Source organism: Methylibium sp., from assembly GCF_031393925.1.
Taxonomy (GTDB): Bacteria; Pseudomonadota; Gammaproteobacteria; order Burkholderiales; family Burkholderiaceae_C; genus Methylibium.
Genome location: NZ_JANMWL010000193.1, coordinates 1 through 54,643, shown reverse-complemented (window position 1 = coordinate 54,643; position 54,643 = coordinate 1). Strand labels below are relative to the sequence as shown.

Here is a 54,643-nt window from a genome sequence, read left to right as displayed (position 1 = left end):
ACGCGACTCGACGCCACCAACACCGCACGACCGATCGCCACGCCGCGAGAAATGGCCAGACCGAACACTTGAAAGCTCATCGAACGATCCTAGCCTAGCGGCGGCATGCGCAAATCAGCCGCAGGATGGGGCGCTCGCCCACGGTCAAGGCGCTGCCGAGCTGGGGCGCCGCCTGTCCGACACACTATCCGACGTTGCGGGCGCAACAACACTGACGCGCATCGGCGAGCACGCGAAGGACTTCGCGGCCATGTGCGAATCAGTCCGAGCGGAGGCGACTCGTGAGCGTCTATTCGCCTTCTCCGAACTTATCAGCGATCAAGGCGAGTAAGGCGTCCATCGCCTCGCGTTCGCGTTCGCCCACCGTTTCGACCTCGATTTCGACACCAACACCTGCGGCCAGCATCATCACGCCCATGATGCTCTTGGCGTTGACTCGCCGAGAACCGCGGCTCAGGAAAATATCGCAGGAATAGGTGCCCGCAAGCTTCGTCAGCTTTGCAGACGCGCGTGCGTGCAAACCCAGCTTATTGCTGATGCTGATGCGCGTTGAGATCATCGTCGGCTCGCCCTCCCGGTCTCTGGGTCTGGGTCTGCGGCCTGGCCGGTGCCACTTGCATCACGCCCTGGGTCGCACCGGCCAAAGCACGCGACACGAGCAGATCCAACGGTTCGTCGGCGTAATTGATGGTGCGCCAAAGCATCGGCACATTGGCACCGGTCACGATCTTCACGCGGACGCCATCGGCCAGGCGTTGCGCCACGTTGTTGGGCGTGGCCCCAAAGACATCCGTCAGGATCAACGCCTCGCGCCGTCCGGGCACGGACAGCGCCTTTTCCAGAAGGATGCGCGCCTGCGCCTCGATCTCCTCGGGCGTGAGCTGCGGCGTCACGTCAAGCGCCTCGACGCGCGACGCGGCCTCCGGGAACGCATGCCCGGCAGCCGCCTTCAGCGCGGAGGCGAACGGGGCGTGAGCAATGATGAACAAACCGGCCATCTTGTGATGATTATGAGATCGGTGCTGTCCATTTTTGCGGGCTGCAGGCGCTCTCTTGAACGCGGCTTGCGGCGCTGAGGCCGACATGACGGCGCCTCACGGCCGCAAACGGAGGCCGCCGAAGAAAGTCTCGAGCGCATCTTGCGATGGCGTACCGCCCAATGCCGCGGCGTGAAACACGCGGGTTGCACTAGAGAAAACCACCGATTGCTCCGCAACCGCCTTGCCGTCCGGACGTTGCCCGCTCACTTCGAAGCGCAGCGCTATGCCCGCCGGCTTCATGCCTTGCAGCTTGACGGGCCGAAGCTGCCTTTCGCGCCCGTCCAGATTGCGCGACCGCGCGGTACGCAGCTCTTCGAGTGCCAAAGCGACCCGGGACAAATCGCCGACGTCGGCGGTGGTCAACCCCCATGTGGTGCCGTCGGCACTGCATCCGAGCACATCGACCGTTGCCTCGCCGCCTGCCATCGGGACGCGCCGCGAGTGGCGCTCGGGCTTGCATGGGAACAGCATCACCAAACGCTCGCCGTCGAGTCGCACCTCGCGCCAGTCTAGCGTCGGAGCACAGCCGCCAAGTACGGTGGCGGTGACGACGCCGAAGCACACGAATCGAGCAATCAACATGTCGCAATTGTCCGCCGGCAAGCCGCGGCCGCAGAGTCGTCCGATGAACCCTGCCATTGATGCCACTGCGTCATCGCTCGTCGGCATGCGCGTGCTTGATCTGTCGCGCGTGCTCGCCGGGCCCTGGTGCACCCAGGTGCTCGGCGACCTGGGTGCCGATGTCGTCAAGGTCGAACGCCCAGGCGTAGGAGACGACACCCGCGGATGGGGCCCTCCTTTGCTGCGCGATGCAGTGGGCGCCGACAGCGCCGAATCGGCCTACTTCCTCGGCGCGAACCGCAACAAACGCTCGATCACGATCGACCTGGCGCACGGCGAAGGCCAGGCACTGGTGCGAGTGCTGGCTCAGCACGCCGACGTGCTGGTCGAAAACTTCAAGGTCGGCGACATGGCCCGCTACGGGCTGGACCACGCGAGCCTGGCAGTGTTGAACCCGCAACTCGTCTATTGCTCGATCACCGGCTACGGGCAGACCGGCCCGTATCGCGAGCGTGCCGGCTACGACTACGCGGTGCAGGGGCTCGGCGGTCTGATGAGCGTGACCGGCGAGCGTGACGATCTGCCCGGCGGCGGGCACCAGAAGGTCGGTGTTGCGGTGGCCGACCTGTTCACGGGGCTCTACGCCACCCTGGGCATCCTGGCGGAGCTGCGCCATCGCGACGTGCTTGGCTTTCGGCGCGGCCTCGACCAGTATCTCGACATGTCGCTGATCGACACGTAGGTGGCGATGCTTGCCAATCTGGGCGCCAGCTACCTCGTCAGCGGCGACGTGCCGGGTCGCGCCGGCAACGCGCACCAGACGATACGTGCCGTATCAGGTGTTCGAGGTGGCCGACGGGCAAGTGATTTTGGCCGTCGGCAACGACGCGCAGTTCGCGCGCTTTTGCGCCGCGGCCGGTGTGGCGTCCATGGCTGCCGAGCCGCGTTTTGCCCGCAATGCGGACCGGGTGTGCCATCGCTCGAGCCTGGTAGCTCGACTCTCGACGGTGATGCGCGAGCGCAGCCGCGCCGATTGGCTGGCCACGCTCGAAGCCGCCCAGGTTCCCGGCGGGCCGATCAACTCCCTGGAGCAAGTCTTCGCCGACCCGCAGGTGAAGGCACGAGAAATGATCGAGACGTTGTCGCATCCGCTCGACGACGCGCTGCGCCTGGTGGCCAGTCCGCTCAAGCTGTCAGCAACGCCGACACGGACCCGTCATCCGCCCCCGCTGCTGGGCCAGCATTGCCGCGAAGTGCTTGTCGATTGACTCGCCTGGGACGAGCCGCGGATCGCTTCGGTGCTTGCAAGCGGCGCGCTGGGTTGAGCTGCGCCGGCGCCCGGGGCCGGGCAACGAGTGCGCCGCGTGTCGATCAAAAAGCGCCGAACACCTTCTTCAAGATTGCGCTGCCCGTGGCCACGGGGTCCTGACGAATCTTTCGCTCCTCTTCGCCGATGATCAGGAAGAGGCCATCGAGCGCCTTGCCGGTGACGTACTTCTGCACATTGGCGTCTTCCTTCTTGACCAACCCGAAGCCAGCCGCCTTGCCCGCGACGGCGTTGTACTTGTCAGCGAGCGCCACCTTCTCGGTGGCACGGGTCACGATCGGCAGGAATTTATCGCCCAACGGCAGGCGAGTTTTTTCGGCAAAGAACTGCGTGACGGAGGTGTCGCCGCCGCCCAGAATTTTCTTGGCATCGGTCACGGTCATCTGCTTGACGGCATTGCCGAGCAGCGGTTTGGCTTCGGGCACGGCCGCCTCGGCGGCGCGATTCATCGCGGTCACGAGGTCATCGACCTTTTGCCCCTGACCGAGACCGCGCAACAACTTGGCAGCACTTTCCAGTCCGCCGGGCAGGGGGATGCGTACCTTCGGGTTGCCAAGGAAGCCATCGGTGCGGCCCAGCAGCGCCACCGCCGCAGCCGCGCCATGATCGAGCGCGGCCTTCAGGCCCGCACTCGCATCGGCGTCGCTCAGAGAGAGCGCCTGGGCCTGGGCGGCCCAAACCCACAGCGCCATGGCGGCACTGACCTGGCTCGTAAAATCGCGTCGATTCATTGAAAATTCCCCATGAAACTCATCGCTTATGTTGCCTCCGCAGTCACGGTTTTGGCAATCGGTGTTGCCGGCGTGATGCTGACACGAACCGACGCGGCGCCCAGTGTTGCGTACACGCTGCTCGACGGTTCCAAACACCGCACCGACCAATGGCGCGGCCAGGTCGTGCTGGTGAATTTCTGGGCGACCAGCTGCAGCACCTGCATCAAGGAAATGCCGCAGATCGCGGCGACGCATGACATGTTCAAGGCGCGCGGCTACGAGACCCTGGCGGTCGCGATGAGCTATGACCCGCCGGCGTACGTGATCAACTTTGCCGAGACGCGTCGCCTGCCGTTTCGCGTTGCCATGGACCACGATGGCCTCATCGCGCGCAGCTTCGGCAATGTGCAGCTCACGCCGACCAGTGTGCTGATCAACAAGCGCGGCGACATCGTCAAGCGCTACGTCGGCGAGCCCGACTTTGCCGAGCTACATGCCTTGATCGACAAGTTGCTTGCCGAGACCTGAACGGCGTATCAGCGCTTTCACCGCTCGGCGGCGCTTGCGGAGCGCTCGACCAACCTCGCTTCAACTAAAGCGCGACCGCCACGCCGGCAGCGTGCGCCTGCTGATCGGCGTGGTAGCTCGAGCGCACTAGTGCGCCTACGGCGGCATGGCCAAAGCCCATCGCCTGCGCTTCGCGCTCGAACATCCGGAAGGTGTCGGGGTGGACGTAGCGGCGCACTGGCAGATGGTGCCCACTCGGCGCAAGGTACTGGCCGAGCGTGAGCATGTCGATGCCGTGCCGACGCATGTCGCGCATGACGGCAAGGATTTCTTCATCGGTCTCGCCCAGGCCCACCATCAGGCCGCTCTTGGTCGGCACGCGGGGGGCCAGCACTTTGAAGCGCTCGAGCAAATCCAGCGAGACCTGATAGTCCGAACCCGGCCGCACTTGCCGGTACAGGCGCGGCACGGTCTCGAGGTTGTGGTTCATCACGTCAGGCGGCGCGGTCTCGAGGATCTCGAGTGCGCGGTCCGTGCGGCCGCGGAAATCGGGCGTCAGGATCTCGATGCGCGTGGCGGGCGACAACTCACGGACTTTTTCGATGCAGGCCACGAAATGAGCGGCACCGCCGTCGCGCAGGTCATCGCGGTCCACGCTCGTGATCACCACGTACTTGAGCCCGAGCGCGGCAACGGTCTTGGCCAGGTTCAGCGGCTCGTCGGCGTCGAGCGGGTCGGGGCGCCCATGGCCGACATCGCAGAACGGGCAACGCCGCGTGCATTTGTCGCCCATGATCATGAAGGTGGCCGTGCCTTTGCCGAAGCACTCGCCGATATTGGGACACGAGGCTTCCTCGCACACGGTGTGCAGTTTGTGCTCGCGCAGGATCTGCTTGATCTCGTAGAAGCGCGTGGTCGGCGAGCCGGCCTTGACGCGGATCCAATCGGGCTTCTTCAGCACCTCGGCAGGCACCACCTTGATCGGGATGCGTGCCGTCTTGGCGTGCGCCTTTTGCTTGGCTGTCGCGTCGTAGGCAGCGGAGTCGGTCGTCATCGAGGGCTCAGTAGGCTGGTGAGATGGGCGCCGAGGCGCGCAGCCGCGTCGTCCCAGGACGGGGTGATGCCGATTGTAGAAAGGTCCACCGTCGCGAGACCCCGGTAGCCGCAGGGGTTGATGCGGCCAAAGGGGCGCAAGTCCATCGCCACATTGAGCGCGACACCGTGGTACGCGCAATGCCGCGACACCTTGATGCCAAGCGCGGCGATCTTGCCAATGCCCCGCCACGGATCATGAGGACGGCGCGGCGACGGCAGCGCGGCGTGGCCGAGCGGGTCGGCCAGGTTCACATAGACGCCGGGCGCACCGGTCACGCGCTGACCGGTGACGCCATAGCCTTCGAGCGTCTTGATGAGCGCGCGCTCCAACTGAAAAACATACTCTTTCACGTGCAGTCCGAGCCGGCGCAGATCGACCAGCGGATACGCCACCACCTGACCCGGCCCGTGATAGGTGACCTGCCCGCCGCGGTTGGTGGCCACCACCGCGATGTCGCCGGCGTCGAGCACATGCTCGGCCTTGCCGGCCACGCCTTGCGTGAACACCGGCAGGTGCTCGCAGAGCCACAGCTCGTCGGGCGTGTCGGCACCGCGCGATTCGGTGAAGGCGCGCATGTCGGCCACGGTCGCGACAAAGTCGGCTCGGCCCAGCCGGCGCAGCAGCATGCCGACTACAGCACGAACTTGACCAGCGGGTGCGTGCTCAACGTGCGGTAAAGCTCGTCGAGCTGCTCGCGGCTGGTGGCGGTGACGGTGACGGTGAGGCCCAGGTAGTTGTTGCCCTTGCTGGGCCGCACCTCGAGCGTGGCGGCGTCGAAGGAGGGATCGAACGCCCGCGCGATGGCCACGATGGCCTCGGCAAAGCCGTCGACATTGGCACCCAGCACCTTGATGGGAAAGGCGCTCGGGTACTCGATCAGCGAGCGCTCGGCGGGTTCTGGGGCGGTCGGCATGACGGGGCGGGGCATCGACGCAGATGAGGTCTCGACCGGTCGCATCAAGACGCGTTAGACCGACTCGCTTTGCTTGGCGCGCTGGTAAGCCTGGTACAGCCGCGCATAGACCGGCCCGGGCTTGCCGCGCAGCGTGCCGTGACCGACCGCTTCGCCGTCGAGCCGGGTGACCGCCAGTACCTCCTTGGTGGCCGAACTCAGCAGCAGCTCGTCGGCGGCGGCCACTTCGCCTTCGCTGATGGGACGCAGGCTGTAGCCGATGCCCACGTCTTCGCACAGCTCTCGCAGCAACTCGAAGCGGATGCCCTCGAGCACATGCTCGCTCGTGGGCGGCCCGATCAAGGCGCCGTCCTTGACCAGCCACACGTTGGAGGCTGCGGCTTCGGTGAGGAAGCCGTCGCGAAACATGACGGTCTCCACCGCCGCGTGATCGGCCGAAATCTGCCGCGCCAGCACGTTGCCGAGCAGCGAGATGCACTTGATGTCGCCGCGCTCCCAACGAAAGTCGCGTGCGCTCACGCAGGCCACGCCGCCGTGGCGCTGTTCAGCCGTGGCCGGCTTGAGTGGCGTGGCCATCATGAACACCGTCGGCACGATGTCGCTCGGCATCACATGGTCGCGCACCGCCACGCCGCGCGTGACCTGCAGGTAGACGAGCTGGTCGGCAGCACCGCTGTGATCGTGCTGCGCCGCCACCAGACGACGCATGCGCACCAGCCACTGCTCGGCGGTGTGCGGGTTCGCAATGCGCAGCTTGCCCAGGCTGCGCTCCAGCCGCGCCATGTGCTCGTCGAAACGGAACAGCCGCTGCGCGTAGACCGGCACCACCTCGTAGACGCCGTCGCCGAAGAGGAAGCCGCGGTCGAGCACGCTCACCTTGGCGTCGGCAATGCGCAAGTACTCGCCATTGAGATAGCAGAGCGTTTCGGCGGTGGCAGTCGGCAGCATGTTCATCGTGGGTCTGAGCGTAGGCCGGTCGGTCGCTGCCCGCAAGCGTTCACTTGATCCACAGCCGCAGCGAATCCCATGCCCGCCCCAGCAGCCCGGCCTGCTCGACCGGCTCGAGCACCGCCAGCGGCACTTCAGCCACCAGTGCGCCTGAGGCGCTGACCTTGATGCTGCCGACCACCTGACCCTTGGCGAGCGGGGCCACCAGCGGGTCGGTGCGCGCGATGTCGGTCTTGAGCTGGTCGCCCTGGCCCTTGGGCACCGTCACGTAGACGGCCGCGGCGCTGCCCAGCTTGGTGGTCTTGCTGACGCCCTTCCAGACTTCAGGCGTGACGATCGCCTGGTTGGCGTCGAACAGCTTGACTGCGTCGAACGCGGTGTAGCCCCAGTTCAGCAGCTTCTGGCTTTCGTTGGCGCGCGCGTCCGATGACGCGGCACCGAGCACCACGCTGAGCAGTCGGCGCTGGCCGCTCGGCAGATCGCGCTTGGCGGTGGCGATGAGGCAATAGCCGGCCGCGTCGGTGAAGCCGGTCTTCAGGCCGTCGACGCTCGGATCGCGGTAGAGCAGCAGGTTGCGGTTCTGCTGCTTGATCTTGTTGTAGGTGAATTCCTTCATCGCGGAATAACGCAGGTACTCGGGAAAGTCCTGCACCAGCCGCGTAGCGATCACCGCCAAGTCTCGCGCGGTACTCACATGCCCCGCCGCGGTGAGCCCTTCGGGATTCTTGAAGCTCGTGCCCTTGAGGCCGAAGGCCTGAGCCTGGCGGTTCATCATGGCGACGAACTGGTCGTAGCTGCCGCCCACGCCTTCGGCCAGCACCACGGTCGCGTCATTGCCGCTTTGCACGATCTCGCCCTTGAGCAGGTCGTCGACCGTCACTTGGCTGTTGAGCGGCAGAAAGCTGCGCGAGGCCCCGGTCATGCCGGTGCGCCAGGCGCGCTCGGAAACCGGCAGCGTCTGCTCCAGCGTGAGCTTCTTGTCCTTGAGGGCCTGGAACACCAGGTAGGCGGTCATCAGCTTGGTGAGCGAAGCCGGCTCGACGGACAAGTCGGCGTCCTTGGTCGCCAGCGCCTGGTTGGTGGTGACGTCGAACAGCAGGTAGGAGCGCGCCGCGATCTCGGGCGGTTGCGGCGCCTGCGCCTGGGCGGTGGTGGTGGCGAAGGTGCTGGTCAGTGCGAACAGCAGGCAAAAAAGTCGTTTCATGAATGCTCGAATTAAAGAGGGAGGTTCGCTTAGATCGGCACCGACCAGGCGCGCAGCAGCAGCGTCTTGAGCAGAGCGAGCTGCCCGTGGAAAAAATGGCCGACGCCCGGAATCACCGTCACCGGCAGGCCTTGCGGTCGCGCCCAGTCGAGCGTGGCCGCAAGCGGCACTACGTCATCGACCTCGCCATGCACCACCAGCGTGTCGGGCGGCACGGCGGGCACCGACTGCTTTTGTGTCGACGGCGCGACCAGCGCCAGGCGCACCGGTCGCGCGCCTTCGGGCAGCCGCGCGGCAGCGCTGGCGGCCACGAAGCCACCGAACGAGAAGCCGGCAAGCCACAGCGGCAGCACGGTCGCACCGTCGTGCGCGCCAAACGCCGCGATCACCGCGAGCGCATCGTCGACCTCACCGGCGCCTTCGTCCCAGCTGCCGGCCGAGGCGCCGACACCGCGAAAGTTGAAGCGCACCGTGCGGCAACCAAGCTGCAGTCCGGCGCGTGCCACCGTCTGCACCACCTTGTTGTCGAGCGTGCCGCCGTGCAGCGGGTGCGGATGGCACACCACCAGCAGCGCCCGAGGCTCATCAGCCGGCACATCGAGCGCGCACTCCAGCGCGCCGGCCGGGCCGCTCACGCTCACGCGCTGCGTCTGCGCGTTCATCGGCCCGTGTCGGGCGGCAGCAGCAGCCGCTCGACCACCTTGCCGTCGCGCAAGTGCGACTCGACGATCTCGTCGATATCGTGTGCGTCGACATAGGTGTACCAAGTGCCTTCCGGGTAGACCACCGCCACCGGCCCGCCGGCGCAGCGGTCGAGGCAGCCGGCCTTATTGACGCGCAGCTTGCCTGGCCCCAACAGGCCGGCCGCCGTGGCCTGCTGCTTGCACCGCGCGAACGCCGCATCGGCGTCATGGTCAGAACACGCCGGCTCGCCATCGCGCTTGTTGAGGCAAAAAAAGATGTGGCGCTGGTAGTAGCTCATCGGCGGAATTGTAGGTTTGCAGCTCATCGCCCCCGCGACACGACACGCCCGAGCAGGTAGAAGAGTGTCGCGTAGGGCCACAGCCAGCCGATCCATTGCGACAGGCCATGAAAGCGGATGAAGCGGCCCTGCTCCCAGCCCTGCAGGCTGGCGGCATAGAACGGGTCGGCCGGCGCCACGTTGACGAGCGCGACGGTGGCGCTCAGCAGCAGCAGCGCGATCGCTGCCGCTGCACGCGCCGGCACCCAGGCCAGCGCCGCGCCCGACAACACGGCCAGTGCGACCGCCGGCCACACCGGCGGCGTGATCCAGGTCAGCGCATGCTCCGGGCCGAAATTGAGCGCGGTCGACAGCATGGTGGCGGCAATGCCGAACGCGAGCACCCCAACCAGCAGCGCCAGGCGACGCGGGCCCGGGCGCGTCAACGCATAGCCGAGCAGGCAGGGCGCGAGCAGGCCAGCGGCGATGCCGAACAGCTCCACGCCGGGCGCGAGCTGCGACGTGTCCTGCAGCGCACCGACCTCGAGCCAGCCATCCCAGGCGCTGCCCTCGAGCCATTCGGCCAGCAAGTCGCGCGAGCGCCTGAGCACCTGGCCCAGTCCGAAAGGCAGTGGCGGGGGAAACAGCAGCCCCAGCGGCCACAGCAGCAACAGCGCCAGCCCGGTGCCGCGCCCACCGAGCAGCCATCGCTCGCGCCAGTGTTGCCAGCGCGCCAGGCCGCCCAGCGCATCGAACAGCAGCATCGCCAGCGCGCCGAGCGCCGCGCCGGCCGCATTGAGGCCCCAATCAATCAGGGAAGACACGCGCCGCGGCAGCAGTTGCTGCAGCGCTTCCAGGCCGTAGCTCAGCACCGCGGCGAGCGCCAACGCAGCCAGCCAGGCGACCCACCGCGAGCCGCCGCCGCGCAGCACGCCGGCCGCGATCAGGGCGCCCAGCGGCATGTAGCCCAGCAGGTTGCTCAGCAGGTCGAAGCGACTCACGCCGCGCGGCTGCGGCACCTTCAGTACCCACCAGCTCGACTGCAGGTGCTCGGGCAGGCTCCAGCCGCTGAAAGGGTGAAGACTGGCGTAGACGATCAGGCAGATGAAAGCGCCGGCCAGCGGCCAGGCCAGGCTGCGGTGACGCGCCATCAGAACGGCTTCACGACAGCCAACACGACGATGGCCGCGAACAGCAGCACTGCGGCTTCGTTGAAGAGGCGAAACCAACGGTGGCTGCGCCGGTTGGCGAGCTGCTCGAAATCGCGCAGCAGCCGGCGGCACGAATGGTGATAGCCGATGGCCGCGGCCACCAGCACCAGCTTGGCATGCAACCAGCCGTTGCCCGCGCCGCGGCCGATGCCAAAACCCAGCCACAGCCACAGGCCGAGCACCAGCGCTACGACCATGAGCAGCGTCGCGAAGCGGTCGAGTTTGTGTGCCATCAGCAGCAGCCGCTCGCGCTCGGCGTGGCTGTCGGCAGGCACCGTGGCGAGGTTGACGAACAGACGCGGCAGATAGAACAGGCCGGCGAACCAACTCGCCACGAAAACGATGTGAAAAGCCTTGACCCAGAGCATCACGGCATTATCACGACGTGCAGAAAAAAGCCCCGACATGAGCCGAGGCTAAAAGCCCGTTCGCTGTCACACGTTGGGGCTCCTGCTCAGGGAGGTGAAGCAGGGAATGAGCGTCTTGCGACGTATCATCCGGGCCGAAGTCTAGCAGCGCCTGCGTTGCGTCGATATGCCGAAAACGAGCCCGGTCGCCTGCCTTGAGCCCTTACCCGCAACGCTTTCCAGCGACACGCGCGCGGCGTCTGCGCCGCGACGATTTCACCCGCGCCCTGGTCCGCGAAAACGCACTCACCGTGAGCGACCTGATCCTGCCGGTGTTCGTGCTCGAGGGTTCGAACCAGGCGCACGATGTCGCCTCGATGCCGGGTGTGCAGCGACTGAGCCTGGACCGCCTGCTGCCCGTGGCCGAGGCCTGCGTCATGCACGGCATTCCGGTGATGGCGCTGTTCCCGGTGATCGACGCGGCCCATAAAACCGAGGACGGCCGCGAGGCGCTCAATCCCGACGGCCTGGTACCCAGGGTGGTGCGTGAACTCAAGCGCCAGTTCCCCGCACTGGGGCTGCTCACCGACGTGGCGCTCGACCCCTTCACGACGCATGGCCAGGACGGCTTGCTCGACGCCAGCGGCTACATCGTCAACGATGAGACCGTCGAGGTGCTGGTCGCTCAGGCGCTGGTGCAGGCCGAGGCGGGCGTGGACATCGTCGCGCCGAGCGACATGATGGATGGGCGCATCGGCGCCATCCGCGACGCGCTCGAGGCGCACCGCCTGATCCACACGCGCATCATGGCCTACAGCGCCAAGTACGCCAGCGCCTTCTACGGCCCGTTTCGCGACGCCGTCGGCTCCGCCGGCAACCTGGGCAAGGGCAACAAGAAGGTCTACCAGATGGACCCGGGCAACAGCGACGAGGCGCTGCGCGAGGTGGCGATGGACCTGGCCGAAGGCGCCGACATGGTGATGGTCAAGCCCGGCATGCCCTACCTCGACATCGTGCGGCGCGTGAAGGACGAGTTCCGCGTGCCGACCTTCGCTTATCAGGTGAGCGGCGAGTACGCCATGCTCAAGGCTGCCGCCGCCAACGGCTGGCTCGACGGCGAGGCGGCGATGATGGAATCGCTGCTGGCCTTCAAGCGCGCTGGCGCCGACGGCGTGCTGAGCTACTTCGCGCTCGAGGCGGCGCGGCTGCTTGCGACAACGCGCTGAACGATCGATGCGCGTCTTCCATGTCAGCGCCGAACAGTTCCGCGAACTCGACGGCCTGCCCGATCAACTACCGCCCGACGGCTATTTGTGGATCGGCAGCGCGCGGCGTGAGTTCGAGGTCGGCGTCGGCGGCGTGCAAGAGTCGCTACAGCGCTGGACCGGCGGACAGCTGGTCGACCTGCACGTCAGCGACCTGCTGAACAACCAGCTGCCCTCGCACTTCGAATACACGTCCTGGTACGACGTCATGGTTTTTCGCCGGCTCGCGGCGGGCAGCGGCAGCTCGAGCCTGTTCGTCGACGACCAGAAGGGCACGCTCGTGAGCGCGCGTCGCGCGCTCGAGGCGATCGACACCAGCCCGGTCGGCTTTGCAATCTTCGACCGCGTGCTGCTCACCGTGCACCCGACCGATTGCCAGGTGCGAGACTTCTTTGCCAACCGCCTCAGTCAGGCCACCCAGGGCGCCGACGGCCGCACCAACGGCACCCGGTTGCCGGCCAGCCCCGCCGACCTGATGCTGCGCATGGTCAACCACATGGTTGACAGTTACCTTGAGCTGCGGCGCCTCTTGACCAAGCAGCTCGGCTACCTGCAGCAGGAACTGTTTCGCCCGAACAGCCACTTCCACGACTGGCAGATGCTGCTCGACTCGCGCAACGCACTGCACATCCTCGAAGACACCTGCGAGGACCAGCGCAGCGCGATCACCGAATGGATCGACGCGCTCGACGAATGGCCGGACGAGCCCAACCCCTCTGCGCAGCGCGAGCGCGAACTCCTGCGCGTGCGCTCGCGCGACGTGCTCGAGCACATCGAGCGCGTGCTCGGCCACGTGCGCCGGCTCGAAAGCTCGGCCGAGAGCGCGGTGCAGATGCACTTCTCGGCGCAAAGCAACCGCACCAACGAGATCATGCGCACCTTGACCGTGCTGACGGCGATCTTCATGCCGCTGAACTTCATCACCGGCTTCTTCGGCATGAACTTCGACTTCCTGCCGCTGATCCACAGCAACACCGCCGTGTGGGTCACGACGCTGGCGATGGTGGCCCTGGTCGTGGTGCTGGTGATTTACTTTCACCGCAAGCGCTATCTCGAGCGCAACCGCTGAATCGCGCTGACGTGCAGCTTCGGCGGCGCGCCGCTCAATCGGCCCCGGACGTTGCCTGCAACGCCTCGTGCGCCATGCACAGGTCGTCCCAGGCACGCGCCTTGTCGGTGGGGTTGCGCAGCAAATAGGCCGGGTCGTAGGTGACCACGGTCGGCACGCCCAGATAGCTATGCACGCGCCCACGCAGGCGCCCGAGCGGCTCGTCACCCGCGAGCAACACGGCCGCCAGGCGCCCCATCGCCAGGATCATTCGCGGGCGCACCAGCGCCACCTGCCGCTCGAGGAACGGCGCGCACTGCGCAAGGTCCTCGCGCGAGGGGTTGCGGCCCTTCGGCGGGCGGCACTTGAGCACATGCGCAATGAACACCTGCCGCTCGGGCGGCCCCGCCTGGCGCGACAAGCCGAGCGCGGCCAGCATGTTGTCGAGCAGTTGCCCGGCCTTGCCGACGAAGGGCTCGCCGCGCGCGTCTTCCTCGTCGCCTGGCGCCTCGCCGATGATCATCCAGTGCGCCCGCTCGTGGCCGGCTCCGAACACGGCTTTCGTGCGTCCCTCGCACAGTCCGCACGCCGTGCAGCCGGTCACCGCAACGCGCAGCGTGGGCCAGTCCATCGATGCGGTGTCGGCGTCGCGCGCGGTCGCACGTGCAGGCGCGGCGCTGGCGGGTTCGCCGCCTGTCGCTTCGACGCGAATGCCGAGCGGCGCAACCGCCCCGGCCAGCCCGGCCGCCTCGGCGACCTCGGCAATCGGTGCGCGAGGCCACAGTCGCACGCCCAGCTCCGCGAGCATGGCAACGCGCCGCTCACCCAGGTCCATGCGTCGCCTTTGCCATCTGCAGACTCATGACCACCGCATCTTCACGCTGGCGACCGTGCGCCGGGTAATACGCGCGTCGCACGCCGACATTGCAAAAGCCGTAGCGCTCGTACAACTCGCGCGCCCGGGTGTTGGAGATGCGCACCTCCAGCCACAGCTGCGCCGCGCACCGCTGGCGCGCAAGCTCGCACAGCGCATCGAGCATGTAGCGCGCATGGCCTTGGCCCTGGCAGGGTGGCGCGACGCTCAGGTTCAGGAGATGCAGCTCGTCCACGCCCGCCAGGGCAATGAAGTAGCCGACCCGCCCGTGGGCCGGCGTGAGCAGCACCTGCATCAGGTAGCCGGCATGCAAGGAGTCCACGAAGTTGCCGCGCGTCCACGGGAACTCGTAGGCCAGCTGCTCGATCGCCAGCACGGCGTCGAGGTCGGCCTCGCCCAGTGTGTGCAGCAGCCGATGAGGTCGCACCACTGCGTTCATGACGCGCCCCGCAGCGCCGCGCGTTCCGCGCTGGTCGCGGCCACCTTGTCGCGCACGTAGAGCGGCAGCGCCTCGGCGGCGTCGAGTCGTTCGCCGCGCGCCCAGGCCGTGCGCGCCAGCGTCAGCAACGCGGCCGCGCGCGGTGCGCTTGCTGGCCAGCGGCCGCCGTCGAAGCCGGTCCATGCTGCGCTGTGCACCAGCAAGGAGTTACCGGCCACCGCGTCGCCCGACGCCGTATCGGCGATGCGGCGGGCCAGCGCCAGCGGCGAATGCAGCGCAGGCGCGTCGAGCGTGCGCCAGGCGGCGTCGACCCGCTCCATGCGTGCGGCGTAAACCTCGCCCATGCGTGCGTCGACTGCCACCCACACGCGCTCGCCGGCACCTTGCGCTCGCGCGTCCTCGGCGACCGCCATCAGGCTGTCGAGCGCGAGCACCGCGAGGCTTGCACCGAACGCAAGGCCCTGCGTCACGGCGCATGCAACGCGCACGCCGGTGAAGGCGCCCGGGCCACGGCCGAACGCGATCGCGTCGAGGTCGCGCAGCGCCAACCCCGCCTCGTCGAGCAGCGCCATCAGCGCCGGCAACAGCGCGGCCGAGGCCTGTGCTCCACCGGGCACCACGCGCACCCACTCGCGCTCGCCATCGCACACGCCCAGATGCAGTGATTCGGTTGAGGTGTCCAGCACCAGCAGGCGCGGGCTCACAAGGGCACCCTTCGCGCTACGCGCTGGACCAAAGGGCGGGAGCATTCGCCAAGGGCCACGCGAGTGGCCCCTTCGTGGCCCTGGCGGCCGTGCGGGCTCATCGAGCCTCCAGCACGGGTCGAGGCACCGATGTGCGCGCGGTCGCGCCGCGCAGACCGAGCAGCAAGCCACCGGTGACGGCGGCGAGTCCGAACCAGGTGGTCGGCGCCAGCGCTTCGCCCAGCAGCGGCACGGCCGCCAGCGCCGCAATCGGCGGCACCAGCGCGGTGATCATGGTGCTGCGCACGGCGCCGAAGGTCACCACCACCTGGGTGAAGGCGATGCCCGCGACCACCATCGACAACAAGCCCTGGAAGACGCCCTGGAACAAGATCTCCGACCAGGGCGCCGCGCCCAAGCGGCTGTCGACCCACCCGGCGGCGGCGGCGAGCGCATAGAGCGGCACCGCGCTCACCAAGCAAAAGCTGCCGATCGCAAGCGTTGCCTCGAAAGCGCTGACGCGCCAACGCCGACACAGCACCGTGTACAGGCCCCACAGGGCCGAAGCGCCGAGCAGCAGCAAGTCGCCGATCCACACCGTGCCGCCATCCAAAGCATGCAGCAGGCTTGCGCCACCGACCAGCAGGTCGCCGCCCGCGATCAGCGCGAGACCGGCGACGCGCTGGCGCGTCGGCCGCTCGCGCAGCAGCCACCAGGCGCCGAGAGCGGTCCACAGCGGCAGCGACCCCGGCAGCAGCACCGCGCCATGCGCGGCGGGCGCGAAGAAGAACGCGCTGTAGGCCAGGCCACAGTAAGCCACGCCGGCAATGACGCCGAGCGCGGCCCAGCGTGCCGTTGGTAGCGCCGTGTGCGTGCGGGGCGCGCGCCACCGTGCCAGGGCCACCAGCACCAGGCCCGAGACCAGAAAGCGCAGGAAGGCGAGATCGAAGGGGCTGAGGGTTCCGCTGGCCGATGAACGGGCCACGAGGATGAACGAGGTCCAGATGCAAAGCACCACCGCCGCACATGCCCAGCCGACCCGGTTGGCCCGCGGATCAAGCGGCACAACGGGTCGGGAATCCATGACTTCGAGTGTAGCGGCGCCCTCGTATCGGGCCGCTACCATCGACGCATGACCCGACGCCGCGAACAAGCGCGAGGCTGTGGATGGCGCCGACTTCTCGGGGCTGCCGTGCTCGCCTGGAGCGGCCTCGCCACGGCGGCGGCGCCCGGCCTGCCGCCCGCCGTGCTGTCCGCCCTCGAGCGCGCGCAACTGCCCCCCGAGGCGCTGGTTGCCTATGTGGCCGAGCTGGGTCCGCAGGGCGCGTTCCCGCCGCGACTGGCGCACCGCGCGCAGCAGCCGGTCAACCCGGCGTCGCTCATGAAGCTCTACACCACCGGGGCGGCGCTCGAGCTGCTCGGCCCGGCCTGGACATGGAGTACGCCGGTGCTGGCGAACGGACCGGTGATCGACGACGTTTTGCAGGGCGACCTGGTGCTGCAGGGGCGCGGCGACCCGACGCTGACGATCGAACGCGTGTGGCTGCTGCTGCGCCAGCTGCAGCAACGCGGCATTCGCGAGGTGCGCGGCGACATCGTGCTGGACGGCAGCGCCTTCATGCTGCCCCCCGCCAACCCCGCGGACTTCGACGGCGAGCCGCTCAAGCCCTACAACGTGCGCCCCGACGCGCTGTTGCTGAACTACAAGTCGATCACGCTCGGCTTGCGGCCCGAACCGCCGAACGGCGTGGCGCGCGTGAGCACCGACGTGGCGCTGGCGGGCGTGTCGGTCGACGCGAGCGTGCCGCTGGTGGCCGGCGCCTGCGGCGACTGGCGCGGCGCACTCGAGCTCGACTTCAGCGACCCGGCGCGGCTGCGCCTGGCAGGCCGCTACCCGGCGGCCTGTGGCGAGAAGACCTGGCCGCTTGCCTACAGCGAGGCGCGCAGCTACAACGCACGCCTGCTCGAATCGATGTGGCGCGAGATCGGCGGCCGCATCGGTGGTCGCGTGCGCGAGGGCAGCACGCCGCCCGGCGCGCAGACGCTGTTCGAGGTGACTTCACCGCCGCTGGCGGCCGTCGTTCGCGACATCAACAAGTACAGCAACAACGTGATGGCCGAGCAGTTGTTCCTGAGCCTGGCCTACAGCCAAACCGCCGCGGCACGCGCCAGCACGACCGCCGCAATCGCCGCGATCGCCGCCCTGGCCGAGCCACCTCCTGCAGCGGCATCGGGCGCGGGCGCTGCGGCGAGCACCGTCGCGGGCGCTGCGGAGACGTCGAGCGTGACGGCCGCCAACGCGTCACGGCCTGGCGTTGTCCACAGCGACCAGCTCGCGCGCGAGCTGGTCGCTGGCCAGGTGCGCCTGCGCACCGGTTGCAGCGAAGCCGAGTTGGTGGTGGACAACGGCTCGGGCCTGTCGCGCCATTCGCGCAGCAGCGCGCGCTGCCTGGCGGCTTGGCTGCAGGCGCTGTGGGCGAGCCCGGTCATGCCGGAGTTGATGAGTTCGCTGCCGGTCCCGGGCATCGACGGCACCACGCGCCGACCCGGCCGCCATTGGGGCGCCGCACTCGGGCGGGCGCACCTCAAGACCGGCTCATTGCGCGACACGGCCGGCGTGGCCGGCTATGTGCTGGCCGCCTCGGGCCGGCGCTACGCGCTGGTGGCGATCGTCAACCATGCGCAGGCCTCGGCCGCGCGGCCGGTGCTCGACGCGTTGGTGCAGTGGGCCGCCGAGGACACCGGACGATGATTGCCGTCGGCACCGCGGCGGCCGACTGGATCGGCTACGCCGCCGCGGCCCTCACGACCGCCGCCTTCGTGCCGCAAGCCTGGCTGAGCTGGCGCAGCCGTGACCTCAGCGGCGTCTCGCTCGGCATGTATGGCGTCTTCACGCTCGGCGTGGCGCTGTGGCTGCTCTACGGCCTGCTGCTCGGCGCCTGGCCGATCGTGTGGGCCAACGCGATCACGCTGGGGCTTGCGCTGTTCATCGTGCTGCTCAAGCTGCGCCACGGCGGGCGTTGAGTGCGCTCGTGGCGACGTGCCGAACGGCTTTAGCGGCAGCCCGTCGGCGCGCTTCGGGAATAACCCGTGACGCAGTTAGGCAGCCGGCCCTGACCGGCGGCGGCTGCGCAGATCAGAACGGGTTGCGGCTGGCGCGCGTGACCGCCAGGTTGCCGATGCGCGCGTGCGCGTCGACACCGAAATGCCGGTCATCGGCCCACAGGTAATTGCCGGCAGTGGCGCCGGTGACCAGCGTGCCGGGCGTGGCCGGCACGGTGCCCACGGCGACCGTCGGCGCAACGCAATTGATGGCGGTCGGCGTGGTGCAGGCTGCCGCCGAAACGCTGACATAGCCAAACGCGCTCGGATTGCTGAGCCCGAACTGGAGCTGCTCGTCGGCCTGCACCAGCCCGATCAGGCGCCCGTCGTTGATCAGCGTTGCGCGCAAGCTCGCGTTGTAACGCTCGGTCATGCGCTGAAGCAGTGCCGAGCGTTCGGCGCTGATGAGGTTTTGCGCCGCGGCGAAGGGCGTGCCGCCCTGATTGGGCACCGTCGCCACCAACACGCGACCCCCGGCCTGGGCGATCGAATTGATCTGGTTGCCGAGCCGCTCGCCGGCGGCTTCGACGCTGGCCACCACCGCGGCGGCGCTCTGCGCGGGGTACTGCGCATAGGCCTCGAGAATGTCGCGCTGGCCGACCATCACCGTCACCAGGTCGGTGTTCGAGAACGCGCCGATCGTGGGCAATGCGCTCGCCACTTGGGTGGCGATGTTGGCCACGCGTGCGCCGACCTGCGCGAAGATCATGCCGCGCGGAGGGGTGCCCACATACGGGTTGCATTCGGCAAAGCCAAAACCGAAGCGATTGGCGACCGGCTGCACCCAGATCGGCAAGACGTTGCAGTCCAGCGTGGTGAGCGGCGCACCGGTCGCATCGAGCTTGCGCGCGTTGACGGAGTACTTGGCGCCGGGCTCCGCGGCGATCACGTTGCCATCGACATCGGTCAGATTGCCACCGGCGATGACGCTGGCCTCGTCGCCGAACACCAAGAGTCGTTGCGGCGCGAAGCTGCTGACGCGTTCACCGCCGCCGCAAGCGGCCAGCGTCAGCAGTAGGGCGCCGGCAGCAGCGCGCAGCGCGCAGGGCAGGCCGCGGCCCGAACGGTCAAGCTTATCGATCGCAAACTTCATACTCGCTCCAGAACGCGGGGTAAATGGATGGGGTTGGGGTCGGCTTCACGGCGCGGCGGCGCGCTGCAGGCGGTCGCGCACGCCGTCCCACGCGGGATCGGCCGGCGGCTCCTCGACCCAAATCAACTGAACGCCTTCGTCGTCGAAGGCGCGCAGCACGGAAAACAGCTGGTGCGCCGCGGCGGCCGGATCATCCGGCATGCGCCGCCCGGTTAGCGCGGCCGGTGGTTCGACGCTGCGCGAATATACCGCCAGGGTCGGAGCGGCCCGGCGCGGCAGGGCATCGAGCGGCAGCACGTCGAGCGCGCTGCGCAACGCGGCGCCGCTCATCAGCCGCAGCCGGGCGCGTGGGGCGTAGTGCGAGGCGAGCGTACCGGAGGCGCGCGGCGCGTGGGCATCGGCCGCCTGAAGCACTGCGCCCGCGGCCGCCTCGATGCGCTCGCGGCTGAGCATGCCGGGGCGCAGCAGCACCGGCACGCCGCGCGAGCAATCGACGATGCTCGACTCGATGCCGATCTCGCAGTCGCCGCCATCGAGCACCACCAGCGCGTCGCCGAACTCCGCGACGACGTGGCTGGCGCGCGTCGGGCTGATGCGGCCGAAACGGTTGGCGCTTGGCGCGGCCAGCCCCGGTACGCCGAGCGCTGCGGTGGCGGCGAGCAGTGCGCGCGCCACCGGGTGGGCCGGCGAGCGCAGGCCGATGCTCGACTGAGCGCCGGCCGCGGCGCCGGCAACGCCGGCACGGCGCGGCACGATCACGGTCAGCGGTCCGGGCCAGAAGGCTTCGATGAGGCGCTCGGCCAGCGACGGCAGGGCGTCGGCGAAGTGGCGCGCGCTGGCGACATCGGCCACATGCACGATCAGCGGGTGCCCGGCAGGACGACCCTTGGCGGCGAAGACGGCGGCCACCGCCGCGTCATCGTCGGCGCGCGCGCCCAGCCCGTAGACGGTCTCGGTCGGGAAGGCGACGAGTTCGCCCGCTGCGAGGCGGCGCGCGGCATCGGCAATCGACGCGGGCGAGCGCCCGTCGAGCAGCGGCATGTCGGCGCCTTCAGAACGGCGCGATACCGAGCACGCGCGCGGCCTGCAGCGCCGTTGCCTGCGCCGCTTCGGGCGTGGCGGCGGTCAAGCTCAGGTGGCCCATCTTGCGGCCACGCCGCGCGCTGGACTTGCCGTAGAGATGCAGGTGGGCGCCGGGCAGCGCCAGCACCCGGGCCCAGTCGGGCGTGCGCTCGTGGCCGTCGGCATCGAACCAAAGATCGCCGAGCAGGTTGAGCATCACCGCGGCCGAATGCTGGCGCGGCGCCACCAGCGGCAGGCCGGTCATGCAGCGCACCTGAAGTTCGAACTGCGAGACGTCGCAGCTGTCCAGGCTGTGATGCCCGGAGTTGTGCGGCCGCGGCGCCATCTCGTTGGCCAGCAAGGTGCCGTCGGCCAGCACGAAGAACTCGACGCACAGCACGCCGACGTACAACAGCCCCTCGGCGATGCGCCCGGCCGCGGCCAACGCGTTGGCCGCGAGCGCGTCGCAGAGGCCCGGTGCCGGCGCGGTGGTGACGGCGAGGATGCCGTCGCGGTGCAGGTTGTGCTGGATCGGCAATGCCACCGTCAGGCCGTCGGCATCGCGCGCGAGGATGACGCTCAACTCCAGAGCCAGCGGCAGCCACTGCTCGAGCACGCAGGGCTGCTGCTTCAGTGCGGCCCAGGCGGCAACGAGCTGCTCGCGCGTGGCCACACGCTCCTGGCCCTTGCCGTCGTAGCCGAGCCGAGCCGTCTTCAAGATGCCCGGCAGCAGCGCTTCGGGCGCCGCGGCCAACTGCTCGGCGGTCTCGATCACGGCATAAGGCGCGCACGCCACGGCGCATTCATTGAAGTGCCGCTTCTCGCGCGCGCGGTCCTGGCAGATCGCCACCGACTCGGAGTCAGGCGCTGTCGGCAAGTGCGCGCCCAGCGTGTAGAGCGCGCCCGAAGGCACGTTCTCGAACTCGATGGTGATGGCCGCGCAGCGCTTGAGCATCTGCGCCAGGCCCTGCTCGTCGAGGTAGTCGGTCTGCACATGCACATGCGATATGAGCCCGGCCGGGCTCGCCACGTCGGGGTCGAGCACGGCGGTGAAGTAACCCATGCGCTGTGCGGCCTGCACGAACATGCGGCCGAGCTGGCCGCCACCCATCACGCCGAGCGTGGTGGACTGGGCGCCGACGGCGGTGGCCGCCGGCAGGATGGTCTTGTGCAGCGACATCAGGAGTCCAGGGTCATGGCACGGGCGGCTTCGGTCTGGCGCGCGCGCCAGGCGTCGAGTCGCTCACGCAACGCGGTGTCTTCGTGGGCCAGCAGCGCAATCGCGAACAGCGCCGCGTTGGCCGCGCCCGCGCCGCCGATGGCAAACGTGGCCACCGGCACACCCTTGGGCATTTGCACGATGCTGTGCAGGGCGTCGACGCCCTGCAGGTGCTTGCCGGGCACCGGCACGCCGAGCACCGGCACGCTGGTCTTGGCCGCCAACATGCCGGGCAGGTGCGCCGCGCCGCCCGCGCCGGCAATGATGACGACGAGGCCGCGACCGCGCGCTTGCTCGGCGTAGCGGAACATGTCGTCGGGCATGCGGTGCGCGGAGACGACCCGCGCTTCGTAAGGCACACCGAACTCGGTGAGAATGTCCGCCGCGTGGTGCATCACCTCCCAGTCGCTGCTGGAGCCCATCACCACGCCGATCAGGGGAACTGCTGCTGCGCTCACGCCCGCTCCGGTTCTTCGAAAGCTGCAAATTGTAGGCGGCGCTTCAAACGCGGACTGCCATCCCCATCTGACCGGACATGACCGACATCACCCTGCAGAACTTCGAGTCCGAGCTGATCAACGCCTCGGCCCAGACCCCCGTGTTGCTCGACATCTGGGCGCCGTGGTGCGGCCCGTGCAAGACGCTCGGCCCGCTGCTCGAAAAGCTCGAGGTCGCCTACGCGGGGCGCTTTGCGCTGGCCAAGCTCGACAGCGACGCACAGCCCGAGATCGCCGGCCAGTTGAGCCAGGCCTTCGGTGTGCGCTCGATCCCGTTTTGCGTGATGTTCGTCGGCGGTCAGCCGGTCGATGGTTTCGTCGGCGCGCTGCCGGAGGCGCAGATTCGCGCCTTCCTCGACAAGCACGTGCCGAGCGTCGAAGCGCTGGCCGCCGAGGAGGAGGTCGAGCAAGCCGGGCAACTCGCCGCCGAGGGCGACAGCGAAGCGGCGCTGGCCAAGCTCTCCGAAGCGATGGCCCTGGCGCCCGGCGACGACGCGATCCGTGCCGAGTACGTCAAACGCCTGCTCGAAGCCGGCCGCGTCGCGGATGCGCGGCGCATTTACGAGCCGCTCGTGCCCAAGGCCATCATCGAGGCGCGGGCGAGCGCGCTCGGGCTGTGGATCGAAGCCTGCGAGGCCGCCGCGGCGGCGCGTCCCGCCAAAGCGCTGGCCGCCGCGATCGCCGCCGACCGGCGCGACTTCGCCGCCCGTTTCGAGCTGGCGCAAACGCTCGTGGCGGCGCAGCGCTTCACCGAGGCGATGGACGAGTTGCTCGAGATCCTGATGCGCGACAAGGCATGGTCAGACCAGCGCGCCCGCAAGCTCTACGTGGCGATCCTCGAGCTCATGACCAAGCCGCCGCCCAAGGCCGCCGCAGCCACCGAAGCCAAGGGCACGCTCGAGCTGTCGGGCCGAGCCGCCGTGATCGCCAGCGATCCGGTGGTGGACGGCTATCGCCGCAAGCTGAGCATGGTGCTGCTCAGCTGACGCACCGCGTCAGCGGTCGAGCGCTGGCGGCAGCGCCGCGTCGAGCAGCAAGACGATGCGGGCCTGGTCCTCGGCATGGCGCGCCCAGTGCTGCTCGGCCTGCTGCGCATGTCGTGCGGCCGCAGCGTCCTGGCCGAGCCCGGCCCACACTTGCGCCAGGCGGCCGTGGCTGAACGCCAGTTCGTCGACATCGCAGCCCGGCTCGATGGCCGCCTCTGCTGCTGCGGCCTGCTCGCGTGCCAGCAGCGGTTGCGAGAGCTTCAACCGACACCACGCCATGTCAGCACGCAGGCTGCATTCGATGCGCGACAGGCCCTGCGCCAGCGCGTCGCGCAAATACACCTCGTAATGCGCCATCGCCTGGGCATGGCGGCCCTGGATCGACAGCACCTGGGCGCGCAGGATCGGTTGCAGCACCGGCAGCACGTGGGTGCCAATGCCGGCGTCGAAGTGCGCCGACGACTCGGTGACGGCCAGCGCCTGCGCGGCCTCGTCGACCAGCGACCGGCCCGCCGGCTTGACCGCTTGCTCGCGCGCGAGGTAGACGCGCAGCGCCGCCATGTTGTGCAGCACCGCGCCGAGCGTTGCCTCGTCGCCCTCGGCATGGGCGTGGCGGCGCGCTCGCTCGTACCACGGCCGGGCCCGATCGAAATGGCCCGCATGGTGGTAGGAGTTGGCGATCACGAGACTGGCACGCGAGCGCGCCGCGTGATGCTCGGGCGCGGCCAGGCGCAGCGCCAGTGCGGCGTGGTCCACCATGCCTGGCAGGTCATTGCGTACATAGTCCAGGTGCGCCAGCCAGGCAGCGCAGAGCGCCTGCAGCGACGCCCGACCCGCTTCGACGCTCGATGCGTACGCGCTTTGCAGCTTGACGCGCGCCTGGCTGTCCAGGTCGTCGTGGTAGTCGATCAGCGCGTCGGCCATGCCCAGGGCCGCGGCGCTGGCCGGCTGCGGGTGGGTGGCGTGGCGGGCACGCAGCGGCACCATAGCGCGCCGCGCATCGAGCAGGCGACCCGCGCGGGCCAGCAAACCCACGCGCTCGGCGCCGAGCAGCAGTTGTTCGAGCGGCCTGCGCTCGCGTGCTATCGCCTCGTCCAGCCGGGTCAGCAGGCGCGACGCCATCGCGGCATCAGCCGGCCAGGCGCTCGAACGCTTCGCGGTACTTGGCCGCCGTCTTCTCGATTACCTCGGCCGGCAGCGCGGGCGCGGGTGCCTGCTTGTTCCAGGGGCGGCCATCGACGCGCGCATGCTCGAGCCAGTCGCGCACAAACTGCTTGTCGTAGCTCGGCGGGTTGCCGCCTTCGACATAGCCTTCGACCGGCCAGAAGCGCGACGAATCGGGCGTGAGCACCTCGTCCATCAAGGTCAGCGTGCCGTGCTCGTCGAGGCCGAACTCGAACTTGGTGTCGGCGATGATGATGCCCTTGCCCAGGGCGAACCCGGCGGCCGCCTCGTAAAGCGCGATCGACACGCGTCGCACCTCGCCGGCCAGCGGCTCGCCGATGAGTGCGGCCATGCTCTCAAAGGAAATGTTCTCGTCGTGCGAGCCCATCTCGGCCTTGGTGGCGGGCGTGAAGATCGGCGCGGGCAGCTTGCCGGCGTTGTTCAGCCCTGACGGCAATGGCACGCCACAGACGGCACCGTGAGCGCTGTACTCCGCCCAGCCCGAGCCGGCCAGGTAGCCGCGCACCACCGCTTCCACCGGCAAGGGTTTCAGGCGTTTGACCAGCATCGAGCGGCCGACCACCTGGGCGCGCTCGGCCGCCGTCACCACGGCTTCGGGCGGCTCACCCGTCAGATGATTTGGAACGATGGCGCCGAGCCTTGCAAACCAGAACAGTGCCATGCGCGTGAGCAGTTCGCCCTTGCCCGGGATCGCCTCGCCCATCACCACGTCGAAGGCCGAAAGGCGGTCGCTCGCCACCATGAGGATGCGATCGTCGCCGACGGCATAGTTGTCGCGCACCTTGCCGCGCGCGAGCAGCGGCAGCGAGGTCAGCGTCGAGGTGAGCAGTGCAGCGGTCATCGCGCGTCCTGGCGGGCGGCTCGGGCGGGCCGTCGACTTACTGCACCCTCTGCGCGAGTTCGCCCCTGGCGTAGCGTGCGGCCACCGCCGCGAGCGGCTGCGCCTTGATCTTGCCGGCCTGGCCCTCGCAACCGAATTCGACATAGCGCTGTTTGCAGATCGACTTGGCCGCGGCCGTGGCCGGCTTCAGGTAGTCGCGCGGGTCGAACTTGCCGGGGTTTTCGGCCATGTACTGGCGAATCGCCGCCGTCATGGCCAGGCGGATGTCGGTGTCGATGTTGATCTTGCGCACGCCGTGTTTGATGGCCTCCTGGATTTCGGAGACGGGCACGCCGTAGGTTTCTTTCAGGTCGCCGCCGAACTGGCGAATGGTGGCCAGCAGATCCTGCGGCACGCTCGAGCTGCCGTGCATCACCAGATGGGTGTTGGGAATGCGCTGGTGGATTTCCTTGATGCGGCCGATGGCCAGGATGTCGCCGGTGGGCTTGCGGGTGAACTTGTAGGCGCCATGGCTGGTGCCGATGGCAATCGCCAACGCGTCGAGCTGGGTGCGCTTGACGAAGTCGGCGGCCTCTTCCGGGTCGGTCAGCAGCTGGTCCACCGTCATGGTGGCTTCGGTGCCGTGACCGTCTTCCTTGTCGCCGCGCATGGTCTCGAGCGAGCCCAGGCAGCCGAGCTCGCCTTCGACCGTGACGCCCAGCGCGTGCGCCATGTCGACCACCTTGCGGGTCACGTCGACGTTGTAGTCGTAGCTGGCGATGGTCTTGCCGTCGGCCTGCAGCGAGCCGTCCATCATCACCGAGCTGAAGCCCAGGTCGATGGCGCCGCGGCACACGTCGGGGCTTTGGCCGTGGTCCTGGTGCATGACCAGCGGAATGTCGGGCCAGGTCTCGATCGCGGCCTGGATCAGGTGTTTGATGAAGGGCTCGCCGGCGTACTTGCGCGCGCCCGCACTGGCCTGCAGGATGACCGGTGCACCGACCTCGTGGGCCGCGCTCATCACCGCCTGCACCTGCTCGAGGTTGTTGACGTTGAAGGCCGGGATGCCGTAGCCCTGCTCGGCGGCGTGATCGAGCAGCTGGCGCATGGAAACGAGGGGCATGAATATCTCCGAGAGTCAGGACCGGCGCGGAGGTGCGCACGAGACCGCGAATTTTAGGCGCGCGGCCCGGCGCGCGGCGCTGGCCAAACCCCCCGCTCAGGCGACCCGGCCCACCTTGAGCATGTTGGTGCCGCCCGGGTGCCCCATCGGCTCGCCGCAAGTGATGGCATAGGTGTCGCCCGGCTTGAGCACGCCGGCTCCGGTCAGCAGCGCCTCCGCCTTGGCAAGCGCTTCGTCGCGATCGGCGTAGGAAGGCATCAGCAATGGATGCACGTTTCGATACAAGGTCATCTTGCGGTGCGTCTGCAGCTGCGAAGTGAGTGCATAGATCGCGACATGAATCTTGTGGCGGCTCATCCACAGCGCCGTGGAGCCCGACTCGGTGAGCGCGACGATCGCCTTGCAGCCCAGGTGATGGGCGGTGAACAGCGCACCCATGGCGATGCTCTGGTCGATGCGGCCGAACTGGCGGTTGCGGAAATCGGCATCGAGCGACACATCTTCGGCGCGCTCGGCCTCGAGCGCGATCGCAGCCATCTGCTCGATCGTCTCGACCGGGTACTTGCCGGCCGCCGTCTCGGCGCTGAGCATCACCGCGTCGGTGCCGTCGAGCACGGCATTGGCCACGTCGCTCACCTCGGCGCGCGTGGGCACCGGGTTGACGATCATCGACTCCATCATCTGCGTGGCAGTGATGACGACCTTGTCCATCTCGCGCGCCATGCGGATCATGCGTTTTTGCAGCGCCGGCACGGCCGCGTTGCCGACTTCGACGGCCAGATCGCCGCGCGCCACCATGATGCCGTCGCTGGCGCGCAATATCTGCTCGAGCACCGGGATCGCTTCGCTGCGCTCGATCTTGGCAATGAGTGCCGCCTTGTGCTGGTAGGGCTCGCCGGCCACGTTGGCGAGCTGGCGCGCCATCTCCATGTCGGTCGCGCTCTTGGGGAAACTGACCGCCACGTAGTCACAGCGAAACGCCATCGCGGTCTTGATGTCCTCCATGTCCTTGGCCGTCAACGCCGGCGCGGTGAGGCCGCCGCCGAGCTTGTTGATGCCCTTGTTATTGGACAGCTCGCCGCCAATCTTGACGACGGTGTGCACAGCGTCGCCGACCACCCGCTCGACCGTGAGCATGAGGAGGCCGTCGTTGAGCAGCAGCGTGTCGCCGGGGCGTACGTCGCGCGGCAGCGACTTGTAGTCCAGGCCCACGCCCTGCAGGTCGCCGGGCTCGGTGCGTGCGGCGTCCAGCACGAACGGCGCACCGCTCTCCAGCATGACCTTGCCCGCGACGAACTTTCCGACGCGGATTTTCGGGCCCTGCAGGTCGGCCATGATGGCGACCTGCTTGCCGCAGCGCTCGGCCACTTCGCGCACCAGGCCGGCGCGCGTGATGTGGTCCTGAGCGGTGCCGTGGGAAAAATTGAGCCGCACGACGTCGACGCCGGCACGGATCATCCGCTCGAGCACCTCCGGGGACGACGAGGCGGGGCCGAGAGTCGCGACGATCTTGGTGGCGCGGGGCATAGGGCTTTCGGAAGGTGTTGGTGTAGCAAGCGACGCGGCTCAACCGGCCGCGCGCTGATGCAGGATCGCCAAGGCCGGCAACTGCTTGCCCTCGAGCATTTCGAGAAAAGCGCCGCCGCCGGTGGAGATGTAGTCGATGTCGCGCTCGATGCCGTACTTGGCGATCGCCGCCAGCGTGTCGCCGCCGCCGGCAATGCTAAAGGCGCTCGACTCGGCGATTGCCGCGGCCAGCGCGCGCGTGCCGCCGCTGAACTGGTCGTACTCGAACACGCCCATCGGCCCGTTCCAGACCACCGTGCCGGCGCGCGCAATGATCGCCGCCAGCGCAGCGGCGGTGCGCGGGCCGATGTCGAGGATCATTTCGTGGGGCTGCACCGCGTCGGCATCAACGGTGCGGGCCTCTGCGGTGGCCGAAAACTCGCTGGCGACCACCACGTCGCTCGGGATCGGCACCGCGGAACCGCGCGCCGCCATCATCCCGATGATCGCCCTGGCTTCGCCCAGCAAGTCGGGCTCGGCGAGCGATTTGCCGATCGGCAGGCCCGCGGCCAGCAAGAAGGTGTTGGCAATGCCGCCGCCGACGATCAGCTGGTCGACCTTGCCGGCCAGCGCCTCGAGGATGCTGAGCTTGGTGGAAACCTTGGAGCCGGCGACGATGGCCACGAGCGGGCGCCGCGGCTCGTCGAGCGCGCGGGTCAGCGCGTCGATCTCGGCCGCGAGCAACGGGCCGGCGCAGGCGATCTTGGCGAACTGCGCGATGCCGTAGGTTGAAGCCTCGGCGCGGTGCGCCGTGCCGAAGGCGTCATGCACGAACACGTCGCACAGCGCCGCGAGCTGGCGGGCGAGCGCCTCGTCATTTTTCTTCTCGCCTTTGTTGAGCCGGCAGTTCTCGAGCAGCACCAATTGGCCGGGCTGCACATCGACGCCGTCGACCCAGTTGGCAACCAGCGGCACCGGCCTGCCGAGGAGTTCTGCCAGCCGTGCGGCCACCGGGGCGAGCGAATCCTCGGGCTTGAACTCACCCTCGGTTGGACGCCCGAGGTGCGAGGTGACCATCACCGCGGCGCCGGCCGCGAGCGCCATCTCGATGCACGGCACCGAGGCCCGGATGCGCGTGTCCTCGGTGATGCGCCCGGCATCGTCCTGCGGCACGTTGAGGTCGGCGCGGATGAAGACGCGCCGACCCTGAACGCGGCCTTGATCGATGAGATCGGAGAATCGAAGAACGTTCAAGGATGCCCTCTCGAAATGAAGCGCCCGGCTACCAACCCAGCCCCAGGCGCAGCGGCAGCAGCACCGCCATGCCGGTGACGATGGTGCCCAGAATGCCGCGGCGCCAAAAAAAATAGACGCTGGCCGCTGCGGCCGCGTAGAAGCGTGCGTCGAACCAGGGTTCGGTCACGAGCCGGCCCTCGCTCATCACGATCTCGGGCGTGACCACCGCCGCCAGCGCCGCGAGCGGTGCGTAGCGCAAGCCGCGCTTGACCCATTCCGGCAACACCGGCTCGCGCTTGGAGAGAAAGAAGAACGAACGCGTCACGACCGTGACCACCGTCAACCCGGCGATCGCGAGCAGGAACTCGGCGATGCTCATGCTCATGCCGCCGTCGCCTGCCGCTTCAGCGCCTCATTGCGACGCGAGCGGTCTCGCGCCAGCCAGCCGCGCAGGCGCCGGTCGGCGTCGCCACCGCCACCCTCGATCAGCAGGCCCACGCACACCGCGGCGGCAATCGCCACGACGATGTGCAGCTTGAACGGCAACGCGAAAGCCGCGACTGCGGCGGCGCCGGCCACCGCCGCCGACAGCAGCGTGACGCGGTCTGAGACCAGCGCGCAGATCAGCCCGAGCAGCGCCAGCGTGCCGGCAAAACCCAGGCCCCAGTGCGTCGGTATCGCGTCGGCCAGCACGATGCCAATGAGCGACGGCAGCTGCCACGCGGCGTAGTTGGCGGTCACCGTGCCCCAGAAATACTCGATCTGCCCCGCGGGCGCCTCGCCCTCGGCGGGCGGCTCGGGATAGCGCTTCATGAACAGCACGTAATTGATGTCGCCCGAAAGGTAGCCGAGCGCCATGCGCGTCTTCAGCGAAAACCGCATGAAGTAGGGGCGCCACTGGGCGCTAAAGATGACAAAGCGCAGGTTGACGCAAAACGCGGTGGCCCAGATCACCCACACCGGCGCGCCGAGCATCAGCAGCGGCACCACCGCGAGCTGAGCGCTGCCTGCGAACACCGTGAAGCTCATGAGCAGCGCCAGCGGCACCGACAGGCCGCCCTTGACCATGGCCACACCGGTCACCAGGCCCCAGGCGGCGATGCCCAGCGAGACCGCGGACATCTCACGCAGTCCGCTGCAGTAGGCGGGGTGCGAAACGAGTGCACGAAAGGACGAGGACGAAGACGCCATGGAGCGCGGATTCTCCCACTGCCTGCATGGCCCTCGAGGGCGAAAAAACGCCCCGCGAACGGGGCGTTTCAATCGGCAAGGGCATTCAGGCGCGCAGCCCCTGCGGCGCCATCGCCATCAGACGTTCGACGCGTTCTTCGGTCGACGGGTGCGTGCTGAACAGCCCGCGCAGGCCGCCGCCGGAGAGTGGATTCATGATCATCATCTGCGCCGTCTCGGGGTGACGTTCGGTCGTCTCGAACGGCTTGTCCTGCGCATGACGATGGATCTTCTGCAGCGCAGTCGCGAGCGCCTGCGGATCGCCCGAAATCTCGGCGCCACCGCGATCCGCCTCGAACTCGCGCGTCCGGCTGATCGCCATCTGGATCAGGCCGGCCGCCAGCGGCGCGAGCAGCATGACGGCGATGCTCGCGATCGGGTTGGCCGGGCGGCCTTCGCTGCCGCGGCCGCCAAAGATCATCGCAAAGTTGGCGAGCATGGAAATGGCGCCGGCCATGGTGGCGCTGACCGTCGAGATGAGGATGTCACGGTGCTTCACATGCGCGAGTTCGTGCGCCATGACGCCGCGCAGCTCGCGCTCGGAGAGCGTGCGCAGGATGCCGGTGGTGGCCGCGACGGCAGCATGGGCCGGATTGCGGCCGGTCGCAAACGCGTTCGGCGCGTTCTCCTCGATCAGGTAGACGCGCGGCATCGGCAGCCCGGCGCGCTGAGCCAGTTCCTGCACCATGCGGTAGAACTGCGGCGCCGAGGACTCGTCGACCTCGCGCGCCTTGTACATCTTCAGCACCAGCTTGTCGGAGAACCAGTAGCTGAAGAAATTCATGCCAAGCGCCACCACCAGCGCGATCAGCATGCCCTGCTGCCCGCCAAGCACCGCGCCGATCGCCATGAACAACGCCGTGATGGCGGCCATCAACACGGCGGTCTTCAACAGGTTGAACATCGTGAGGTTTCCTTGCTCGCGCCCGATCGGCGCACGGACATAGATGCGGCCCGCAGCGGCGAGTTCAATGGGCCGCAGCGCCCGCCCTGGCTAAAGCCGCGCGCCCACCACCACCGGCGGGCGCGCCGCGCTGAACTCGCGAACGCCAATACGGCGTCCCCCCGGGCGCTGCAGATGAAGCAGCGACAGCGCCGCGACGCCGCACGCCACGACGAGCGCCTCGCCGTCGGCACGCAGAACCGTCCCTGCGGGCGCAGTGCCTTCGCAGACCGCGGCGCTCCACACCTTGACGGCTTCGCTGCCGAGCCGGAAGTTGGCGCCAGGCGCCGGATCGAAGGCGCGAACGCGGCGTTCGATCAGCACTGCCGGTAGCGACCAGTCGATTGCACCTTCGGCTTTTTCGATCTTGCGCGCGTAGCTTGCACCTTCAGCGGGTTGCGGCATTCGCACCAGACGCCCGGCGGCTGCCGCAGCCACGGCCTCGACGACGAGCCGGCCGCCAAGCCGGGCCAATCGGTCTTGCAGCGTCGCGGTGGTGTCCTGCGCGGTGATCGGTTCGCGCTCGACCATCAGCATGTCGCCGGTATCGAGGCCTTCGTCCATCTGCATGATGGTGATGCCGCTCACCTCATCGCCGGCCTCGATCGCGCGCTGGATCGGCGCCGCACCGCGCCATCGCGGCAGCAACGAAGCGTGAATGTTCAGGCAGCCGAGCCGAGGCAGCACGAGCGCCGGACGAGGCAGGATCAGGCCATACGCGGCGACCACCAGCATATCGAGCCTCGCGTCGGCAAGAGCCTGCTGCGCGGCAGCGGCATCGTGCGCATACCGGCCCTCCAGACGCAGCCCGCGCGGCTGCACCACTTGAATACCTCGCTCGAGCGCAAGGCTTTTGACGGGGGACGCCGCGAGCTTCATGCCGCGCCCGGCCGGACGGTCCGGCTGGGTGAGCGTCAATGCCACCTCGAAGCCAGCGGCCAGCAACTGCTCGAGCGCGACGCGGGCGAACTCCGGTGTGCCGGCGAAACCGAGCCTCACACCTGGACTTCCTCGCGCGCCTTCTTGAGCATCTTGCTCCTGATGCGGTTGCGCTTGAGCGGCGAGAGGTATTCGACGAAAACCTTGCCCATGAGGTGATCCATCTCGTGCTGCACGCACACCGCGAGCAGTCCTTCGGCGTCGAGCGCATACGGCGCGCCATCACGGCCGAGTGCCTTCACCTTGATACGGGCGTGGCGCGGCACCTTGTCATAGACCAGCGGCACGGAGAGGCAGCCTTCGTCGCCGAGGATCATTTCTTCACTTAGCGCAACGAGTTCAGGATTGATGAGCACGCGCGGCTCGTCACGTTCTTCGGACACATCAATGACCAGCACGCGCTCATGCACGTCGACCTGGGTCGCCGCAAGGCCGATGCCCTGCGCGTCATACATCGTGGCGAGCAAGTCGTCGACGAGCTGGCGCAGGCGCGCGTCGACCGCGGCCACCGGCTTGGCGATGGTGTGCAGCCGCGGATCGGGATACTTGAGGATTTCGAGCAGAGGCATGACGAGGATAAGTAAGCAAAAGCACCGCAAGTCCTGTGGACCGCACGCAACGAAATGCCGTGAAGGGCTACCGGAGGTCCGCCGCACGGCAGCTCGGTTTCATTGCGGCAGCAAGGCTTTATGGGCAGAATCTTCCAAACGAAGTGAGGATTTTCGCTTAACCGGCATGGTGAGGCGGCGTCCTTATAAAAACCACAGGACGCCGGGGTGGGTAGGACGGCGCCACGGAGAGAGCCCGATGACACGTATCTCCCCCGCTGCACGCCGCTTTGTCGGCTTTGCTGCGACCGCTCTGGTAACGGCGTTCGTCGCCGGTGGCCTGCACGGTGCAGCCGTGGCCGCCGAACCCAACTTTCCCATCACGCCGCAGCAACGCAGCACAGCGCAGCAAGTCGCACAGGCCGGCGTCGCGCTGTCCGAGCTGGCGCCCAACGCGCCTGATTCCTACACCGTCAAGCGCGGCGACACACTGTGGGACATCTCCGGCATCTTCCTCAAACGTCAGTGGCGCTGGCCCGAGCTTTGGGGCATGAACCTGGAGCAGATCCGCAACCCCCACCTCATCTATCCCGGCCAGGTGCTGCTGCTCGAGCGAAGCGGTGACCGCGCGACCCTGCGCGTGGCAGGCGGGCAGACGGGGACGGTCAAGCTGTCACCGCGGGTGCGCGACGGCGGCCCTTCGTCGGGCCCGATCACCTCAGTGCCACTGCGCTTCATCGAGGGGTTTCTCAACGAAGCCGTGATCTTCGACAGCGATGAACTCGAGCGCGCGCCGCGCATCGTTGCGACCCAGGAAGGCCGGGTACTGCTGGGCAAGGGTGACGCCGCTTATGTGCGTGGCGAACTCGGCGCGACGCGCGAATGGCGCATATTCCAGCAGCCCAAGGCGCTGCGCGACCCCGAAACCAACGCCATCCTCGGCTACGAAGGAACCTACGTGGCGACCGCCGCCTACGAGCAGGCTGGCGAGACCAACGCACGCGGCGAGATCGTGCCGGCGACTTTTCGCATCACCTCGAACAAGCTCGAGGCCAATGTTCTCAATCGCCTGGCACCCGCCCAGCCGCGCGACTACTCCCCTTACGTTCCCCGCCCCCCCTCGGCGCCGGTGAGTGGGCGCATCGTCTCAATCTACGGCGAAGCGCTGAATGCGGGGCAAAACCAGATCGTATCGTTGAACAAGGGTTCGAGCGACGGCATGGAGCGCGGCCATGTGCTGGCGCTCTGGCGCGCCGGCGCCCAGGCGCGCGATCTCACGCAAGACAGTGGACCGCAGCCGATCCGGCTGCCGGACGAGCGTCATGGGCTGCTGTTCGTTTTCCGCGTGTTCGACAAGATGTCATATGCGCTGATCCTCAACGTCCAGGAACCCGTCACGCGCGGCGACCGTTTCACCGAGCCTTGAGAACGATGCCGGTTGCGTGCAACCGGGTCGAATCGGGCCCATGATCGATCGTGATGAACTTGCCGCTTGGTTGCGGCTGATCGAAACGCCGCAGATCGGCCTGGATAGCGCGCGCCGCCTTCTCAGCCACTTCGGTTCTCCACAAGCGGTCTTTGATGCCCCGAACGCTGCGCGCCGGGAGTTGCTCACGCCCAAGCAGGCCGAAGCCCTGAATGCGGCCGAGCTGGCCGGGTTGGTCGACACCACGTGGCAATGGCTCAATGCGAGCGACGAAGCCGACCGCCACGTCATCACGCTCGGTGACGCCGACTATCCGCGCGCGCTCCTCGAAACCGCCGATCCACCGCTCCTGCTGTATGCCATCGGTCGAACGACGTTGCTGCGCGGCCCGTCGATCGCTGTCGTTGGCAGCCGCAATCCGAGCCCGCAAGGCGCCGAGAACTCGCGCGCCTTTGCCAACGCGCTGAGTGCGACCGGCCTCACCGTCGTCTCCGGACTCGCGCTCGGCATCGACACCGCGGCCCACGAGGGCGCCCTGGGTGGTGCGGGCTCGACGATCGCCGTGCTCGGCACCGGCCTCGACCGCGTCTACCCCAAGCGCAACCTGGCGCTGGCGCACCGCATCGCCCGAGAGGGCCTGCTGCTTGGCGAGTACGCGCTGGGAACACCCCCCCTGCCAGCGAACTTTCCGCGTCGCAATCGTCTCATCGCCGGAATGACGTGCGGCACCCTGGTGGTGGAGGCGGCCCTGCAATCGGGCTCGTTGATCACCGCCCGGCTTGCCATAGAAGCCGGCCGCGACGTCTACGCCATCCCCGGCTCGATCCACGCGCCGCAGTCGCGCGGCTGCCTGGCGCTGATCAAGCAGGGGGCCAAGCTGGTCGACTCGGTGGCCGACATCCTTGATGAACTTCATCCCGCTGTGCAAACCATGCCACCACCGCCGAGCCCAGCACACGCGAGCCGAACAAGCGATGACCCGGTGTTGTCCGGTCTCGGATACGAGGCGATGACGCTCGACGCACTCAGCGATCGGCTGGGCACACCCCCCGCCGAACTGAGCGCTCGCCTGCTCGAACTCGAGCTGTCCGGCGAGGTGGTGCGGCTGCCCGGTCAGCGATTCCAGCGCCTCGTGCGGGTGTGAAACGGCGGTTCTCGAACGGCAGGCGTCGGCCTCTTTTGCAGGGCGGTCGGCAAAAGCGCTGTGGTATGGTCTTGGCATGTTCGACGTGCTCGTCTACCTGTACGAAAACTACTGGCAACCAGCCGCCTGTCCCGATCACCGGCAGCTCTCGCGCAAGCTCTCCGCGGTGGGCTTCGAGAATGACGAGATCGAGGATGCGTTGAGCTGGCTGGCTGGCTTGGCCGAGGCCGCCGAATCGCACAGTGGCGAGCAGGGCAAGCACGCGCTGCGGGTCTACACGTCGCATGAACAGGAGCATCTAGGCGAAGCCTCGATCGGCTTCGTCAGCTTCCTCGAGTCCGCCGGTGTCCTGCGTGCGCCGATGCGTGAGATGGTGATCGATCGCGCTATGGCGATCCCGGCCAGCCCGCTGGCACTTGAAGACCTGAAGATCATTGTGTTGATGGTGTTTTGGAGCCTGGGCGAAGAACCCGACGCGCTGATCCTCGATGAGTTGTTCGTCGACGACGAGGACCGACTCATCCACTGAGCCGGCGTGCGGGTCAAAAGCGACGAAGCCGCCCTCGGGCGGCTTCATGCATTGAGCGCCGAGAGCCCCTCCGATCAATCGAGCAAGCGCTCGGGTGCGGCGTCGAGTTTGGCCAGGGCGCTGCGCGTGGCGCGCACCGTGAGAGCCTCGTCTTGCGCCGGTACCAACAAGCCGGCCTGCAAAAACGCCGCCAAGCGTTGTTGCTGGAACAGCGTGCCCCTGCCTCGCTCCGATACAAACAAGCTCAGTTGCTTGCGCAAGCCCTGCCATGCGAGTTGGACCGTGTCGATGTGCCCGCGGTGCTCGAGCATGTACCAGCCGCCGACCTGCAATTCGCGCGCCCAGGCAAGCATGGCCGGCGTGGGCATCGAGCCGCCGTCGGTGACGATCTGCAGCTCGGTACTTTCGTGGCCGGAAAGGTCCAGCACCAGGGACTCGTCGATCTGGAGATCCTCGGCGTCGGGCAGCATCTCTTCGAGATCGTCGAGACGGCGCATCAACTCGTCGAGGCGCTCGGCGGGAATCGCCGCCGCCTTGGCCGTGAAGGCCGCCGCCAAGGAATCATTGAGCGCCTGGACGTGCTCGTCCTGCTTGTCCGCAACGATGCCGGCCTCGGCCATGCCTTCGCGCAAGGTCTTGAGCAATGGCGGCAGGCGCCGGATCACGTCGGCCCGCTCTTCTCGGGAAACTTTGCCCCCGGCCGACCAGATGAGATCAGTGGCCGCGCGCTTCATGAGCTTGGTGGCTTCGCTGCCGGCGCCCGACTTGAGCGCCACGGTTGCCAGCACGTCGGCCCACACGCGGAACAGGAAGTTGCGCACGCCCTCTTGCACGGGCACCTCGTTGAGCATCTTGCGCAGCTCGATCGTGTACTGGATCGCCAGCGTTTCGCGCTGCTCCACCTGCTGCGCCAGCGACACGCCCTTGCGCGTAGCTTCGTTCTCGTTCTTGAAGTAATGCTCCAGGAAGCGCTCGAACTCGGTGAGCACCGTCTGGAAGACGCGCCGGCCCGTGTCAGGGTAGGCTTCCACCACCTGAACCACGCGCTTGATCTCCTTGTCGAGCGCGTCCCCAGCTGCGCGCGTGCCGACGTCAAAGCCCATCACGCAGGCGCCCATGCGGTCGATCAGCTTGCGCGCCGGGTGATCGATGGTGGCGAAGAAATCGGGCTCGCCGACCGCCACGCGCAGCACAGGCATCTGCAAACGCGCGAACCACACGCGCACCACGGCGGGAATCTTTTCTTCAGTGAGGATGCTCTGGAACAGCAGCGCAACGATCTCGATCGTTGCGCGCTCGACGGGGGTGGTGGCGGCCTGCTTGAGCGCAACCTTGCGTTGCTGCATCTCCTGCAGGAGCGCCGGCATACTGACGGGTGCGCGATCGTCACTCCCAGTGCTGCGAAGCTTGACCTGGACGCCGCTTTGCGCGTCGGCAATCGCCCGGACCAGGCCGGGCGAAGGCGGCATCTCGGCAGTGTCGGCGAAGGCGGGTACTTGGCGTCCCACCAATCGGTTGAGCCGGCCCAGCACAGCCTCGGCATGGCCGACGTTCTGGCGGGCCATACCGCCCATGCGCGTCATGAGGCGGGTTTCCTCACTGACGCCGGCTCCGGCGTCCGGGGCCGGTCCGCCGACGTAAACGTTGGTGCGCCGCGGCCCGCTTTCGAAAGAGTCGCCGAAACCCGACGAAACATGCGCGCCGATCGAGCGGCGGATGAAAGGTCGCAGGTCGATTTCGGGGCGCACGCCCTCGCCGATCAACCAGCGGTTAGTCTCGTGATAGGCCTCTTCGACCAGTTCGCCGAAGGTCTCGTGCATCACCGCCTGGAGCGTGCGCCAGTGGTCGAGCGACAGACCCGTTGCGCGCCAGGTGTCGAGTACCACGCGCGCCACGACCTGCGGGCGAAGCACGTCGGTTGTGTCAAGCTCGTCGCGGCGCTCGAGGTGCGACACCCGCGCGCGCAGGTCGGTGAATTCCCACGATGCCTTGTCCATCATCGCCAGCGCCAGCCGCGAACCGAGGATTTCAAGCTCGATCGTGTCGTCGTCGACCAGCTGCAGCCCCGGCATGTTGCCGGCCAGATTGGAGGAGGGCGTTGAAGCCAGCGACCCCCGGCTCGTCGCGGTGGAGCGGCCGAAGGGTGCTGCGGCCAGCGCTTCGATCAAGGCGTGCTGCCAGTGGGGCATCGGCTGCCGGATGTCGGTTGCGGCCGTCTGGCGCTTCTGCGCCGTCGGTAGATCGCCTTTTTCGCCGGCCAGGCGACTCGCGCCACTCAGCACTGACTCGATCGCCGCCGGCACCGCTCGCAACAGCGTCTCCATGTACGCCCGCCGCGCTTGCGCGGCAAGGGTAAACGGGGCGGCTGCGGTGGCCATGAAGGGTGGCGTGCTTGGCAAGAGTCTGATAACCCGTAGAACTCTACACCACGGCCCCGGCGTTCGGGTCGTCCGGATCGTTGCTCTTCGGGCCACCTGCACGCATCAGGTCTTCGCGCTTGACGCCCAGCCACATGGCAATGGCCGCAGCGACGAACACTGATGAATAGATGCCGAACAGGATGCCGATCGTCAGGGCGACGGCGAAGTAGTGAAGCGTCGCACCGCCGAAGACGAGCATGGAGAGAACCATCATCTGCGTGGAACCGTGGGTAATGATCGTGCGGCTCATCGTCGAGGTAATCGCATGATCGATCACCTCATGGGTGTTCATCTTTCGAAAGCGCCGGAATGCCTCCCGGATCCGGTCGAAGATCACCACCGACTCGTTGACGGAGTAGCCCAATACCGCCAGCACCGCCGCCAGCACCGAGAGCGAGAACTCCCACTGGAAAAAAGCAAAGAAACCCAGGATGATGATGACGTCGTGCAAGTTAGCAATGATTGCCGCGACCGCGAACTTCCATTCGAAGCGGATCGCGAGATAGAGCATGATGCCCGCGACCACGAAGCCGAGCGCCATCGCGCCGTCCGTGGCGAGCTCCCGGCCGACCTGCGGGCCGACCACCTCGCTGCGCTGCAGCCGCACCGGCTCGATGCCGCCCGCATCGCACACCTGGCGGCTGACCTGCTCAACCGTGTCGCTGCTCGCTTGGGCCTGTCGGACCTGGCCGCCTTCAGCAGCGCACAGCGCCGCGAACACCCGACTCACCACCTCCGGCTGCTTGATATCGCCTCCAGCAGCGCGGATCGGCAGGCGCACCAACACGTCGCGCGACGTGCCGAAGGTCTGCACCTGGACCTCGCCGAAACCGAGCGCCTCGACGCTGGAGCGCACCTTGGTCACGTCGGCCGTTTTTGCATAGGCCAGCTCGAGCACGCTGCCGCCGGTGAACTCGATCGAGAAATGCAGGCCCCGCGTGGCCAGGAAAAACACCGCCGCGGCAAAGGTAATGAAGGAGATCACGTTGAAGATCAACGCGTGCTTCATGAACGGGATGTCGCGCTTGATGCGAAAGAACTCCATGGCTCGCCTCCTTCAGGCCTGCGCCGCAGGCGGCATGGCGCCATCGGGCCGCCAGATCTGCCCGATCGACACACTCTTCAGTTTCTTCTGCCGCCCGTACCACAGGTTGACCAGGCCGCGCGAGAACAGCACGGCCGAGAACATCGAGGTGAGGATGCCCAGGCAATGCACGACCGCAAAGCCGCGGACCGGCCCCGATCCGAAGGCCAGCAGGGCCAGGCCGGCGATCAGGGTGGTGACGTTGGAGTCGAGGATGGTGGCCCACGCGCGCTCGTAGCCCGTGGCAATTGCCGTCTGTGGCGGGGCGCCGCCGCGTAGTTCCTCCCGCACGCGCTCGTTGATCAGCACGTTGGCGTCGATCGCCATGCCGAGCGTGAGCGCGATGGCCGCTATGCCGGGCAGGGTCAAGGTCGCCTGCAACATCGACAGAACCGCCATGAGCAGCAACAGGTTCACCGCCAGCGCCACGGTCGAGAACATGCCAAACAACCGGTAATAGGCGCACATGAAGACGGCGATCGCCGTGAAGCCGTAGATCACGCTGTTGAAGCCCTTCTCGATATTTTCGGCACCGAGGCTCGGGCCGATGGTGCGCTCCTCGATGATCTCCATCGGCGCTGCGAGGCTGCCCGCGCGCATCAGCAGCGCCAGGTCATTGGCCTCCTCCGGGTTGCGCATGCCGGTGATCTGAAAACGGTTGCTCAGCTCCGACTGGATCGTCGGCGCCGTCAGGATTTCGGGCTTGCCCTTTTCGATCAGCACCACGGCCATGCGGCGTTTGACACCCTCACGCGAGGCGGCCTTCATCGCCGCACCGCCCTTGGCGTCGAGCGTCACACTGACGACGGAGCCGGAATGCTGCTGATCGATCGAAGCGTCTGCGCCAGTCAGGTTTTCGCCGGTGAAAACGACCTGCTTTGACAGCAGCAGCGGCTCCTCGCGACCGTCTCGCCGCGAATAGATCAGCTCGGTGCCAGGCGGTATCAGCCCCTTCTTGGCGTCTTCGATCTTGCTCGGATTGAAGTCGCGCACTTGCGGGTCGGAGTTCAAGTGCGCCTCGACCATGCGCACCTCGAGCGTCGCGGTGCGCCCGATGATGTCCTTGGCCTTGGCCGTGTCTTGCACGCCCGGCAGTTGCACCACCACGCGGTCGGCGCCCTGCTGCTGGATCACCGGCTCGGCCACGCCCAGCTCGTTGATGCGGTTGTGCAGCGTGGTGATGTTCTGCTTGATCGTTTGCTCCTGAACGGCGCGCGCCGCCTGCGGCTTGAGCCGGCCGCTCAGTGCCAGATCGCCGCCCACGCTGGCGTCGTTCCATTCCAGGTCGGGCAGCGCCTCGACGAGCACGGCACGCGCCGCATCGCGCGTGGCGGCGTCGCGAAAACGCACCTCCACGGCCAAGCCGGCGCGCGCAATGCCGGCGTGGCGCACATTCTTCTCGCGCAGCAAGCTGCGGATGTCGCTGCTCAGCCCCTCGGCGCGCTTGATCAGGGCCGCCTGCATGTCGACTTGCATCAGGAAGTGCACACCGCCGCGCAAGTCGAGCCCCAGATACATCGGCAGCGCATGCAGAGCGGTGAGCCACTTCGGCGAGCGACTGAGCAGGTTGAGCGCGACGATGTAGTTCGAGTCGGTAGCGTCGGGGTTGAGCGCCCGGGTGATGGCGTCCTTGGCCTTGAGCTGCGTGTCGGTGTCGCCAAAGCGCGCCCGCACCGAGGTGCCGTCGAGTTGCACGAAATCGGCCTGCAACTGTGCCGCCCGCAGGGCCTGCTCCACGCGCGGCACGAGGCCCGCATCCACCTTCACGGTCGCCTTGCCGCTGGACACCTGCACCGCCGGCGCTTCGCCGAACAGATTGGGCAGCGTGTAGACCAGCCCGACCAGCAGCGCCAGCGCCAGGATCGCGTACTTCCACAAGGGATAGCGGTTCATCGAAAGATCCTCGAGGCGCTGGGCCCGTCCGTCGTACTCTGTTGACTACGCGAAAACGTAAACATTCGCTTGCGCTGACAAAAGGCCGCGGCACCTGCCGGTGACCGCGGCCTTGCGTCCCCCGCGCGCCGTAGACGGCGCGCGGGGCTGGCGGCTACTTGAGCGATCCCTTCGGCAGCACCTGCACAACCGCCGAGCGCTGCACCTGCAACTCCACGCCGTTGGCGACTTCTAGGTGCAGGTAGGTTTCTCCCAGTATGGACACCTTGCCGAGCATGCCTCCGGAGGTGACGACCTCGTCGCCCTTGGCAATCGCCTCGACCATCGCCTTGTGCTCCTTCTGGCGCTTCATCTGGGGGCGGATCATCACGAAATACAGCACCACGAACATCAGCACCAGCGGCAGCATCGTGATGAGGCTGGAGTCGCCGCCGACAGCAGCGGCCGGTGCGGCCTGGGCGAAAGCTTGGGAAATGAACACCTGGGGATCCTTCGGGCGGGTCGAAATGGAAGCGCGAATTGTAAGGCGGGCTCCGCGGGGCCAGCCGCTGCAACGGCACAGGCCAGCGACCGGGCTCAACCCCTGCGCGTCCCATGCAAAACGGCCCGCGAAGGGGCCGTTTTCAACTGGTGGCTCGGGGCGGAATCGAACCACCGACACGCGGATTTTCAATCCGCTGCTCTACCAACTGAGCTACCGAGCCAAGGGGCGAGAGTGTAGCAGCAGCCCCCACCGCGTCAGACCGCGACGCCCTTCTTGCCGCGCGTGAGGTCGACCCCCAATTGCTTGAGTTTGCGATAGAGGTGCGTGCGCTCGAGGCCGGTCTTTTCGGCCACGCGCGTCATGCTGCCGTTCTCGCGCGCGAGGTGAAACTCGAAATAGGCCTTCTCGAAGGCGTCACGGGTTTCGCGCAACGGGCGGTCGAGATCGAAGCTCTGCTCGGACTGCGGCCCGGCGAGGCACGGCAACGCGCCGAGCTGCGTGACGGGTGCCTCGGCGGCGATGGGTTCACGCTCGCCCAGGCGCAGTGGCGTTACCGTCGCCAGCGGCCGCCCGGGCGGCTTGGCCAGGCCCTGCTCCACCGCGCGCAACAACTTTTGCAGCGTGATCGGCTTCTCGAGGAAGGCCATCGCACCGAACTTGATGGCCTCGACCGCCGTGTCGATAGTGCCGTGCCCGCTCATCATGATCACCGGCATCGTCAGCTGACTGCTGGCCCCCCACTCCTTGAGGAGCGTGACGCCGTCGACGTCGGGCATCCAGATGTCCAGCAGCACCAAGTCGGGCCGGGCCCGCTCTCGCACCAGGCGCGCCTCGGCGGCGTTCTCGGCGAGCTCGACGCTGTGGCCTTCGTCGCTCAGGATGTCCGAAAGCAAGGCGCGGATGCCGAGTTCGTCGTCTACAACAAGGATGTTCGCCATGGGGTCTCAGTAGGTCGCGGACGGCACATCGGCCGCTCCGCCGGGCGCCCCTTCGCGGGACACCCATCTGGAAAATGATATCGAAACTTGCGCGCCACCCACTGCGGGTTGACCTTGCTCGGCTTGGCTGTCAGCTGGAAGGTTGACCAGCCGCACGCGCGCGGCGTGCTCGTCGGCGATTTTCTTGACCACCGCCAGACCCAGGCCCGTGCCCTTGGTCTTGGTGGTCACGTAGGGCTCGAAGGCGCGTTTGAGCACCCGTTCGCTGAAGCCCGGACCGTTGTCCGACACGACGAGTCGCACCGAGCGCCACTGGCCCTGGTCGTTCTTGGCGCCTTCGGTGCGCAGGCGCACCTGGCCCGAGCCTTGGTCGGCCACCGCGTCGAGGGCGTTTTGCACCAGGTTGTGGACCACCTGGCGCAGCTGAGTCGCGTCGCCCTCGATCAACGGCAGGCCTTCGACGAACTCGGCCTTCAGTTGGCCCGACTCCTGCGGCCCGGCATAGAGCCCCAGCACCTCGAGTGCCAGCGCGTTCAGGTCGAGCGGCACCAGCTGCGCCGCCGGCAGCCGCGCGTAGTCGCGAAACTCGTTGACCAGCGTCTTCATCGCCTGTACCTGGTTGACGATGGTGGCGACCGATTTGACGAGCATCTGCTGGTCGCTCTCGCCGAGCTTGGCCTCGAGCTTGTGCTGCAGCCGCTCGGCCGAAAGCTGGATCGGGGTGAGCGGGTTCTTGATCTCGTGCGCCAGGCGCCGCGCGACCTCGCCCCAGGCCTCGGCGCGTTGCGCCGACACCAGTTCGGTGATGTCGTCGAACACCACCAGCCGGGCCGCACCGGGGAGTTGGGCGCCGCGCACGAGCAAGGTCACGCCGTCGCGGTCGGGGGCGCTCTTGAGTTCGAACGAGTCCTGCCACTGGTCACGTTCACCGAGTTCGGGGCCGGTCTCGAGCTGCTCGAAGCGTCGCCGCAGCGCGGTGTCGAAATCAGCCAGCCCCGGCACTTCGCCGAGCCCGCGGCCGAGATAGGCCGACAGCGGCAGGCGCAGGATGCGCGTGGCGCCGGCGTTGAGGCTGTCGACGTGGCCGGAGCGGTCGAACACGATCACGCCGGCACTCATGTTGTCCAGTATGGTCTGCAGCTTGGTGCGCGCCTCCTCCAGCTCCGCCAGGCTGTGCTCGATGAGACCGCGCGCATCGGCCAGTTGCTGCGTCATCTTGGCGAACGAGCGCGTCAGCCCGCCGAGTTCGTCGCGCGAGGCGAACACCGGCTTGGGGCTCAGGTCGCCGCGCGCCACCTCGCGCACGCCGTCGGCCAGCAGCAGCAGCGGTCGCGCCAACCGGTTGCCGAAAGTCACCGCCAGCAGCATGGCGCCGAACACCGCCAGGATCAATGTGAGCGTGAGCGTGCCGATGTACATCTTGCGCAGGCCGTCGCGCGCCAGCGAGCGTTGCTGGTATTCACGGTAGGCCGACTGCACGGCCAGCGCATTGACCGCCAGCGTCGGCGGCAGCAGCTGCGTGACCATCAGGTAGCGGTCCTCGCCGCTGAGCGAAAAGCCGGTCGAAGGCAGCAACGCAAGCGCACGCACGCGCGGCTGCGCGGCCGACACCGGCGCCCCCGCGGCACGCAGCGCGGCGCTGTCGTCGTCCAGACCCTCGACCTGCGCGGTGACGCGCGACTTGCGCGCCTGACGCAGCAGCGCCAGCGACGGCCGCTCGGGGGCCAGCACCGCCGCCGCGCCAGCGCTCGCCAGCACATGACCGGTCGGCCCGATCACCGCCACGTCCTGTGCGGTCAGCTGCTCGCGCAGCCGCTCCAGCGCGAGCGGTTGCTGGCGCTCCGGCGCCTCGGCCAGGCGCTCGGCCGCGACGCGCGTCTTGTCGGTCACGTCGCTCACCAGCGTGTCGAGCGTGCCGCGGCCGAGGTTCAGCCCGGCCTCGAGCGCGCCCTCCACGCGCACGTCGAACCAGCTCTCGATACTGCGCGAAACGAACTGGTAGCTCACCGTGTAGACCAGCACACCGGGCAGCAGTCCGACCAGCCCGAAGATCGCCGCCAGCCGCAGCAGCAGCCGGGAGCCGAAACGACCGCGCGCCACGCGCGCCCCGAGGCGCAGGCCGTTGCCGACGATCACCGCCACCAGCAGCGTGGCGATCAGCACGTTGACGGCCACCAGCCAGGGATAGTGGCGCTCGTAGAACTGGCGGTTGTTGGTGGCGATGACGAGCAGGAAGGTCAGCACCAGCGCCGCGCCGATGCTGGCCGCCAGCGACACGATCCACAGCCAGCGCGAGGTGTGCCGCCCGCTGCCGCGCGACAGCAGGAGCGCGACGCGCCGACGCCAGCGCGGGGTGCTGGTGCTCATGGGGGGCTCGTACGCACCTTCAACGCGCGACGGGTTCGGGCACCACCGCCGTGCGCTCGAGCGCAAGGTCCCAGGCGGCTTGGCCGCCAAAGCCGATCTGCAGCGGCCGTGGCAGTTGCGAAGTGTCCAGGCGCAGGCTGAATTCGACGTACTGGCGCGTCTCATCCTCGAGCACCGAAGCGTCCGCCAACTTCCAGCGCGTGGCGCGCTGGATGGAGCCGAGCGCGTCCGACAGGGTGTCGTAGTTCTGGCTCACACTGCCCAGGTTGATGCGGTAGTGGCGGGTCAGCGGCTGCCAGGTCAGGCGCCAGTTGCGAGTGGCACGCGTCACGCGCTTGTCGCGCCAGTACCAGCGCGAGCGCAGCACGTCGGCCTGGGCGACGAAGTACAGCGGCACGCCCTTTTGCAGCGCGTCCTCGACCGCACGCGGCAGCTCGATGCGGGCGGTGTAATCGAGCAACAGGCCCTGCTCGTCACGAGTCAGACTGAAGCCGGTCAGGTCCAGCCCGTCGGCGCGGGCCGATGGCGCCGTCAGCCCCGACGCCAGGGCCAGGACGAGCAGCACGCCGAGCCCCGTTCGCGACACCGCGCGGGGCTGAAAAAACCAGCATCGAACCCAGGCGGTGAACACGGTCGGGGGCAGCTCGGTCGTTGGATCTCGTGGACTTCTCGGGTGGGGGTGCTAAGGCGCGCGCTTGTCGAGCACGGCGTAGAAAAAGCCGTCTGTCACCGACGGCGGCAGGCCAGAGGCCCCCTCGATGGCATTGTCGGCCAGGGGGAGCAGGTGCCCGGGCGAAGGCCGCATGCAGGCGTCGCTTGCGCGTTGCAAAAAAGCGTCGACCTGCTGTTCGCCCTCGGCGCGAAAGATGGAACAGGTGGCATAGACCAGCCGCCCGCCGGGCGCCAGCAGCGGCCACAGCGCATCCAGTAGTTCGCGCTGGGTGCGCGCGAGTGCCGCGGTGTCGCTGGCGCGGCGCAGCCAGCGCACGTCGGGATGGCGGCGCACGATGCCCGAGGCGCTGCACGGTGCGTCGAGCAAGATGGCATCGAACAGGCGGCCGTCCCACCAGCTTTGCGGGTGGCGTGCGTCGCCCGCCTGCACTCGAGCGCGCAAACCCAGCCGGCCCAGCGTTTCGCTCACCTTGCCGAGCCGGCCAGGGTCGGCGTCGAGCGCCAGCAGGTCCAGTTCGGCCAACTCCAGCAGATGGGCGGTCTTGCCGCCCGGCGCCGCGCATGCGTCCAGCACACGGGCGCCGGCTGGCAAGCGCGCAGCGCCGAGAAGCAAGGGCGCGGCCTGCTGGGCGGCGAGGTCCTGCACCGACACCAGGCCCTCCGCAAAGCCCGGCAATTCATGCACCGGCCGCGGCGCACCCAGCTCCACGCCGTGCGAGCCGACAGCGCGGGCCGGGATGCCGGCCTCGGCGAGCCGGTGGAGGTAATCACCGACGCTCGAGCGCCGAGCGTTGACGCGCAGGCTCATCGGCGCGCGCGCATTGGCCGAGCGCAGCAGCGCCTGCCACGTGGTCGGCCAGTCCTGCTGCAGCCGCGCTATCCACCAAGGCGGATGGTTCCACTGCGCCAGCGGCTCGCAGAGCGCCTGTTCCAGTAGCGCATCCTGCTCGCGCAGGAAGCGTCGCAACAGCGCATTGACGAAGCCCGCTTGCGCGCGGGCGCGCTGCTTGGCGGCCTCGACCGCCTGGCTGACCAGGGTGTGCGGCGCATAGGGTGGCGCATACGGCAGCGCCTCGCCCGATTCGCCCTCCTGCCAGGCCAGCGCCAGCGCGGTGAGCAACAGTGCGTCGACCCAAGGCGGCGGTGCCTTGGCGGCCAGCAACTCGCGCAGCACCTGCGCGCGCCCCAATCCGCGCAAGGCGCGAAACGCCAGCGACTGCGTTGCCGGCCGCGCCGCCACGGGCGTGGCGGCGAGCGCGGCGGTCAGCGAGCGGCCGGCGCGCACCGCGGCGACGGCGTCGGCGGCATGCGCCAGCAGCGCGGCCAACGGCAGCGAGGCGGCTCGGGCGGGGTCGGGGGCAGCGGTCACGGGCGCGCAGTGTAGGCGGCGCCGCGTTGGCGGCTAAGACACTGCGTCGTGCGTCCAGCCGGTCTCGACGTAGCGCTCGGCCAGCGTTGGCGGCAGCGGCGCGTCGAGCAGGGTCGCGACCAGCCGCAGCGCGTCGCACGCCTGCGCATCGAGCCCCTCGACGCCGGGCGGCTCTAGCGCGTCGACCAAAGCACGCAGCAGCACCGGCCGCAGCATCCACGACTGCGCCTGCAACATACGCAGCGCCGGCAGCAGATCTTCGGCATGCGGCACGCCGCGCCGACGAGCTTCGTTGGCGTCCTGCGTCGCCCACGGGGCGAGCATGCGCTCATGCCAGGCCCATCCCTCGGCGCCGATGCCACCGTCGGCCTGCGCCAGCGGCACGATGCGCGCCAGGAAAGCGGCAAACACCGACAGCGCCGGGACGGTCGATGCCGGCAGCTCGCTGCCGGCTGCGGGCGCGGACAGCGGCGCCTCGCCGAGCCGATGCCGCATCACCAACCAGCGCAGGCGGTCGAGCGGCCTGACGCCTCCGGCCGCGGCGAGCACGCGCCGCGCATGCTCGAGCAAATCGCGCTTCTCCGCGAGCGGCGCGGGGCGCGAGCGGTCGAGCAAGGCCTCGAACACCGGCAGTCGCGTGGCTGGCGCGAGCAGGGCGACATCGACGCCGATGCGCTCGGCCAGCGCCACCCCGACACAGGCGCGTTCCCAGGCATGCTGCTGCGGCTCATTGAAGGGTGACACCAACAGCGCCAGCAACGCCGTGCGCCGCTCGAGCGGGCCGTGCGCCAGCGCGAGCCGCTCAAGCGCACCGCGTTGGCTGGCGACCGCGGCGTCCGTCGCCGCAGTGCTCACCGCCGGTCTCCGAAGGAGGAGACGAGTTGCGAATCCGGCCCGCGCTCCGGCGACGCACCCTGCAGCGGCGCGGCCGGCCGAAAGCCGAACGCGCTCGCGACCAGCCGCGTTGGCAATTCATGCACCGCGGCGTTGAAACTGGCGACCGCTTCCTTGAAAACGCGCCGCGTGAAGGAAATCTGCTCGTCGGCTTCTTGCAGGCCGTGAAGCAGCGCCTGCACGCGCTCGGCGATCGGCGGCTCGTCGAGCAGCCCCGCGCGCGCTCCGATCAGCACGCGCAGCGGCCGCAGCGCGCCGTCGAGCACCTGCTCGGCCAGCCCCAGGCTCTGAATCGCCCCGGCGCTGCTCGGGCGCACCTGGGCATGGTCGGCAGCCGCCTGCGCCTGGCGCGTGGCCGCGACCACGGTCTGCAGGGTGGACCGACCGACCTCGTCAGACATCGCGGGCAGTTCGGCCAGCGCGGTCGCCAGGTCAAAGGCGAGCGCCTGGCGGCGACGCAGCTGCGCATCGATGGGCGCCCAGGCCGCCGTCACCGCACTGCGCAGACTGACCAGCCGGTTATAGGCGCCTACGCCCCAGAACAGCAGCAACGCCGACAGCGCGACGAACACGATGCGGCTCGTGCTCATCGGGCAAGCTCTCGGTGACCGTTAAAGGCCGTTCCAACGCCCGGGAACTCGCCGCGAGTGAGCGGGGTTGGCCCAGGATGTCTCAACGGCCGAGAAGGCGTGGTCTTCATGACAGACCACTCTACGCCAGCACCACACGGCCGGCGCTGCGGCTCAGCCCGCAAGACCGGCGCGCCACGCCTCGTGGCCCTTGCGGCGCAGTTCGCAGGCCGGGCAGGCACCGCAGCCGTAGCCCCAGGCGTGGCGGTGTTCGCGCTCACCGAGGTAGCAGCTGTGCGTGTGCTCGACGATCAGCTCGCAAAGTGCATCGCCGCCGAGCGCCTGCGTCAGCGCCCAGGTGCGCGCCTTGTCGAGCCACATCAGCGGCGTCTCGATCGTCATCGGCGTGGCCATGCCCAGGCTGAGCGCCACCTGCAGCGCCTTGAGCGTGTTGTCGCGGCAGTCGGGGTAACCCGAGTAGTCGGTCTCGCACATGCCGCCGACCAGCACGCTCAGGTTGCGTCGGTAGGCGATGGTCGCGGCGAAACTGAAAAACAGCAGGTTGCGCCCCGCCACGAAGGTGTTGGGCAGGCCGCTCGCCTGCATCTCGATGGCGCGCGGCTCGGTCAGCGCCGAGTCGGAAATTTGCGCGAGCAGCCGCAGGTCGAGCAGGTGATCGTTGGCCAGCCGGCCGGCCCAGAGCGGGAACACCTCGCTAATGCCTTGACGCACACGCCCTCGGCAATCGAGCTCGACACGGTGACGCTGGCCGTAGTCGAAGCCGATCGTCTCGACATGCGCATGGCGCTCGAGCGCCCAGGCCAGGCAGGCGGTCGAGTCCTGCCCGCCGGAGAACAGCACCAGGGCACCGCGCGGGTCCAGGCTCATGGCGCTGACTCGCCGCGCACTTCGCCCTGGCCGAACACCACCCACTTCATCGAAGTCAGGCCCTCCAGCCCGACCGGGCCGCGGGCGTGCAGCTTGTCGGTGCTGATGCCGATCTCGGCGCCCAGGCCGTACTCGAAGCCGTCGGCGAAACGCGTGCTGGCGTTGACCATCACGCTGGCGGAATCGACCTCGCGCAGGAAGCGCATCGCGCTCGGGTGATGGGTGGTCAGGATCGCGTCGGTGTGGTGCGAGCCGTAGCGGTTGATGTGACTGATGGCCTCGTCGAGCGACGCCACCACCTTGATGCTGATGACGGGCGCCAGGTACTCCTCGGCCCAGTCGGCCTCGGTCGCGTCGGCAAGCCTGGCGCCGGCAACGCCCGCGAGCAGCGATTTCGCAGCGGCGTCGCAGCGCATCTCCACGCCCTTGGCGGCGAACGCGGCGCCGATGCGCGGCAGGAAAGCCGCCGCCTGCGCCCCATGCACCAACAACGACTCGGTGGCGTTGCAAGGGCTGTATTTCTGCGTCTTGGCGTTCTCAGTCACGCGCACGGCCAGGTCAAGGTCGACCTCGGCGTCGACATAGGTATGGCAGTTGCCGTCCAGGTGCTTGATCACGGGCACCGTGGCCTCGGCGGCGATGCGCGCGATCAGCCCCTTGCCGCCGCGCGGGATGATCACATCGACGTACCGCGGCATCGTGATCAGCCGGCCCACCGCAGCGCGGTCGGTGGTCGGCACGCCCTGCACGGCGCCTTCGGGCAGGCCCGCTTCGCACAGTGCGCGCGCCACCAGGCTCATGAGCGCGGCGTTGGAGTGCCGCGCCTCGGAGCCGCCGCGCAGGATGGCGGCATTGCCGCTCTTGATGGCCAGCGCGGCGGCGTCGATGGTCACGTTGGGGCGGCTCTCGTAGACCATGCCGAACACGCCCAGCGGCACGCGCATCTGGCCCACGGTGATGCCGCTCGGGCGGCGACGCAGGTGGGTCATCTCGCCGATCGGATCGGGCAGTGCGGCGACCTGATCGCAGCCTTCGGCCATCTGGGCGATCACCGCGGCGGTGAGGCGCAGGCGGTCGAGCAGCGGCGCGTCGAGCAGCGCGGCGCGGGCAGCTTCCAGGTCGCGCTCGTTTTCGGCGCGCAGCATCGCGGCCTCGGCCCGAATCGCGCGGGCCAGTGCCAACAGCGCAGTGTTCTTGGCCGCCGTCGGTGCGGCGGCGAGCGCGCCCGAGGCCGCGCGCGCCGCTTCGCCCAGGCGGCGCATCAAGGTGTCGAGGTTTTCCTTCGCATCCATGGCGTCGATTGTCGCAAAGCAGGGCTTCAGCGCACGCCCAGCCCGCCCGGCACCGCGGCGAGCAGCAGCAAGCACAGCGGCGCCCTGACCGCCCGCATCAGCAGCAGTTCGTCAATCGACCCGTAAATCGGCGCGCCGCCGAGCTCAGGCCATGTCGGCCACACCGGTACCGCAGCACGATCGAGTGAATGGCCGTGCGCCGGCCTCGCGCGCGGCGGCGTGCTGGTCAAGAAGCTGGCGATTGGCTCGAGCAACAGCACCGACGACATGGCCGCCGCATCGAGCGATCGCAATGCGCGGTGCCGTGAACTAAGCTTTTGACTCCACTGCACAGGAGTCGCCATGTTCAAGCATTTGCTTTTGCCGACCGACGGCTCGGCCTTGTCGGAGGACGCGGTTCGCAAAGGCCTGCGCCTTGCCAAAGTGCAGCAGGCCCGGGTCACCGCCATCCATGTGCTGCCCGAGTTCCACGTGCTGACCTATCACACCGCCATGCTCGAAGACACGCGCGAGCAGTTTGTCGCGAACTGCAAGCTGCAGGCCGAGCAGTTCCTGTCGATGGTGCAGCGCACCGCGCGCGAGGAAGGCGTCGCCTGCGAGACGCGCATGGTCACCAGCGACCATCCGCACGAGGCGATCACGCGCACCGCCGAGCAGGCCGGCTGCGACCTGATCGTGATGGCCTCGCACGGCCGGCGCGGACTGCAGGGCTTGCTGCTGGGCAGCGAGACGCAGAAGGTGCTCACTCACAGCAAGGTGCCGGTGCTGGTGCTGCGCTGAGCGCGCTTGGGCAAACGAGCGATTCGACTGCGGTTCGCGCTTGCACGCTTCACGCTTTCAAGCGGACTTCTTCGCCGCCGCTTTTTTGGCCGGCACTTTCTTGGCCGGGCGTGGCTCGAAGGTGAAGCCGACCTTGCCCTCCTTGGCGTCCCAGGCCAGGCGCGCCTTGAACTTGCGCCGCGTCTTGTTGGAAACGAAGTTCTCCAGCAGCTCGGTCTGACCTTCCTTGAGGAGCCGCGTCATCTGCTCGCGCGCCACCGGCTGCTGCAGGATGATCTTGCCGCTCTTGAAGTCGCAGGTGACGTGCGCACCGACCGCGTGTTCGCAGACGTAGCTCGCGCCATGCTCGAACACGCGGCCCTTGCACTTGGGGCAGGCGCCGAGGCTTTGCTGGTCTGAAAAGTCCACCGGCGTGCCGTCGCCCTCGGCCTTCTTCGCGTCTTCGCCGAAGTCGAACTCGAGCTTCCAGTTGCCGATCTCGTCGTCGAGGATGAGTTTGAGTTCGGCGGTGAAGGGCCAGCCGGCCTTGGAGCGAAAGCCCTCCAGCGGGCCGATTTTCTTGTGCGCCAGGAAGGCCTCCACCTCGCCCAGCTCGAAGCTGCGCCCGCCGGGGCTCTTGCCGATCGAGAAGCCGCAGCCGTTGTCTTCGGCCGCTTGCGTGCCCACGCAGGTGTAGCGGCGGTAGTTTTCCTTCACTACGCCGGCGCACTTGGGGCAGGGCGTCTTCAAGGTCGCGTAGTCGCCGGGGATGGTGTCGCGGTCGTATTCCTTGGCCTTGGCGACGATGCGCTCGGTCATCGCGGCGATCTCGGCCATGAAGGCGCTGCGGCTCAGCTTGCCCTTTTCCATCTCGGCGAGCTGGTACTCCCAGTTGCCGGTGAGCTCGGGCAAGGTCAGCTCCTCCACGCCCAGGCCGCGCAGCAGGGTCATGAGCTGGAAGGCCTTGGCGGTCGGCACCAGCTCGCGGCCGTCGCGGTGCATGTACTTCTCGTAGATCAGCCCTTCAATGGTTTGCGCGCGCGTGGCCGGTTTGCCCAGGCCCTTCTCCTGCATGGCTTCGCGCAGATCCTCGTCGTCGATCAGCTTGCCGGCGCTTTCCATGGCGCTCAGCAGCGTGGCCTCGGTGTAGCGCGCGGGCGGCTTGGTGCGCAGCGCGTGTACGTCCACGCTCTCGGTGCCAACCACCTCGCCTAGATCGACCGCCACCAGGGTGGAATCGGCGTCCTCGATGTCGCGGCCGTAGACCGCCAGCCAACCCGCCTTGACCATGACCTTGCCGTTGGTCTGGAACTTGTGTTCCTTTTGAACCCCGCCCAAGAGCGCCTTCACGGTCGAGATGCGCGTCGTGACCATGAACTCGGCCGGCGGATAGAACACCGCCAGGAAGCGCTTGACCACCATGTCGTAGAGCTTGGCCTCGATCTCCGAGAGGCTCCTGGGCGCCTGCAGCGTCGGGATGATGGCGAAGTGATCCGACACCTTGGCGTTGTCGAAGATGCGATTGTTGGGTTTGACATAGCCCTCCTTCACCGCCTTCTTCGCATGCGCCGCGAGCGCCTTCAGCGGCCCGGGCAGGTCTTCGGTGGCCAGCATCTGCATCGTCTCCTTGACGACCGCGACGTAGTCCTCCGGCAGCGCCTTGGAGTCGGTGCGCGGATAGGTCAGCACCTTGTGCTTTTCGTACAGCGCCTGGGCGATGGAGAGCGTGGTCTTGGCTGAAAAGCCGAAGCGCGAATTGGCCTCGCGCTGCAGCAGCGTGAGGTCGTAGAGCTGCGGGCTCGCCTGGCTGCTGGGCTTGGCCTCCTCGGTCACGGCGGCGGGCTGGCCGCGCACCGCTTGCGCGATCGCCTGCGCATCGGCCTGGCTCCACACCCGGTCGGCGCGGCGCTCGGCGTCTTCGTTTTTCTTCCACGCGGGGTCGAACCACTTGCCTTCGTAGAGCCCGGCCTTGGCGGCGAAGCTCGCCTTGATCTCCCAGTAGTCGCGGGCAATGTGCTTCCTGATCTTTTCTTCGCGCTCGACCACGATCGACAGCGTGGGCGTCTGCACCCGGCCCACGGTGGTGAGAAAGAAGCCGCCGTCGCGCGAGTTGAACGCCGTCATCGCACGCGTGCCGTTGATGCCCACCAGCCAGTCGGCTTCGCTGCGACTGCGGGCCGCATCGGCCAGACCGTGCATCTGCTCATCGCTGCGCAGCGCGCCGAAGCCGTCGCGGATCGCCTGCGGCGTCATGCTCTGCAGCCATAGGCGGCGCACCGGCTTGTCGATCGCCTTCTTGCCCGCGCCGGCGTACTGCACGATCAGGCGAAAGATCAGCTCGCCCTCGCGCCCGGCGTCGCAGGCATTGATCAGCTCGCCCACGTCCTTGCGCTTGACCAGCTTGACCACCGCGCCCAGGCGGCTCTTGGCCTTGTCGATCGGCGCCAGGTCAAAGTGCGGCGGAATCACGGGCAGATGCGCAAAGCTCCACTTGCCACGCTTCACGTCGAATTCCTCCGGCGCCTTGATCTCCACCAAGTGGCCCACCGCCGAGGTCACGACGTAGTGCTCGTTCTCGAAGTGGTCATCGTGCTTGTCGAACTTGCCGCTCGAGGGCGTCAGCGCGCGCACGATGTCCTGCGCGACCGACGGCTTTTCTGCAATCACCAGTGCTTTGCTCATGTGTCCTAAGTCGTTGCTGCCCGTCCCTACAATCCGGGCTCTCTCGCGCACGCGCGCCTACACACGCGCGCACACCCATGAATTCAATGTATCCAAACCCGGACATGACACAAGCGCCCCGCGGCAAGACCGCAATTCCCGCCCGCAACGGCAGCGCACCGGCCGGCGGGCGTCGCATCCAGGTGCGTCGCTCGAGGATCCACGGCAAGGGCGTTTTCGCGCTGCAGCCGCTCGCCAAGGGCCAGACGCTGATCGAATACACCGGCGAAGTCATCGCCTGGCCCGAAGCGCTGCGCCGCCACCCGCACGACCCGAACGACCCGCACCACACCTTCTACTTCAGCATCAATGAAGAGCATGTGATCGATGGCAAGGTCGGCGGCAATACCTCGCGCTGGATCAACCACGCCTGCAAGCCCAATTGCGAGGCCGACGAGACCGATGGCCGCGTCTTCATCAAGACGCTGCGTGCCATCAAGCCGGGCGAGGAGCTGTTCTACGACTACGGCCTGGTGATCGACGAGCGCTACACGCCCAAGCTCAAGAAGCAGTACGAATGCCGCTGCGGCGCCAGGAGCTGCCGCGCCACCATGCTCGCGCCCAGGCG

General features: G+C 68.1%; 57 protein-coding genes, 1 tRNA gene and 1 pseudogene (1 of these 59 cut by a window edge). 12 read left to right on the top strand and 47 right to left on the bottom strand.

All coding sequences use genetic code 11. The features are described from left to right. The 4 genes from ptsP to RMO12_RS10815 all read right to left on the bottom strand — a co-directional run. Positions 1-80, bottom strand: the 5' portion of a protein-coding gene (ptsP, locus tag RMO12_RS10830; protein ID WP_309639284.1) for a phosphoenolpyruvate--protein phosphotransferase. 1,645 nt of this gene lie to the left of the window's left edge; 80 of the gene's 1,725 nt are visible here — the first part of the coding sequence; it begins with the start codon at positions 78-80; its stop codon lies off the left edge, out of view. 209 nt (positions 81-289) lie between these two features. Then, positions 290-559 (bottom strand): HPr family phosphocarrier protein, encoded by a 270-nt coding sequence (locus RMO12_RS10825; RefSeq protein WP_309626275.1) that lies wholly within the window; start codon positions 557-559, stop codon positions 290-292. Continuing rightward, positions 528-998 (bottom strand): PTS fructose transporter subunit IIA, encoded by a 471-nt coding sequence (locus RMO12_RS10820; protein ID WP_309626274.1) that lies wholly within the window; start codon positions 996-998, stop codon positions 528-530. Before RMO12_RS10820 ends, RMO12_RS10825 begins: the two co-directional genes overlap by 32 nt. Before the next feature lie 96 nt (positions 999-1,094). After that, positions 1,095-1,622: a hypothetical protein gene (locus RMO12_RS10815; protein ID WP_309639283.1), complete on the bottom strand. Its 528-nt coding sequence runs from the start codon at positions 1,620-1,622 to the stop codon at positions 1,095-1,097. Between the two features lie 43 nt (positions 1,623-1,665). Here RMO12_RS10815 and RMO12_RS10810 point away from each other — a divergent pair. After that, a pseudogene (locus RMO12_RS10810) lies at positions 1,666-2,869 on the top strand (CaiB/BaiF CoA transferase family protein). A 103-nt stretch (positions 2,870-2,972) separates the two neighbouring features. Here RMO12_RS10810 and RMO12_RS10805 read toward each other — a convergent pair. Continuing rightward, positions 2,973-3,659, bottom strand: a complete 687-nt coding sequence (locus RMO12_RS10805) for a DUF4197 domain-containing protein (RefSeq protein WP_309626273.1) — start codon at positions 3,657-3,659, stop codon at positions 2,973-2,975. A gap of 12 nt (positions 3,660-3,671) precedes the next feature. Between RMO12_RS10805 and RMO12_RS10800 the strand changes: the two genes are divergently transcribed. Continuing rightward, positions 3,672-4,169 (top strand): peroxiredoxin family protein, encoded by a 498-nt coding sequence (locus tag RMO12_RS10800; protein WP_405029662.1) that lies wholly within the window; start codon positions 3,672-3,674, stop codon positions 4,167-4,169. A gap of 64 nt (positions 4,170-4,233) precedes the next feature. Here the strand turns inward: RMO12_RS10800 and lipA are convergent, their stop codons facing one another. From lipA to RMO12_RS10755, 9 genes are read right to left on the bottom strand one after another with little or no spacing between them, the layout of a single operon-like run. Then, a complete protein-coding gene (gene lipA / locus RMO12_RS10795) occupies positions 4,234-5,202 on the bottom strand; it encodes a lipoyl synthase (protein WP_309626272.1) in 969 nt (322 codons plus the stop codon). Continuing rightward, positions 5,199-5,870, bottom strand: a complete 672-nt coding sequence (lipB, locus tag RMO12_RS10790; protein ID WP_309626271.1) for a lipoyl(octanoyl) transferase LipB — start codon at positions 5,868-5,870, stop codon at positions 5,199-5,201. The genes lipA and lipB overlap by 4 nt, the downstream gene beginning before the upstream one ends. 5 nt (positions 5,871-5,875) lie before the next feature. Next, complete coding sequence (locus RMO12_RS10785; RefSeq protein ID WP_309626270.1) at positions 5,876-6,157, bottom strand: DUF493 family protein; 282 nt, start codon at positions 6,155-6,157, stop codon at positions 5,876-5,878. Positions 6,158-6,211: 54 nt separating this feature from the next. Next, positions 6,212-7,111, bottom strand: a complete 900-nt coding sequence (locus tag RMO12_RS10780; protein ID WP_309626269.1) for an aminotransferase class IV — start codon at positions 7,109-7,111, stop codon at positions 6,212-6,214. A gap of 43 nt (positions 7,112-7,154) precedes the next feature. Next, positions 7,155-8,309, bottom strand: a complete 1,155-nt coding sequence (locus RMO12_RS10775) for a D-alanyl-D-alanine carboxypeptidase family protein (RefSeq protein WP_309626268.1) — start codon at positions 8,307-8,309, stop codon at positions 7,155-7,157. Between the two features lie 29 nt (positions 8,310-8,338). Continuing rightward, positions 8,339-8,971 (bottom strand): alpha/beta fold hydrolase, encoded by a 633-nt coding sequence (locus tag RMO12_RS10770; protein ID WP_309639282.1) that lies wholly within the window; start codon positions 8,969-8,971, stop codon positions 8,339-8,341. Next, positions 8,968-9,291: a (2Fe-2S) ferredoxin domain-containing protein gene (locus tag RMO12_RS10765; RefSeq protein ID WP_309639281.1), complete on the bottom strand. Its 324-nt coding sequence runs from the start codon at positions 9,289-9,291 to the stop codon at positions 8,968-8,970. The genes RMO12_RS10770 and RMO12_RS10765 overlap by 4 nt, the downstream gene beginning before the upstream one ends. A gap of 23 nt (positions 9,292-9,314) precedes the next feature. After that, on the bottom strand, positions 9,315-10,421 hold the full coding sequence (locus RMO12_RS10760) for a VanZ family protein (protein ID WP_309639280.1): 1,107 nt from the start codon (positions 10,419-10,421) through the stop codon (positions 9,315-9,317). Continuing rightward, entirely contained in the window at positions 10,421-10,849 is a 429-nt protein-coding gene (locus RMO12_RS10755; RefSeq protein ID WP_309626264.1) for a CopD family protein, read from the bottom strand. The genes RMO12_RS10760 and RMO12_RS10755 overlap by 1 nt, the downstream gene beginning before the upstream one ends. A gap of 194 nt (positions 10,850-11,043) precedes the next feature. Here RMO12_RS10755 and hemB point away from each other — a divergent pair, with 194 nt between their 5' ends. Continuing rightward, positions 11,044-12,054, top strand: coding sequence for a porphobilinogen synthase (gene hemB, locus RMO12_RS10750; RefSeq protein ID WP_309626263.1), 1,011 nt, complete (start codon positions 11,044-11,046; stop codon positions 12,052-12,054). A gap of 7 nt (positions 12,055-12,061) precedes the next feature. Further along, a complete protein-coding gene (locus RMO12_RS10745) occupies positions 12,062-13,162 on the top strand; it encodes a magnesium transporter CorA family protein (protein WP_309639279.1) in 1,101 nt (366 codons plus the stop codon). Between the two features lie 34 nt (positions 13,163-13,196). On the opposite strand, the gene RMO12_RS10740 is transcribed toward RMO12_RS10745, so the two are convergent. From RMO12_RS10740 to RMO12_RS10725, 4 genes are all read right to left on the bottom strand, one after another. Then, the gene (locus tag RMO12_RS10740) at positions 13,197-13,976 is read right to left on the bottom strand and encodes a uracil-DNA glycosylase (protein ID WP_309626261.1); all 780 of its coding nucleotides are present in this window, start codon (positions 13,974-13,976) and stop codon (positions 13,197-13,199) included. After that, the gene (gene rimI, locus RMO12_RS10735) at positions 13,963-14,454 is read right to left on the bottom strand and encodes a ribosomal protein S18-alanine N-acetyltransferase (RefSeq protein WP_309639278.1); all 492 of its coding nucleotides are present in this window, start codon (positions 14,452-14,454) and stop codon (positions 13,963-13,965) included. Before rimI ends, RMO12_RS10740 begins: the two co-directional genes overlap by 14 nt. After that, positions 14,451-15,158 carry a tRNA (adenosine(37)-N6)-threonylcarbamoyltransferase complex dimerization subunit type 1 TsaB gene (tsaB, locus tag RMO12_RS10730; protein ID WP_309626259.1) on the bottom strand — a complete coding sequence of 236 codons (708 nt, stop codon included), beginning with the start codon at positions 15,156-15,158 and terminating at the stop codon, positions 14,451-14,453. Before tsaB ends, rimI begins: the two co-directional genes overlap by 4 nt. A 97-nt stretch (positions 15,159-15,255) precedes the next feature. Continuing rightward, positions 15,256-16,221 carry a DMT family transporter gene (locus tag RMO12_RS10725; RefSeq protein ID WP_309639277.1) on the bottom strand — a complete coding sequence of 322 codons (966 nt, stop codon included), beginning with the start codon at positions 16,219-16,221 and terminating at the stop codon, positions 15,256-15,258. A gap of 48 nt (positions 16,222-16,269) precedes the next feature. Here RMO12_RS10725 and dacB point away from each other — a divergent pair, with 48 nt between their 5' ends. Together dacB and RMO12_RS10715 are read left to right on the top strand one after the other, a co-directional pair. Further along, complete coding sequence (gene dacB, locus RMO12_RS10720) at positions 16,270-17,889, top strand: D-alanyl-D-alanine carboxypeptidase/D-alanyl-D-alanine-endopeptidase (RefSeq protein WP_405029661.1); 1,620 nt, start codon at positions 16,270-16,272, stop codon at positions 17,887-17,889. Next, positions 17,886-18,161, top strand: coding sequence for a SemiSWEET transporter (locus RMO12_RS10715; protein ID WP_309639275.1), 276 nt, complete (start codon positions 17,886-17,888; stop codon positions 18,159-18,161). Before dacB ends, RMO12_RS10715 begins: the two co-directional genes overlap by 4 nt. A 112-nt stretch (positions 18,162-18,273) precedes the next feature. Here the strand turns inward: RMO12_RS10715 and RMO12_RS10710 are convergent, their stop codons facing one another. Genes RMO12_RS10710 through purE form a run of 4 tightly spaced genes read right to left on the bottom strand, consistent with a single transcriptional unit; the run spans position 18,274 to position 22,035 of the window. Continuing rightward, positions 18,274-19,332 carry an SGNH/GDSL hydrolase family protein gene (locus RMO12_RS10710; protein ID WP_309639274.1) on the bottom strand — a complete coding sequence of 353 codons (1,059 nt, stop codon included), beginning with the start codon at positions 19,330-19,332 and terminating at the stop codon, positions 18,274-18,276. Between the two features lie 45 nt (positions 19,333-19,377). Beyond that, positions 19,378-20,373 carry an L-threonylcarbamoyladenylate synthase gene (locus RMO12_RS10705; protein WP_309639273.1) on the bottom strand — a complete coding sequence of 332 codons (996 nt, stop codon included), beginning with the start codon at positions 20,371-20,373 and terminating at the stop codon, positions 19,378-19,380. A 10-nt stretch (positions 20,374-20,383) separates the two neighbouring features. After that, positions 20,384-21,574: a 5-(carboxyamino)imidazole ribonucleotide synthase gene (locus RMO12_RS10700; RefSeq protein ID WP_309639272.1), complete on the bottom strand. Its 1,191-nt coding sequence runs from the start codon at positions 21,572-21,574 to the stop codon at positions 20,384-20,386. Continuing rightward, positions 21,574-22,035, bottom strand: a complete 462-nt coding sequence (gene purE, locus RMO12_RS10695; RefSeq protein WP_309639287.1) for a 5-(carboxyamino)imidazole ribonucleotide mutase — start codon at positions 22,033-22,035, stop codon at positions 21,574-21,576. Before purE ends, RMO12_RS10700 begins: the two co-directional genes overlap by 1 nt. A gap of 113 nt (positions 22,036-22,148) precedes the next feature. On the opposite strand from purE, the gene RMO12_RS10690 reads away from it, so the two are divergent. After that, on the top strand, positions 22,149-23,096 hold the full coding sequence (locus tag RMO12_RS10690; RefSeq protein WP_309626774.1) for a tetratricopeptide repeat protein: 948 nt from the start codon (positions 22,149-22,151) through the stop codon (positions 23,094-23,096). A gap of 9 nt (positions 23,097-23,105) precedes the next feature. On the opposite strand, the gene RMO12_RS10685 is transcribed toward RMO12_RS10690, so the two are convergent. The 10 genes from RMO12_RS10685 to def all read right to left on the bottom strand — a co-directional run bounded on the left by RMO12_RS10685 (position 23,106) and on the right by def (position 32,647). Then, positions 23,106-24,218, bottom strand: coding sequence for a hypothetical protein (locus RMO12_RS10685; RefSeq protein WP_309626775.1), 1,113 nt, complete (start codon positions 24,216-24,218; stop codon positions 23,106-23,108). A gap of 7 nt (positions 24,219-24,225) precedes the next feature. Further along, on the bottom strand, positions 24,226-25,122 hold the full coding sequence (locus RMO12_RS10680; protein WP_309639271.1) for a phosphoribosylaminoimidazolesuccinocarboxamide synthase: 897 nt from the start codon (positions 25,120-25,122) through the stop codon (positions 24,226-24,228). A 37-nt stretch (positions 25,123-25,159) separates the two neighbouring features. Next, positions 25,160-26,224, bottom strand: coding sequence for a class II fructose-bisphosphate aldolase (fba, locus tag RMO12_RS10675; protein ID WP_309626777.1), 1,065 nt, complete (start codon positions 26,222-26,224; stop codon positions 25,160-25,162). Positions 26,225-26,320: 96 nt separating this feature from the next. Further along, positions 26,321-27,751 (bottom strand): pyruvate kinase, encoded by a 1,431-nt coding sequence (pyk, locus tag RMO12_RS10670; protein WP_309624079.1) that lies wholly within the window; start codon positions 27,749-27,751, stop codon positions 26,321-26,323. Between the two features lie 39 nt (positions 27,752-27,790). Beyond that, complete coding sequence (locus tag RMO12_RS10665; protein ID WP_309639270.1) at positions 27,791-28,984, bottom strand: phosphoglycerate kinase; 1,194 nt, start codon at positions 28,982-28,984, stop codon at positions 27,791-27,793. A 28-nt stretch (positions 28,985-29,012) separates the two neighbouring features. Beyond that, the gene (locus RMO12_RS10660) at positions 29,013-29,345 is read right to left on the bottom strand and encodes an AzlD domain-containing protein (RefSeq protein WP_309639286.1); all 333 of its coding nucleotides are present in this window, start codon (positions 29,343-29,345) and stop codon (positions 29,013-29,015) included. Between the two features lie 2 nt (positions 29,346-29,347). Continuing rightward, positions 29,348-30,088: an AzlC family ABC transporter permease gene (locus RMO12_RS10655; RefSeq protein WP_309639269.1), complete on the bottom strand. Its 741-nt coding sequence runs from the start codon at positions 30,086-30,088 to the stop codon at positions 29,348-29,350. Between the two features lie 154 nt (positions 30,089-30,242). Continuing rightward, on the bottom strand, positions 30,243-31,100 hold the full coding sequence (gene htpX / locus RMO12_RS10650; protein WP_309624076.1) for a zinc metalloprotease HtpX: 858 nt from the start codon (positions 31,098-31,100) through the stop codon (positions 30,243-30,245). Between the two features lie 90 nt (positions 31,101-31,190). Then, positions 31,191-32,138, bottom strand: coding sequence for a methionyl-tRNA formyltransferase (fmt, locus tag RMO12_RS10645; RefSeq protein ID WP_309639268.1), 948 nt, complete (start codon positions 32,136-32,138; stop codon positions 31,191-31,193). Continuing rightward, the gene (gene def, locus RMO12_RS10640; protein WP_309639267.1) at positions 32,135-32,647 is read right to left on the bottom strand and encodes a peptide deformylase; all 513 of its coding nucleotides are present in this window, start codon (positions 32,645-32,647) and stop codon (positions 32,135-32,137) included. The genes fmt and def overlap by 4 nt, the downstream gene beginning before the upstream one ends. 238 nt (positions 32,648-32,885) lie before the next feature. On the opposite strand from def, the gene RMO12_RS10635 reads away from it, so the two are divergent. The 3 genes from RMO12_RS10635 (at position 32,886) to RMO12_RS10625 (ending at position 35,725) form a co-directional block, all read left to right on the top strand. Continuing rightward, positions 32,886-34,052: a LysM peptidoglycan-binding domain-containing protein gene (locus RMO12_RS10635; protein ID WP_309626091.1), complete on the top strand. Its 1,167-nt coding sequence runs from the start codon at positions 32,886-32,888 to the stop codon at positions 34,050-34,052. 43 nt (positions 34,053-34,095) lie between these two features. Further along, positions 34,096-35,196 carry a DNA-processing protein DprA gene (dprA, locus tag RMO12_RS10630; RefSeq protein ID WP_309639285.1) on the top strand — a complete coding sequence of 367 codons (1,101 nt, stop codon included), beginning with the start codon at positions 34,096-34,098 and terminating at the stop codon, positions 35,194-35,196. Between the two features lie 76 nt (positions 35,197-35,272). After that, entirely contained in the window at positions 35,273-35,725 is a 453-nt protein-coding gene (locus RMO12_RS10625; RefSeq protein ID WP_309626087.1) for a DUF494 domain-containing protein, read from the top strand. A gap of 74 nt (positions 35,726-35,799) precedes the next feature. On the opposite strand, the gene RMO12_RS10620 is transcribed toward RMO12_RS10625, so the two are convergent. The 14 genes from RMO12_RS10620 to RMO12_RS10555 all read right to left on the bottom strand — a co-directional run bounded on the left by RMO12_RS10620 (position 35,800) and on the right by RMO12_RS10555 (position 50,864). Then, entirely contained in the window at positions 35,800-38,103 is a 2,304-nt protein-coding gene (locus tag RMO12_RS10620) for a DUF1631 family protein (protein WP_309639266.1), read from the bottom strand. A 43-nt stretch (positions 38,104-38,146) separates the two neighbouring features. After that, positions 38,147-39,190 carry a protein translocase subunit SecF gene (secF, locus tag RMO12_RS10615; protein ID WP_309639265.1) on the bottom strand — a complete coding sequence of 348 codons (1,044 nt, stop codon included), beginning with the start codon at positions 39,188-39,190 and terminating at the stop codon, positions 38,147-38,149. A gap of 12 nt (positions 39,191-39,202) precedes the next feature. Next, positions 39,203-41,122 carry a protein translocase subunit SecD gene (gene secD / locus RMO12_RS10610; RefSeq protein ID WP_309626090.1) on the bottom strand — a complete coding sequence of 640 codons (1,920 nt, stop codon included), beginning with the start codon at positions 41,120-41,122 and terminating at the stop codon, positions 39,203-39,205. A gap of 154 nt (positions 41,123-41,276) precedes the next feature. Further along, positions 41,277-41,603, bottom strand: a complete 327-nt coding sequence (yajC, locus tag RMO12_RS10605) for a preprotein translocase subunit YajC (protein WP_309625026.1) — start codon at positions 41,601-41,603, stop codon at positions 41,277-41,279. 147 nt (positions 41,604-41,750) lie between these two features. Then, a tRNA-Phe gene (locus RMO12_RS10600) sits at positions 41,751-41,826 on the bottom strand. Positions 41,827-41,860: 34 nt separating this feature from the next. Then, positions 41,861-42,544, bottom strand: coding sequence for a response regulator (locus RMO12_RS10595; protein ID WP_309625027.1), 684 nt, complete (start codon positions 42,542-42,544; stop codon positions 41,861-41,863). Positions 42,545-42,550: 6 nt separating this feature from the next. Beyond that, on the bottom strand, positions 42,551-44,911 hold the full coding sequence (locus RMO12_RS10590; protein WP_309639264.1) for an ATP-binding protein: 2,361 nt from the start codon (positions 44,909-44,911) through the stop codon (positions 42,551-42,553). Positions 44,912-44,930: 19 nt separating this feature from the next. Then, a complete protein-coding gene (locus RMO12_RS10585) occupies positions 44,931-45,497 on the bottom strand; it encodes a DUF4390 domain-containing protein (protein WP_309639263.1) in 567 nt (188 codons plus the stop codon). A gap of 96 nt (positions 45,498-45,593) precedes the next feature. After that, positions 45,594-46,952 (bottom strand): 16S rRNA (cytosine(967)-C(5))-methyltransferase RsmB, encoded by a 1,359-nt coding sequence (gene rsmB / locus RMO12_RS10580; protein ID WP_309639262.1) that lies wholly within the window; start codon positions 46,950-46,952, stop codon positions 45,594-45,596. Between the two features lie 33 nt (positions 46,953-46,985). Then, positions 46,986-47,807: a hypothetical protein gene (locus RMO12_RS10575; protein WP_309639261.1), complete on the bottom strand. Its 822-nt coding sequence runs from the start codon at positions 47,805-47,807 to the stop codon at positions 46,986-46,988. Further along, a complete protein-coding gene (locus tag RMO12_RS10570; RefSeq protein ID WP_309639260.1) occupies positions 47,804-48,436 on the bottom strand; it encodes a LemA family protein in 633 nt (210 codons plus the stop codon). The genes RMO12_RS10575 and RMO12_RS10570 overlap by 4 nt, the downstream gene beginning before the upstream one ends. 153 nt (positions 48,437-48,589) lie before the next feature. Then, positions 48,590-49,303 carry a 7-cyano-7-deazaguanine synthase QueC gene (queC, locus tag RMO12_RS10565; RefSeq protein ID WP_309625661.1) on the bottom strand — a complete coding sequence of 238 codons (714 nt, stop codon included), beginning with the start codon at positions 49,301-49,303 and terminating at the stop codon, positions 48,590-48,592. After that, positions 49,300-50,595: a glutamate-5-semialdehyde dehydrogenase gene (locus RMO12_RS10560; protein WP_309639259.1), complete on the bottom strand. Its 1,296-nt coding sequence runs from the start codon at positions 50,593-50,595 to the stop codon at positions 49,300-49,302. The genes queC and RMO12_RS10560 overlap by 4 nt, the downstream gene beginning before the upstream one ends. Positions 50,596-50,621: 26 nt before the next feature. Next, positions 50,622-50,864, bottom strand: a complete 243-nt coding sequence (locus RMO12_RS10555) for a hypothetical protein (protein ID WP_309639258.1) — start codon at positions 50,862-50,864, stop codon at positions 50,622-50,624. 73 nt (positions 50,865-50,937) lie between these two features. Here RMO12_RS10555 and RMO12_RS10550 point away from each other — a divergent pair, with 73 nt between their 5' ends. Further along, positions 50,938-51,375, top strand: coding sequence for a universal stress protein (locus RMO12_RS10550; RefSeq protein ID WP_309625664.1), 438 nt, complete (start codon positions 50,938-50,940; stop codon positions 51,373-51,375). A 57-nt stretch (positions 51,376-51,432) separates the two neighbouring features. Here RMO12_RS10550 and RMO12_RS10545 read toward each other — a convergent pair whose 3' ends face one another. Next, positions 51,433-54,036, bottom strand: a complete 2,604-nt coding sequence (locus RMO12_RS10545) for a DNA topoisomerase III (protein WP_309639257.1) — start codon at positions 54,034-54,036, stop codon at positions 51,433-51,435. Between the two features lie 104 nt (positions 54,037-54,140). On the opposite strand from RMO12_RS10545, the gene RMO12_RS10540 reads away from it, so the two are divergent. Next, a partial coding sequence (locus RMO12_RS10540; protein WP_309639256.1) for an SET domain-containing protein-lysine N-methyltransferase occupies positions 54,141-54,643 on the top strand: 503 nt, incomplete at its 3' end.

What these genes read in the sequence shown, in the direction of transcription:
- RMO12_RS10625 (WP_309626087.1), top strand. Translation starts at nt 35,273, where the DNA reads ATGTTCGACGTGCTCGTCTACCTGTACGAAAACTACTGGCAACCAGCC.
- RMO12_RS10690 (WP_309626774.1), top strand. Translation starts at nt 22,149, where the DNA reads ATGACCGACATCACCCTGCAGAACTTCGAGTCCGAGCTGATCAACGCC.
- RMO12_RS10820 (WP_309626274.1), bottom strand. Translation starts at nt 998, where the DNA reads ATGGCCGGTTTGTTCATCATTGCTCACGCCCCGTTCGCCTCCGCGCTG.
- fba (WP_309626777.1), bottom strand. Translation starts at nt 26,224, where the DNA reads ATGCCCCTCGTTTCCATGCGCCAGCTGCTCGATCACGCCGCCGAGCAG.
- RMO12_RS10660 (WP_309639286.1), bottom strand. Translation starts at nt 29,345, where the DNA reads ATGAGCATCGCCGAGTTCCTGCTCGCGATCGCCGGGTTGACGGTGGTC.
- RMO12_RS10685 (WP_309626775.1), bottom strand. Translation starts at nt 24,218, where the DNA reads ATGGCGTCGCGCCTGCTGACCCGGCTGGACGAGGCGATAGCACGCGAG.
- RMO12_RS10655 (WP_309639269.1), bottom strand. Translation starts at nt 30,088, where the DNA reads ATGTCCGCGGTCTCGCTGGGCATCGCCGCCTGGGGCCTGGTGACCGGT.
- lipA (WP_309626272.1), bottom strand. Translation starts at nt 5,202, where the DNA reads ATGACGACCGACTCCGCTGCCTACGACGCGACAGCCAAGCAAAAGGCG.
- RMO12_RS10715 (WP_309639275.1), top strand. Translation starts at nt 17,886, where the DNA reads ATGATTGCCGTCGGCACCGCGGCGGCCGACTGGATCGGCTACGCCGCC.
- RMO12_RS10570 (WP_309639260.1), bottom strand. Translation starts at nt 48,436, where the DNA reads ATGAGCACGAGCCGCATCGTGTTCGTCGCGCTGTCGGCGTTGCTGCTG.
- RMO12_RS10825 (WP_309626275.1), bottom strand. Translation starts at nt 559, where the DNA reads ATGATCTCAACGCGCATCAGCATCAGCAATAAGCTGGGTTTGCACGCA.
- RMO12_RS10590 (WP_309639264.1), bottom strand. Translation starts at nt 44,911, where the DNA reads ATGAGCACCAGCACCCCGCGCTGGCGTCGGCGCGTCGCGCTCCTGCTG.
- RMO12_RS10545 (WP_309639257.1), bottom strand. Translation starts at nt 54,036, where the DNA reads ATGAGCAAAGCACTGGTGATTGCAGAAAAGCCGTCGGTCGCGCAGGAC.
- rimI (WP_309639278.1), bottom strand. Translation starts at nt 14,454, where the DNA reads ATGAACGCAGTGGTGCGACCTCATCGGCTGCTGCACACACTGGGCGAG.
- RMO12_RS10680 (WP_309639271.1), bottom strand. Translation starts at nt 25,122, where the DNA reads ATGACCGCTGCACTGCTCACCTCGACGCTGACCTCGCTGCCGCTGCTC.
- pyk (WP_309624079.1), bottom strand. Translation starts at nt 27,751, where the DNA reads ATGCCCCGCGCCACCAAGATCGTCGCGACTCTCGGCCCCGCCTCGTCG.
- RMO12_RS10760 (WP_309639280.1), bottom strand. Translation starts at nt 10,421, where the DNA reads ATGGCGCGTCACCGCAGCCTGGCCTGGCCGCTGGCCGGCGCTTTCATC.
- RMO12_RS10740 (WP_309626261.1), bottom strand. Translation starts at nt 13,976, where the DNA reads ATGGACCTGGGTGAGCGGCGCGTTGCCATGCTCGCGGAGCTGGGCGTG.
- RMO12_RS10635 (WP_309626091.1), top strand. Translation starts at nt 32,886, where the DNA reads ATGACACGTATCTCCCCCGCTGCACGCCGCTTTGTCGGCTTTGCTGCG.
- RMO12_RS10705 (WP_309639273.1), bottom strand. Translation starts at nt 20,373, where the DNA reads ATGCCGCTGCTCGACGGGCGCTCGCCCGCGTCGATTGCCGATGCCGCG.
- RMO12_RS10780 (WP_309626269.1), bottom strand. Translation starts at nt 7,111, where the DNA reads ATGAACATGCTGCCGACTGCCACCGCCGAAACGCTCTGCTATCTCAAT.
- RMO12_RS10785 (WP_309626270.1), bottom strand. Translation starts at nt 6,157, where the DNA reads ATGCCGACCGCCCCAGAACCCGCCGAGCGCTCGCTGATCGAGTACCCG.
- RMO12_RS10745 (WP_309639279.1), top strand. Translation starts at nt 12,062, where the DNA reads ATGCGCGTCTTCCATGTCAGCGCCGAACAGTTCCGCGAACTCGACGGC.
- RMO12_RS10800 (WP_405029662.1), top strand. Translation starts at nt 3,672, where the DNA reads ATGAAACTCATCGCTTATGTTGCCTCCGCAGTCACGGTTTTGGCAATC.
- RMO12_RS10710 (WP_309639274.1), bottom strand. Translation starts at nt 19,332, where the DNA reads ATGAAGTTTGCGATCGATAAGCTTGACCGTTCGGGCCGCGGCCTGCCC.
- RMO12_RS10755 (WP_309626264.1), bottom strand. Translation starts at nt 10,849, where the DNA reads ATGCTCTGGGTCAAGGCTTTTCACATCGTTTTCGTGGCGAGTTGGTTC.
- queC (WP_309625661.1), bottom strand. Translation starts at nt 49,303, where the DNA reads ATGAGCCTGGACCCGCGCGGTGCCCTGGTGCTGTTCTCCGGCGGGCAG.
- RMO12_RS10770 (WP_309639282.1), bottom strand. Translation starts at nt 8,971, where the DNA reads ATGAACGCGCAGACGCAGCGCGTGAGCGTGAGCGGCCCGGCCGGCGCG.
- def (WP_309639267.1), bottom strand. Translation starts at nt 32,647, where the DNA reads ATGCCTCTGCTCGAAATCCTCAAGTATCCCGATCCGCGGCTGCACACC.
- secF (WP_309639265.1), bottom strand. Translation starts at nt 39,190, where the DNA reads ATGGAGTTCTTTCGCATCAAGCGCGACATCCCGTTCATGAAGCACGCG.
- RMO12_RS10765 (WP_309639281.1), bottom strand. Translation starts at nt 9,291, where the DNA reads ATGAGCTACTACCAGCGCCACATCTTTTTTTGCCTCAACAAGCGCGAT.
- htpX (WP_309624076.1), bottom strand. Translation starts at nt 31,100, where the DNA reads ATGTTCAACCTGTTGAAGACCGCCGTGTTGATGGCCGCCATCACGGCG.
- RMO12_RS10550 (WP_309625664.1), top strand. Translation starts at nt 50,938, where the DNA reads ATGTTCAAGCATTTGCTTTTGCCGACCGACGGCTCGGCCTTGTCGGAG.
- RMO12_RS10805 (WP_309626273.1), bottom strand. Translation starts at nt 3,659, where the DNA reads ATGAATCGACGCGATTTTACGAGCCAGGTCAGTGCCGCCATGGCGCTG.
- RMO12_RS10775 (WP_309626268.1), bottom strand. Translation starts at nt 8,309, where the DNA reads ATGAAACGACTTTTTTGCCTGCTGTTCGCACTGACCAGCACCTTCGCC.
- secD (WP_309626090.1), bottom strand. Translation starts at nt 41,122, where the DNA reads ATGAACCGCTATCCCTTGTGGAAGTACGCGATCCTGGCGCTGGCGCTG.
- purE (WP_309639287.1), bottom strand. Translation starts at nt 22,035, where the DNA reads ATGGGCTCCAGCAGCGACTGGGAGGTGATGCACCACGCGGCGGACATT.
- dacB (WP_405029661.1), top strand. Translation starts at nt 16,270, where the DNA reads ATGACCCGACGCCGCGAACAAGCGCGAGGCTGTGGATGGCGCCGACTT.
- RMO12_RS10620 (WP_309639266.1), bottom strand. Translation starts at nt 38,103, where the DNA reads ATGGCCACCGCAGCCGCCCCGTTTACCCTTGCCGCGCAAGCGCGGCGG.
- RMO12_RS10700 (WP_309639272.1), bottom strand. Translation starts at nt 21,574, where the DNA reads ATGTCGCTGCACAAGACCATCCTGCCGGCGGCCACCGCCGTCGGCGCC.
- RMO12_RS10595 (WP_309625027.1), bottom strand. Translation starts at nt 42,544, where the DNA reads ATGGCGAACATCCTTGTTGTAGACGACGAACTCGGCATCCGCGCCTTG.
- RMO12_RS10555 (WP_309639258.1), bottom strand. Translation starts at nt 50,864, where the DNA reads ATGTCGTCGGTGCTGTTGCTCGAGCCAATCGCCAGCTTCTTGACCAGC.
- RMO12_RS10725 (WP_309639277.1), bottom strand. Translation starts at nt 16,221, where the DNA reads ATGGATTCCCGACCCGTTGTGCCGCTTGATCCGCGGGCCAACCGGGTC.
- RMO12_RS10560 (WP_309639259.1), bottom strand. Translation starts at nt 50,595, where the DNA reads ATGGATGCGAAGGAAAACCTCGACACCTTGATGCGCCGCCTGGGCGAA.
- RMO12_RS10815 (WP_309639283.1), bottom strand. Translation starts at nt 1,622, where the DNA reads ATGTTGATTGCTCGATTCGTGTGCTTCGGCGTCGTCACCGCCACCGTA.
- lipB (WP_309626271.1), bottom strand. Translation starts at nt 5,870, where the DNA reads ATGCTGCTGCGCCGGCTGGGCCGAGCCGACTTTGTCGCGACCGTGGCC.